Source organism: Methanofollis sp. UBA420 (genome assembly GCF_002498315.1).
GTDB lineage: Archaea > Halobacteriota > Methanomicrobia > Methanomicrobiales > Methanofollaceae > Methanofollis.
This window is the reverse complement of record NZ_DAGX01000005.1, coordinates 95,858-152,746: the sequence shown is the minus strand read 5'-3', so window position 1 is coordinate 152,746 and position 56,889 is coordinate 95,858. Positions and strand designations below refer to the sequence as shown.

Below are 56,889 nucleotides of genomic sequence, written 5' to 3'. Positions count from 1 at the left end.
ATGGAAGCCGTGCTCGCCGGTGCCGAGGCCCTGCGAATGCTCCGTCAACCGTAAGGGCGGTGACTGAGGTCAAGGATCGTCCCGGCGGTCTTCTCTCCGATCCCCTTCACCTTCATCAGGTCCTCTTTTTCCGCGTCGATGACCGCTCGCACAGACCCGAAATGTTCGAGGAGAGCCCGGGCACTCTTCAGCCCGACCTCGGGAAAGGCGGCGATCACGTTCTCCTGCTGCTCGGCTGCAGTTGCAAAAGTCTTTCCCGACGGCAACTTCCGCTCGCCGCCCCCTTCGCTTTCCTCGCGCTTTGCGAGCACGGCGAGCATCTCCGCGGTCTCCTCGGCCGACCGCGTGAAGAGGATGGAGACGCCCATCCCCACCGTGATCGCCGCAAGGGCACCCCGGATCGCGTTCGGGTGGATGTCCCGCGCCGCATACAGGTCGCCCTCGCCCTCGACGATCAGCACCGGCCTCACCGCCGCGGCCGCAAGGTCCCGCACCTGCCCGAGGAGGTCGCGCTCGACAAGGGTATCGGCGAAGTCCTGGACAGTCTTCCTCTCGACAAGGATGCGGTCGCCGACGGCATAGTCACCGACCTCCAGGCGCGTCAGGGTGACCCGAAGCCCGAGGTCTGAGAGTGTCTCGGCGACGCGGGACGCCATCTCCCGGTCGTCCACCGTGATCGCCGGTCCCGACGGTGCCGGTGCGGGCGGCGCGGCAAATGCCCCGATGCTCGTCTGGACAGGAGCGGGCGCACCGGAATCCCTGAGTTTGCGGATACCCTTGATCATCGCCTTCTCTCTCTGCTGGGAGACGAAGCGGTACACCTCGTCCGACGTACCCTTCGTGGTGAGGACGACGATCCTGCCGGCGCCGCTCCTGCCGGTCCGCCCCTTCCTCTGGATACTCCTGATCTCCGACGGGACCGCCTCGTAGAAGACGACAAGGTCGGTCGACGGGACGTCGAGCCCCTCCTCGCCGACCGAAGTCGAGACGATCGCCGGGAACTCCCCCTCCCTGAACCTCTTCAGGACATCGATCTGCTGCTTCTGGGAAAGCCCCTTCTCCGCGTCACGTGACGCCTGCCCCACGAAACGCTCGGCATGAATGCCGGCGTCGGCGAGGGCATCGACGAGGAGGCCGACCGTGTCCCGGAAACTTGCAAAGAGGATCGTCCGGCTCTCAGGGTGCTCCCGCGCCTGTTCTGCGACAAGAGAAACGGCCAGCCCGACCTTGGGGTGGAGCTCGCCGTCCCACGACATTGCCCTGTCGCAGAGACGCTGGAAGACCGGGTCTGCCGCAAGACGTATGCTTGCCTTTGTCCCGCTCCCCGACCGCCCCTCCGACGCGAGTTTCTCGAGGTACGCGGTAAGGACGCGACTTCCCTGCGCCTCGGCAAGGGAGACGGCGTGGCGGAGTTTCATCAATTCGGCATAGATCGATGCCGCCATGAAACCCGCCTGGTCGCGCTGTGCGATCCGTCCCTGGATCTCCGCGTTGAGCCGGTTGAGCGCCTTCATGGAGAGTTTGTCCCGGACAGGGGCGTGGAACTCGGCCCTGTTCAGGGCGGCCAGGCGGGAGTCAAGAAGGATATTCAGGTCGGCGATGGCAAGGCCAAGTTCGCCGGGCAGGTCCACCGAGAGATACTCCATCTCCCGCTCGTGGACGTACGGCCTGACGTCGGCGTCCGACTCGGTCCTCGTCTCGACCTGCACGACGCCGAGGTTTTCCATCACCTCCTCCACTTTCCCGTGGTCGCCGCCCGGGCTTGCGGTCATCGCAAGGAGGAGGGGTTTCGACGCCGTCGATAGGTAGCGCCGGGCAAGAAAGACATAGGCATAGTTCCCGACCGCCCGGTGGCACTCGTCCACGACAAGGAGAGTGACATCGTCGAGCGAGTACCTCCCCGCGATCAGGTCGTTCTTGATCACCTGCGGCGTCGCAAAGATTGCCTGCGCACCGTCCCATGCCGCTTTCCGTTCGTCTGGACCGGTGGCGCCGGTGAAGATCGCGCAGGCGCCCTCAGGCAGGGCGAGGCGCTCGGAGAAATAGCGGAGGTGCTGCTCGACCAGGGGCTTTGTCGGCGCGAGGACGAGCAGTCTCCCCCCCTCGCGGTACAATCGCGACGCCGCCACAATCAGGGCGATGGCGGTCTTCCCGAGGCCTGTCGGGAGGACCACCATCGTGTGGGCGTCCATCGCCTTCAGGGCGATGGCGAGTTGATAACGCCGCTCCTCCAGGCTTTCCGGCCTGATGAGGGGGTGGGTGAGGTAGTTCATGCCTGTTTCAGGTCTGCAAACCGCGTGCGGCCAGAGACGAGCGACATGAGCGTTGCATGAACGTCGGCGATCGGGAGGCGCACCTGCTCCATGGAGTCGCGGTCGCGCAGGGTGACCGTACCCTTCTCCTTCGTTTCGTAGTCGATGGTGATGGCAAAGGGAGTCCCGATCTCATCCTGGCGGCGGTACCGCCTGCCGATGGCACCGTTGTCATCGTAGTCGGCAAGGATGCCGCCGTCCTGGAGGTCGAGGGCGATCTCCCGTGCCACGCTGTCGAGGCCGTCCTTGTTCACGAGCGGGAAGACGGCGACCTGGACCGGGGCGACGCAGGGGGCGAAGTGCAGCACGCGCCTCTCCTCACCCTCGACCATCTCCTCGTCGTAGGCGTGTTCGAGGACACCGTAGATCATCCTGTCGATGCCGTACGAGGGCTCGATGACATGGGGCCGCACCTCGACGCCGCGGACCTCGACCTCCTCTTCATGGACAGTGTAGAGGTCGCCGGGGATGTGGTAGGTCTCGCCGTCGACGACGACGTCGGCGCCGTCAGGGCCGGGCGCCGCCTCTGCAAGGGCGTCGGCGATCTTCTTTGCCTTGCCGCGGTACTTCGGCCCGAGAGTGCCCATGTCCGCGACGATCCGCAGCCTCTTCTCCTTCCGTGCCTCGGCGAAGGGGACGAAGACGGTCATGGAGTCGCCGCTCTCCTTCGAATGAGCGCGCAGGTCGTAGTCGGTCCGATCAGCGATGCCGACTGTCTCGACCCAGCCGAAGCGGTCGGAGAGAACCTCGGCGTCCCAGCAGTCGATCGCATAGTGCGCCCGCTCGTCAGGCAGGTGCTGCCTGAAACGCATCCGGCCTGAATCGATCCCGATGGTGACCAGGAGTTCGTGGGTGAGGGCCAGGTAGTACGCGATGTACTCGTTGGCGATGATCCCCTCATCCACCGCCTCGCGCATCGTCTTCGTGATCGCGGGCAGATCTTTCTGCTGCTGCTCGATCCCCCAGAGATCGACTGTATAGTCGGCATAGCGGGAGAAGTTCGGGTGTCTCTTCTCTTCGGGGTGGACGAAGATCTCGGCCTCGGCCTGGGTAAACTCGCGCAGGCGGATCATACCCTGCCGGGGAGAGATCTCGTTCCTGTACGACTTGCCAATCTGGACCGCACCGAAGGGGAGTTTCATCCGGTAAAAGTGGGAGAGGCGGGAGAAGTCGGTGAACATCCCCTGCGCCGTCTCAGGCCGCAGGTACCCCCGCCTCTGCGAACCCGGACCGATCGTCGTCTGGAACATGAGGTTGAAGTCGAAGACCTCGACGTTGCCGAAGACCTCGTCGCAGGCCGGGCACCTGGCAGGGGCGACAGCCTTTGCAAGATCCTCTTTCGAGAGGATGCCGGCGTTGTGGATGCCGCAGGCCTCGGCAAGGTGGTCGGCCCTGAAGTACTCGTTGCAGTGGGGGCACTGGCACATCTTGTCGGCGAACCCCTTCACATGCCCGGAGGCAACATATATAGATTCTGTCCCGACGGTCGGGCACTCGATCTCATAGTAGCCCTCCCTGATGACATAGTAATGCCTCCAGATCGCCTCGATCCGGCGTTTCATCATCGCACCGAGGGGGCCGTAATCGATGAACCCTGCAACCGCACCATAGACTTCTGCTGAGGGCCAGACAAAACCGCGGCGTTTTGCCAGCTCTATGACTTTATCGTAGATATCACTCACTGCAATCAGTCCCGCTATACTATTTAAACTGGAAGATTAAAAAGCCACTTTTCTGCGATATCATCTGATGAGCGAAGGCCAATCCCCATGGAGAGACAGCGCCGCGTGGTGCCTGTGTGCTCTTCGGCACGATCTTTATGGGGCGAGAGAAAGAATGTATCTTCAGAGTTTTGGCCGTGTTTCCTGACCTATTAAGGGGAACAGGGCCTCTCCCGGAAATGATTGCCTGCGCGAGAATCGGGAACTCGGTGGATATAATAAGGGTATTATAAACCTTACTTTTTTTGACGAAAGGTGTTTAGATTGTCTGATAAAAAAAATAAGACTCATAGCTCCCTAAATCTACAGGGATCCATAAATGCTCAATTGATAATAATTAAATATCATAAGGCGTATTGTTATGCAGACCTAGTGTGGTATTGCCATGCCAGCAGACAAGAGAAAAAAGGAACTCCTTGCACTCTTCCAGGACATCACCAGCAAGACGGAGATAGTCGAGCCGATGAAGAAGATCCATGGGAGTCTCAGGGACCGCGATGCGGTTGGTCGCGAGGTCGCACTGATCATGCGCGAGATTCTGGATCTGGGGTTCTTCCAGACCAAACTCTCCCCCCGCCAGCTTGCGACTCTGGTCATCTCCTTCAATGAGGAGAGAAACGACACCGAAATCGCGCGCGAACTCGGCAATGAGAAACTTGCAAAGACTGTGGCGCGGGCACGCGTGAGGCTGAAGCTCTTCAGGGACTCGGACTTCGACATGCCTTTCGACAGGAAGTACCTCTCCGAGCTGGTTGCGTCGGAGAAGACGATGAACGAGATCTCAGCACTCCTCGGGATCAGTTCCTCGTCCCTCAGGGAATACCGGCACGTGATCGCCATGGAAGAGGACGCAACGCTCGATCCCTTCCTGGAGCGGATCAAGGACGTCCTCGAAGACCGCGACCTCACCGAGCAGATGACCCGTGGCGTCGTCAATGACGGCCTTTCGGAAGCGATCGACGCGACCGAGGCCGAACTGATCGATGTTACCTGAACGAATCTCGCGACCACCCGACCACCCCCTTTTTTTATTCCCGGTACAGACGGGAGTGCATGAAGATCACATGGCTTGGCCATGCCTGCTTCCTCCTTGAGGGCAGCAGGAGCGTACTGATCGATCCGTTCGTGCCGTCCGGCCTGATCAGGGCTGCACCCGACATCGTGGCAGTGACCCACGGCCATGCCGATCACCTCGGCGAGGCCGTGCGCTTCGGAAAACCGACAGTGGCAATGAACGAGATCGCGAAGTACCTGCGGGACCAGGGCGTGCCCGCAGAACCAATGAACATCGGCGGCACGATCGAGGTGGAGGGTGTCTCTTTCACGATGACGCCGGCGCTCCACTCCTCCTGGCTGGAGGCGGCGGGCGGCGGCTATTACGGCGGCGTGGCCGCGGGTTTCGTCGTCAGGATGGACGGCGTCGCCGTCTACCACGCGGGGGACACCGGCCTCTTCTCTGACATGAAACTCGTCCACGACCTCTACCACCCTGACGTCGCCCTCCTCCCTGTGGGGGGACGGTACACAATGGGGCCACAGGAGGCGATGATGGCCGCGGAGTTCGTCGGCGCGCCGACGGTCATCCCGATGCACTACAACTCATTCCCGGTGATTGAGCAGGACCTCACCGGTTTCAAAGCGGCAATCGAGAGGACGACTGATATGAAGGTCATCATTCTCGAAGCGGGTGGGAGCGTCGAGGTGGGGGAGGGGAACAGGCGCTGAGGGGAGACGAGAGAGTGTCCTGTGCCGGGGGACGACCTTCAAAAACCCGGCGGCTTTCCTGAATCCCTCCGGTCGTCCCCCCATTCGGATGGGAGGGTGGCAATCACCCTCTTCAGAATCCTTTGTTCGCTCTTCCCCTGTCCAGTCCAGATTCTTCTGTCCAGTCCAGAGCGGGGACAAACGGAGGGAGGAGAGATAATCTTTGATTTTCGACGTGCCCCCCGGAGGTGTGTGCGGGGACGGCGGCGGATCCGCGTGCGCTCTGTCGTATTGAGATATCAACGGACAGAGTGTAAGAGATTCTGCAAAGTTAAAAAAAAGATTTAGAAATCAGTCATAACGCGGAACTGGTCGATCTCCTCGGAGTTCATCCTGCTGAGAACCTCCTCGGAAGCCCGGCGGATGTCCTTGCTTGCGGTGATCGCACGGCCAACGACAAGAATGTCGGCACCCGATGCAATTGCCTTCGGCACGACTTCCGCCCTGACCCCGCCGGCGGTGGCGACAAGGAGTTTGCCACCCGCTGCCTTCTTGATCTCCGGGATGTTGCCCCAGGAGTATTCCTGCCCCTCGGTGTCGATGGCGCGGTGGAGTTCCACGATGTCGGGCTTGACCTTCAGGGAGGCGATAAGGGCGACCGGGTCCTTGACATTGAGCATGTCGATGACCGAGTAGATGCCGGTCTTCTTCGTCTCTTCGATCGCCTTCTCGATGGTGGCGTTCGGCGCGAGGCCGGAGATGACGACGGCGTCGGCGCCGGCGTCTGAGGCCATCCGTGCTTCGAGGTTGCCGGTGTCGAGAGTCTTGAGGTCGGCGATGATGAACGCGGTCGGGCGGATCTTCCTGATCTCGCCGAGGACATTGAGGCCGAACTGCTTGATCAGGGGCGTGCCTGCCTCGAAGACCACATGGTCGTTTTCAGGGACGGCGGTGAGCACTTCCTCGACCCTCTTCATGTCCACGAGGTCCATAGCGACCTGGAGGTACGGCGGGTTCCAGAGGCGCTGCACCTTGAAGCCCATAACCGCGTGGGCGGCCCGGTCCTTCTCGAAGAGAAGGGTCTCGGTGTCAGGGAACTTCTGGAGAGCGCGGCGGATCGCAAGCTTGGTTGCGCCGTAGTTGGAGCGGTAGATCTTGTTGTAGTCCTTTGCCTCGGGCGCAATGAAGACCGATGCAAGGATGACAGTCTCCTCGAGGTCGATACCCTCGAAGACACCTTCCTCAACAGAGTCGGCGACAGCCTTCGCGACGGCGGCCTGGGCCGGACCGAAGATCTCTTTCACCTGCTCGCCCGTCTTCAGGGTCACCTTCGGGATGATGAGGGTGACGGGCTTGGTGAGCAGGTTCGGGCGGATGACCGCAAGGAGCGGGGTGTGGCCTGCGGAAAGCTGAGAAATGCTGTTCGCAAAGGCCATCCCGACCGGACCCTGCTTGTCCCCCATGACAAGGTCGATGTGCGCGAGTTCCGCGCCGGTTCCTACAAGAGCTTCACCTATAAGATACATGGACAATCCCTTCAATATGCTGCATAAAGATAGGGTGGACTCATACATAAAGTGACGGGCGCCAGGGGAACGGAGGACCAGGGCGAAAGATGAAGAGGCTCTAAACCCGGGATCCCGGAGACGGCAAAGGTGGCCTCTGTCATGATCGTCCCTGACCCGCACGTCGACCACCCGCAGCCCCCGGGGCGCCTTTCCCGGCCGGGGCGCCCTGCGGGTTGTCCTGCCAGATCTGCGCGCTGTCCTTCCATTCTGCGGGTGCCGGCCATAAAATAAAATACGGCGCCGTGCTCGTGTACGCCTCGATCACAAAGGTCAACCAGAACCCCGGTTTCTTTTCGAGGTGGCGGCACCGGCGTTCCCGTCATGAAGATGTACAGGCATTTGGAAACGGCAGTATCACGTAAGAATCGCAGAGAATAGGAATAGAACCATTGAACAGGATCAGAAAACGTGGGGTCGGTGAGATTTGAACTCACGATCGACGGGTCTCTCCGACATGCGCGGGGAGCACGAATGTTGCATCAGTGCTCCAACGGGTCATCATCATCATCAGTAGACCCATTGTTCATCACACGCAAAGACCGCTGGAGCCCGTCGCCATTCCGGACTAGGCCACGACCCCACGGGTATCCTATATATTCGACAGTCCCTTCATTTAAAAATTGTGTTTCAAGAACACTAACCATATATTGTCTCCCTCCCCCATGTACTGGGAAAAATATGGCTACGGGCAGTTATGCATGCGGACACTCGGCAATGTCGCTGATGGGGGAGACCATCGGCGCCATGCTGAACCGGATTGCCACCCAGTACCCGGACAACGAGGCCCTGGTATCGGTGCACCAGAACATCCGCTGGACATACAGGGAGTTCCTTCTTCAGGTAAACTCTCTTGCACGTGGTCTTATGGCACTCGGTGTCGAGCGCGGGGACAGGGTTGCGATCTGGGCGATGAACTACGCGGAGTGGACGCTGACCCAGTTCGCGACCGCAAAGATCGGCGCCATTCTGGTAAACATCAACCCCGACTACCGTGTCTTCGAACTCGAATACGCGCTGAAGCAGGCAGAAGTCTCGACCCTCATTGTGCAGGGGCGCTTCAAGACCTCCGACTATGTCGGCATGGTCTACGAGGCCTGCCCCGAGGCGATCGAGGCGCGGCCCGGCAGAGTTTCCTCGGAGAAGTTTCCCTTCCTGAGAAACATCATCTTCATGGGCGACATCCCGTACAACGGCATGTTCTCCTGGGACGAGGTGCTCCAGAAAGGGGAGGCGATCAGCCCCGACGAACTGGAGGAGCGCGAGGAGACCCTCAACTTCGACGACGCCATCAACATCCAGTACACGAGCGGGACGACCGGTTTCCCGAAGGGCGTCGTCCTCACTCACCACGGCGTCATGAACAACGGCTACATCATCGGCGAGGGGATGAAGTTCACCGAGAAGGACCGCCTCTGCATCCCTGTGCCCTTCTATCACTGCTTCGGCATGGTCCTCTCGAACATGGCCTCGGTCACTCACGGCACGACGATGGTCATCCCCGCCCCGGTCTTCAATGCCGAGGCTGTCCTGAAGACGATCCAGAACGAGCGGTGCACCGCCGTCCACGGCGTGCCGACGATGTTCATTGCCGAACTCTCCCACCCTGACTTTGCAAAATACGATTATTCCACCCTGCGCACCGGGATCATGGCCGGTTCCCCCTGCCCGATCGAGGTGATGAAGCAGGTCAACAGCCTCATGAATATGCGGGACATCGTCATCGTCTACGGGCAGACTGAACTCTCGCCCGGCATCACCATGACGACGGTGAACGACCCCCTGGAGCGCAGGGTCACGACTGTCGGCAGGCCATTCCCGCATACCGAGATCAAGATCATCGACCCGAGCACAAAGAGGATCGTCCCCCAGGGCGAGATCGGCGAGATCTGCGCCCGCGGTTATATGGCGATGAAGTGCTATTACAACAATCCCTCGGCCACCCGCGCAACTCTGGACCAGAACGGCTGGCTTCACACCGGCGACCTCGGCGTGATGGACGAGGAGGGGTACGTGAAGATGTCAGGGCGCCTGAAGGAGATGGTGATCCGGGGCGGCGAGAACATCTACCCGCGGGAGATCGAGGAGTTCCTCCACCACCACCCAAAGATTGCCGACGCCTATGTGATCGGCGTGCCCGACGAGAAGTACGGCGAGGAACTGATGGCCTGGGTGAAGCCGAAGAACGGGCAGGCCCTCACGAAGGAGGAGATCGTCGAGTTCTGCACCGGCCAGATCGCCCGCTTCAAGATCCCGCGGTACTACAAGTTCGTGGACAGTTTCCCGATGTCTGTCACCGGCAAGATCCAGAAGTTCAAGATGCGCGAGATGGCGATCCCCGAACTCGGACTCGAAGGGGCCTCGAAGATCCAGACTGCCTGAGAGATCGGCATCCCTTTTTTTCAGACGGCCGGGCCGACATCCGGCAGGCGTCAAGGAGATCATTTTTATGTACTGCTTCCGGTAATGACTCCTGACTCCCTGGGGCAGATGTCCCACAGGGGGATGGAGGAGATATTATGGTCGGGATCACACGCAGCGAGATCGACACCAGTGTACCGATGAGGGCATCGAGCGCTGCTCTGGCAGGCTCGGTCGTCACCTATGTCGGCCGGGTACGGGCCGAGGAGGGCGCCACCGGGCTTTCGATCGAGGCGGATGTCGAGCAGGCGACGAAGAGTCTGGAATCGATCCGGGAAGAGGCGGTCAGGCGTTTCGGGCTGAGTTGTGCAGATGTCGTGCATAGGATCGGCGAGGTCACTGTCGGTGACGTGGTCCTTCTGGTGGCCGCGGGCGCACCGGAGAGGGACGTGGCCTTTGAGGCGTGCACGTACATCGTCGAGGCGGTGAAAGAACAAAATATCATCAAAAAAAGGGCACTGCTCGCAGCCTGAAGATCGACAGGGCCGCCCTGTCCCTCTAAACCACCTATTTTCCCGTGCAAAAAAGGGAAGAGAACCTTTAACCTGATGCCGCACCACCCGAATGCATGCCCTACACCCTCAGGCTGATCTCCATCGAGGAGAAGGAAGATCTGGCGGCACGGTATGCCGCACAGGTCAGGTACGAGATCAAGTCCGACATCTACGGCTGCTGTATCAAACTTCTCACCGGCGACCGCAGTGTCAAGGAGCGCTGGGAGGAGAATTTCTTCTTCATCTCCCAGTCGATCCGCTCTCACGGTCGCCTTTATGTCCTCCGCGATCCGGCGGCCTCGAAAGACACGGTCTTCTATGACCCGGCGACGAGAACGGCGTTCCTCCTCAATGTCACCTACTATGGCTGGGTGAAGTCCCTTGCCCTCTCTGTGGCAGGCGACACCCTGGAGGACGAGCACGGGATCGCCTCCATCCACGGCGCCTGCATCGACGCCGACGGCCGGGGGTGCTGTATCCTCGGGGCGTCGGGCGCGGGCAAGACCACCCAGACGTACGGCTTGCTCCGCGACCCGCGGGTGCGGGTGGTCGCCGACGACTGGTCCTTCGCCCGCATCTTCGGGGACGAGGTCTTCGCCTACGGTTCTGAGAAGAACTTCTACATCCGGGCAGATCTCGCCACCATCTGGCCGGAATATACCGACCTCGTCGCCCGCGCCGATTTCGACACTGAGGGCCGCGCCGTCGTGGACCTGCGGTCTGTCGTGGGGAAGGGGCGCATCCTCCCGATGACCACGATCCGAACGGTCGTCCTCCTCCACCGCGATCCCGGAGAGGCGCAGACGGTCACGGCCTGCAGTCCCGGCACCGCCCTCGACGTGCTCGCGGCTGCGGGCTACTACAACCCCCACCTCCTTGTCAGGACGCCCTTCAAGGAAAATCTCCGGAGACGGTTCTTTGCAGCGCTGCTGGGGGCGGCGCGGGTCTATGTCGTCAACACGACCGGCACGCCCGAGGAGACGCAAGGGATGCTGCGCGGGATCGTCTTCGGGGAGTAAGAGTGAGGGAAATTTACATGGCCCGGACGACCAGTATCAGCACGACAGAGAGTACGAACAGCCAGATGAGTACGACGATAATGAGCCCGGTCCATCCGTGAATATGCGCCGACCTGTCTTCGGTTTTCGCACGTTCTCTATACTCTTCAAGCACATCGGGCGGCATCAGTCGGACTGCACATGCGATCCCGGCCGGGACGAGGATCAGGTCGTCCAGATAACCAAGGACAGGAATGAAATCAGGGACCAGATCAATCGGGCTCAATGCATATGTGACGGTCAGCACCAGAACTCCCTTCGCATACCAGGGGATGCGTGGGTCTCCACGGGCGAGATACAGTGCGTACACATCAACTTTCACATTCTGTGCATGCTGTTTCAGTTGTTCAATGGAGAGCATCCCACACAAAAAAAGATTATTCTTCGGCCTGCTTCCGGGCGATCAGCCCTTCTGCCGCCTTCTGCGCACCATTGATGATCTCGGCCTCGCCGGGGATGCGGTGGTCCTCCATGAGCACCCGGCCATTGCAGAGCACCGTCGTCACTGCGGCGCCGGAGCAGGCATAGACCGCGTTCGAGACAGGGTTGTACAGGGGAGTGTTGGAAACCGCACGGCGGTCGAGGAGGACGAGGTCTGCCGGCGCGCCCTCGGCGATGACACCGCCCTCGAAACCCAGAGCCGCGGCACCGTTCGCCGTCGCCATCTGGAAGGCCTCGGACGCCGGGAGGAGGGTCTGCGAGTTCCAGTAGAACTTCTGGAGCAGGGCGGCGAATTTCATCTCCTCGAACATGTCGAGGTTGTTGTTCGAGGCGCAGCCGTCTGTGCCCAGACAGACACCGGCGCCCCGCGCCTTCAGCCACTCGTACGGCATCGCGCGGTGGACGGCAAGCTTCATGTTGCTTGTCGGATTGTGGGAGGCGAAGACGCCGCGGTCGCCAAGAAGGGTACAGTCGTCCGAGTCGAGCCAGCAGCAGTGGGCCGCGACCGTGCGGGGTGTCAGGCAGCCGCACCTGTCCAGCAAGGCCGCCGGGCGCATGCCGGTCTTCTCGACACAGTCATGCACCTCCTGCTCGGTCTCGGCAAGGTGGACGTGGAGACCGACGTTCTGCTGCCGGGAGAACTCAGCGCACCAGTGCAGTCCCTCCTCGGAGACAGTGTACACCGAATGAGGGCCGACGGCCGCCCTGATCCGCGGGTTGTTCATCCCCTTGATCCGGGCGATGAGTTTCTCCGTCGCGTGGATCTCCTTCTCTCTCTTCTCCTCGTCGAAGAGGTCGATGAACCCATATGAAAGCTGGGCCTTCATGCCCATCTCGTCCACGGCGCGGGCCGCTTCCTCCATGAAGAAGTACATGTCATTGAAGCCGACAGTCCCCGACCGGATCATCTCCAGGCAGGCGAGCTTCGTTCCCCAGTACACGTCATCATCTGTCAGGTGCGCCTCAAGGGGCCAGATCTTCTCGGACAGCCACTGCTGGAGGGGCATGTCGTCGGCATAGCCGCGTAGCAGGGTCATCGCTGCATGAGTGTGGGTGTTGTACAGCCCTGGCAGGGCGACCGCACCGCCGCCGTCGACGATCCTGTCGGCATCGCCGCCGGCCTTCTCCCCGATCGCGGCGAAACGCCCGTTCTCGACCCTGATATTCACCCGCGTTCCGTTCAGCTCAACATCCCTGATGAGCACGCTTCTCTCAGTACCAGTCATAATCAGTCACTTCCACAAACCCGCACAATCGATTCGACCAGATCCTCGGTCCTGTGCGCGTATTTCTTCGAGGTGGCGAGGATGTGTTCGTAGGTCAGCACCTCGTCAGATAATCCATTCGCATAGTTGTCCACGGTGCAGACAGCGGCGACCGGGATGCCGAGTTCTCGTGCCAGGGTCGCCTCGCTTGCGACCGTCATGCCGACGACGTCGGCGACCTTTGCAAGGCCGCGCACCTCCGCCACTGTCTCGATCCGTGGCCCCCGCGTCTGGGCGTACACTCCGCCGACCTGCGCCGTGGGAATGGCCTCCGAAAGTTTCCGGACAAGGCCCTCGTCGAGGGCAGGCATCACATGCTCGATGGCATGATCATGGAAGGACGGGATATCGGTGAGGCTGAGGTAGTCTGTCGGAATAACCACTGTCCCGGGCGGGATCTCCGCCTTCAGGGAACCGACCGAGCCGAAAGAGACGATCCTGTCCACGCCGGAGAGTGCAAGAGCCGCGGCCTCTGCCCGGTAGTTGATCCGGTGCGGCGGCCTCCCCCCCTGGTGGCGGAGCATGATGGCGATATCCCCTGCCATCACCTCTGCCGGGCCATATGGTGTCCAGACAGTCCTTTTTTCGAGTCTCGGGAGGTTGCAGTAGAGAAGACTGGTGCCGCCGATGATCCCGAGCATCACTGTCCCCTCCGCCCTGTGTGCATGCCTGCCATCATGTATAGAGGGATCCCTGAGGAGTAAAACCCATCTTTTTACCCTTGTCCTGCCATACGCTGATGCCGGGATAGAGATGAGCAGATTCCATATCGTCGATGACGACACGATTGCCCGGGGGGAGTGCACGGACATCTACTTCGCCAGGTGCGAGGAGGTCCTTGCAAAGGAGGGGAAGAATCCGCTGGTGACGATGGAGGTCACAACCGTCGGGATGCCGTACGACCGGGGGGTCTTCTGCGGCCTTGACGATGCCGTCGCCCTCCTCGAAGGGGTGCCGGTGGACGTCGAAGCCATGCCTGAGGGGAGTGTGTTTCTCCCGCGCGAACCGGTGATGCGGATCACCGGGCGGTACCGCGACTTCGGGCGGTACGAGACGGCCCTCCTCGGCTTCCTCTGTCACGCCTCGGGGATCGCCACCGCCGCCGCCCATGTCAAGGAAGCGGCGGGTGACTGTAAGGTCTATTCCTTCGGGTCGCGCCGGCAGCACCCGGCGATCGCACAGATGATCGAGCGCTCGGCCTGGATAGGCGGTGTCGACGGTGTCTCGAACACCACGGCACCTGAAGGTATGCCGATCGTCGGGACAATGCCGCACGCCTTCGTGATGTGCCATGCCACACCCGAAGAAGCATGGACCGCCTTCGACCGTCACTCGGCCCCGGATGTGCCGCGCCTGATGCTCTGCGACACCTTCGGCGACGAGAAGGAGGAGTGCCTGAAGGCGGCAGAACTCGGGTTTACCGGGGCGGTCCGCCTGGACACGCCGCGGTCGCGCCGGGGGAACATGCGTGCGATCCTCGAAGAGGTGCGCTGGGAACTCGACAGTCACGTCCACGAGGACGTCGGCATCTTCCTCTCCGGTGGGGTCACCCGGGAGGACATCCGCGCCTACCGCGACCTGGTGGACGCCTTCGGTGTCGGCGGGGCGATCGCCAATGCGCCGGTGATCGACTTCTCCCTGGACATTGTCGAGATCGAGGGGAAGAGTTGCGCGAAACGCGGGAAGTGGAGCGGGGTCAAGCAGGTCTACCTCCTCCCCGGCGGCGCCAGGGTGATCCTGCCGACGGGCGCGCACGCACCCGAAGGGGCGGTACCGCTCCTCAAACCGGTCATGCGGCACGGGCAGGCGGTCGGGCACACAGACATGGCGAAGGCCCGGGCGCGCGTCCTCGCAGATCTTGCTGAGAGGGCACAATCCGCATGAGCAGCGGGGGCCCCGGCCCAAATCCATTTATCTGATGGCATTCAATATCGTAGGGTAGCATCGGGCCGATAGATCAGGGGAAGATCGCTTCCTTGGCATGGAAGAGGCCGCGGGTTCAATTCCCGCTCGGTCCACTCGTTTTTAAAAAGAACGCCATTGTGGGATTCATCGTTGGAATGAATTCCTGGGTCCGGACATTTATCCGTTTCACGCGCCCTTGCGCGGTAATGTTTCGGCAATTCGGGTAAAAGAGAAAAAGAGTCCTCTTCCCCCATGTCCGGACACGGATTCTCGCCCACAGGCACTCATTGGGGGGAGGAGGCTTACGGTCAGGTCAGACACTGTTCAGCCGGTAATCATACCTTCCGCTGGCGATACGGTCCATCACGATCTCGTTTAGCCTGTTGAGGTGGCCCTCGGGAAAATACCCTGAAGTGATGCTCGAACTCCCGGTAGAAGAGAGCATATACACGCTCCCCCGGGAGACACCGAACACTCTGGCGATCGGGCCCTTTGCGATCCAGATCATCTGCACCTTATCATAGTTCATGACCGCGGTCTCGCGGTCGACGGCGCCGTTCACGAACGTGAAGAGGTTTTCACCGGCGTCAAACTCCGTGACCCTGAAGGAGACGTGCGCGGCATAGAGTGTCGCAAGGACTGCCAGCGCCGTACCCAGGGGCAGCATGCACTGCACGACCACGCCCGGGATGCCGGTGATCCCGGAAAGGGCGGCGGCCTCGGGGGAGACGTAGAGTGATGGGATGCACATCACCGCCGCCAGCACCAGGGACGCGACGACCGCCCGTATCTGGAGCACACTCTTTGCGCCTTCCGGCTGTCTCTCTGGATCGCGTTCATAGACGAACTCCGGCACCAGTTCCCGGAAGACTCTCTGCTGGGTCGCATCGTCTTTGAGCAGGCAGAGGACAGGGCGCGAACTGTCGTCACTCTCCGAGGCCAGTCCCACCACCTCGGCTTCGATGCACGACCGCCCCAGAATCCTGGCGGCGAGCGTGCTCTTGACGCGGACGGCGTTGATCCGTGAGACACTGAAAGAGGTCCTGTAGGTCCTGATCAGACCATGCTGGAGATAGATCGTGTCGCCCCGGCGGTAGACCTTGTAGTTGTAGTACCGGAACATCAGCGAGACCGATGGCATGATCTGGACTGTGACGAACATCACGAGAGAGACCATCGCCCCCGCACCCAACTCGACCTCAGTTACCATGGAGAGGTAGAGTTCAAAGACCGAGTAGGCCAGGAACATCGAGCCCAGTATGGTCTGGTAGGTCGAGACGCTGAAGAGTCCATGTATAATTACGTCCAGCGGAGTGAACGTTGCCAGGGACTCGATCGTCTCCTCCTCATCCGGGGAGATCGCATGGTCGTAGAGGCGCTGCGACATCTCGGACCTCAGCCTCTCAGCCACGTCCTGCCTGAACGTCAGGACCGCTTCCGGGGTCGTGGCGCTGGCCCCGGAGTTGATGTTGATCAGCACCTTCGATGTCCCAAACACCCTGTTTGCGATGTCCCGGTTCACGTTGACCGATGCCATCTTTGTGTAGGGGAGGGTCTTTTTCATCTGAAAGAGGGTGTCCCTCTCGACCACGACATCTGTCTCATTAAATTGGATGGTCGTCCTCTTCCACTGCCTGGAGTAGAAGAGTAGGAGGGCGATAGGAGAGAGCGCGAGTATACCCCGGACGGCGGTGCTGTCGATCCATGCACCGAGGAAAATCAGCAAGATCACTATTGAGAAGAACGTCCTGGCCGAATTTTCCACGATAATGCTGGGGTGACACCTGAATTTTTCGCCGGCCATGCTCCTTTCCTCTGAACACGGAGGTGCCTGTGGGGCGGCGCGTTCCTCATCCGCGTCGGGGAAGTCCTTTTCGCACTGCCGACCGTTGGCGGTCTGGTCGATAGAGGATGATTCCGCGTCTGTTCCGGTCGGGTGTAGCCCGTTTTGATTCTCCACTCTATTTTCCTCCAGATCTGCTCTCCACTCACTCATCCGCAGGCCCGGCGGTGGCGGTAGCGGGGGCTGGGGGCGTTTTGATCCTGTCCTGGAGCATGCGACCGATCAGTTTGTTGAGCAGGTCTGCGACCTTCTCCGCCTCCTCGATCTCCAGGTATTCGATGGTCGCATCCCCGCCTGCGGTGGTGATGGTGACATCCGCAAGACCGAGCAGGGTGTTGATCGGGCCGCGGGAGACTTCCACCTGGTGCACCCGTTCGATCGGCACCAGGATGTGCCGTATCACGAGGACTCCGCAGCGGACATCCACTCTGTCCTCGGTGATCTGGTACCTGTACCGGGCGTAGTAGACCGGCGGGGCCGCCGCGCTATAGAGCAGGGCGACCGCGAGGACCACCAGAGCGGCGTATTGAACTGGACCGTAGTACGGGCCCAGGAATTCCTGCGAAAAGGTCGTCAGGAGGAGATAACCCGCCAGGAGTACGGCGTATGAGATGGCATGCCCGATGTACATCGAGACCATGCACTTCCGGTTCAGCCTTCTGTAGACCTCGCCTCCTGCACCGGTCTCATGGACGGGTTCCTCTTCATCAACCGCAGGGTGCCCTCGAAAAGGGCCGGAAATCGGCATAGGTAGAGTTTTTCATTGTGCGCAATTGAAGGTATGGTCGGGAGGGGGTGGGCACCGGACAGGGATGATGCGCGGGACCGCGTGCTCTCCCGCCTCCAGGACCGTATGAGGGAGGGTTAGGGGAGTAGCCTGGCCCAATCTTTATTATGGGATCACGTTCAACAATATGAGGTAGCACTGGGCCGATAGATCAGGGGAAGATCGCTTCCTTGGCATGGAAGAGGCCGCGGGTTCAATTCCCGCTCGGTCCATCTCTGTTTTTGTGAAAATAACTATTGCAGATCGAATCTGGAATAGTCTCTCGTGTTAATGCATCGAGGAATCTGCTGATATTGCCGACGCGGTTTTTCAAGTGGTCGTGGACTTCCGGGGAGACGGCGATGTGCAGGCGTCGCCGGATGCGGGTTTTTGAGGATCATATGGCATTTTCTCTATCTCTTGTTTCCTGTTTGTTGCGTACGGTACGCACACTTACGATTTGTGTGGACACTCTGGTGATCATACAGAGGTGGTCAGAGGTTTTAGTGAAGGGGGTTACTGCATCGCGGGGGAGAGAGCGGGACTGCTGAGAAGGCCAGAGAGAGTGAAAGGCAGGGTGTGTCGTGACACATGCAGATACTTACCACGTCTGAAGTGAAGCACCATCGAGTGAATTTCCAAATTAATCGAGACATTCCAAACAATCTGAGATTTATTCCTTAGAATAGTACATTTTTGATGTGCAATGAAGGCCTGGAGGGTTTAAGGATGACGTTTTAAAAAGAACGGTGATGATATCGACAGGTCTATTACGCACCATATATATTATTGGTTTGGAAATACAATGGAGTATTGCCTATGGATAGAAATACTGATGTCCAATTAAAAATGCTCGAGGAAATAATTAGAGACGAATCGCCAATGCACTATTGTCAACCGGATGTAGATAAATATGATATCGCAAAATTTCTTCCCCAATCCGAAATTGATACTATAATCGAATATTTAAAAGGACCAGCAAAAGTTGGGATTTGGGGGATTAATACCACCCTAAATTTAAATGGATTTTATAAATATTTTAAAGAAAATTGTATGGATAATGAGATCCAAAAAATTGTGGAAAAATGGTATAGAACGGCTCCACATGGATTACGCCACGAAAAATTCTCAACTAACCAATTTATAAGAGTGAGTTTTATATTTTCACTTTTTTACTACATCCAACAAAAAGATAATGAAACCGTTAAAAAAACAATAGAAAGAGTTATTCGTCCCGATGATATGGAAATTATTCTGAAACTAAACCACGATACAATTAAAAAAGATTTTCAAAAAGCATTTAAGATATTTAATGAAGAAATTATTTTTGATCAATTTATCCCTATGGCCAATGATGGCAGTATATTTCTCTTCCTAAACCACCACTGTATTATCGAAAGGGATTATCTCGAATTAACAATCTATTCTACAGGTAAAGAGTCAATTGAAATTATGGTCAGGTTTTTTAATGAATTAAACCATATAGAACAAACAAAAATTTCAAGATTTTTCTCCCCATCAGAAGTAGCTTTCTCTGTGTATGTCCCCTATCTTGAACCGAACTTCAGACAAATTGTGTCCTCCAAGGAATTACAGGAAAAAATTAGTATCGCCATCTCAGAATTTAACCAAGGAAGTTATTCCCATTGTGTCAATACGCTAGGTATTTTTACAGAAAGTCTTTTGATTCAAATTTTTGAAACATTATTCAGACAAGAATTGAATAGAAAAATGCCTATGGGCGAGTTATTCTATTATATCCAAGAAAATGTTCAGGAAACAGTTAATCCACAAAAGGAGTCAAGTAAGGCAAACAGTGAATCTAATAATGCAAACATTGATAGATTATTTAGAGAGATTAAAGAAACTTCAACTCAGATAGGTAAAGAACCAAGTGAGAAAATCAATGAACAAGTCCTCAAAATAATCACAAAAGCAATTCAATATAGCAAAGTAGAAGATTATAACTTAAGGGAAATATTGATGCGCCATTTACAAAAAGATGGACGAATAACAATTTTTCCAGAGAGTAAATTAGCGAATTTCAATGAATTAAGAGAATATCGAAATGCGATTTCACATCGAAGTAAAATCCAAATTAACGAGTTTGAAGCGATTCGAAGTTTTTACTGCTGTATATCACTACATACATGGTGGATGGAAACGATAGATGCTATTGATTGGACTTCTCCAAAAGATGAAATTATTAAGAAACTTGTTGAATGTAAGATCGAATAATAATTATGATCCCATAACCCCCCATCACGGGCTGAGAAAAATAAGATCGCACATTTGTACAGGCACTCCGATGATCCTGCATCGGCAATTGGAGGTCTTAGGAAGATAGGAACATGCGCTCGCGGGGATTGAGGCTTTCGAGGCAGATCTCGAGTTCGAAAAGGTGAGAGAGCGAAGGCGCACGGCTGCCTGGCGGGAAAAATAGACGCTCGACAAGACGGCACCTTTTAAATAGGAAATAAATATTCAAGGAGAGGCAATGTTCCATGTCGTCGGAAGAGAATAAGGCGCTTGTCCGAAGGTTTATCGATGCCTATAATACGCGAAATCTGGATCTGTTCGGGGATCTGGTGGCACCGGATTATATCGACCACACTCATCAGCAGCGAGGTCTGGAAAGTTTCAGACAACTTTTTCAACTCGCCTTCGAAGGTTTCCCTGACTGGCATGAGAAGATCGAAGATATGATTGCCGAAGGGGACAGGGTATGGGTCTGTGTGAGAGCTACCGGGACCCATACGGGCAAATGGAATCTGTTCGGCGTCACATTGCCTCCTACCGGCAACAGGGTAACAATGCAGATGGTGTTCATCTGGCGGATCGCGAACGGCAAACTTGCAGAGGGATGGGAAATCGATAGCGATCTGGATTTCCTCAGACAACTGGGTGTGATCCAATACACGGAAAAAGGAAAGGAACTCTTTCCAGAGGACGTCGATTCTATAGAGAACGCTGTTGGGCAATAGTCTCTTAAAGACAACTGGTTGAAGAGATATCTCCAGTTTACACAAGGTTCCTCCAGTCCACATCCCTCTTCACGCATGTCGCCGATGTACGCCACAGTCCTGAACCCGATCTGGCCCTCCATCTCCTGCTCCCCGATGGTCGCGAGGAGGCCGTAGGCACTCAGGTTTTCAAGGCCATTTCCGGTCACACGGTCCGGGAGATGTCACCCCGAGAGGGGTCGTGCTACCTCAAGAATACTGTTCTTGACATTTCTTCTCCCGATCGCTGAGAATATCGGGACTTCAGGCCTAAAACGGGTTTATGACGGAAAAATTCCAGTGCCAGCGCATACTGCGTGGCACCGCATGTCCCCGCCGCGGCCGAGGTGCCCTGCGGCACAGGCCTGAAAGGTAATGATTCGTGTTTTACAGCATGAAAAACCCGGGAAAGCCAGGGGAATATCCCGTTACAGGCACCGCCGACATCCCCATACAGAAGGATGGTTTTTTGCCAGAAGGCAACTGATAGAAGATGGGTGTATTGTGGGTCTAAAGGAATGGATTGTGCCACAGGACAAGGCATTTTTCGACCTGTTCGAGAAACTGGCAGATACAGTCAATGATGGGGCGCTGCTCCTCAACGCGCTCGTCAACAACTACGTCGACGTGCAGAACCAGTGCCACAAGATGAAGCAGATCGAACACAAAGGCGACGAGATTGCGCACCAGGTCTACGAGCAACTCAACCTCACCTTCATCACCCCCCTGGAACCCGAGGAGATCTCGCGGCTCGCCACCGCCCTCGACGACATCCTCGACTACATCGACGGGACGACGCAGCAGATGTACGGTTACGGCGTCACCGAGGCCGACGATGTCATGAAAGAACTGGCGCGGCTCATTCTCCTCTCAACACAGGAGGTCCAGACGGCGGTACGGCTGATCCGGAAGATGGACGACCCCCGCACCGTCGAGAAGCACTGCATCGAGATCAACCGGCTTGAGAACCTTGCCGACGTCGTGCTCGGGAACGCGATCAAGGACCTCTTCGCCACCAACGACGCCATCACGATCATCAAACTCAAGGATATCTACGAGAACCTTGAGGTCGCCACCGACAAGTGCGAGGACGTGGCGAACGTACTCTCAGACATCGCAATTAGACATTCCTGAAGAGTGATCATGGAAGTCGTCATAATTCTCGGCATCATGCTGGCCCTGATGTTCAACTTCGTCAACGGCCTCAATGATGCCGCAAACTCCATAGCCACGGTCGTGGCGACCAAGGTGCTCTCCCCCTTCAAGGCCGTGCTCCTTGCGTCATTTTTCAATCTTGTCGGTCCGCTCCTCTTCACGACCGCGATCGCACAGACGATCGGGCGGGGCATCGTTGATCCCGCCGTTTTCACTCCTCATCTGATCCTCATGGCCCTGATCGGAGCGGTGCTCTGGGTCTTCGGGTGTTCATATTTCGGGATCCCGGTATCGAGCAGTCACGCCCTGATCGGCGGCATCCTCGGCGCCGCAACGGCGCGGGCAGGGATCGAGTCGATCCTCTGGCCATCGGAGATGCTCTTCGTCGAACTGGTCGTCATGGTCGTGATCGGGGCGATCGGCGGTATGGCAGCCGCAGTTTATCTTGCCCTCGCCACCGGCGAGGCATGGAACCGGTACCTGGCTATCGGCGCCCTCTCCGGCATCACCATCCTGATCCCGATTCTCGTGGCCACAGGCCTCCTCCCCATCTCCGGGATCGTCAGCGTCGTTGTCTTCATGGTTGTCTCCCCGATGCTCGGGTTCATGGTCGCCTATGCCTTCGGCGTCGTCATCATCAGGCGCCTCGCTCATTCAAACCCGCTCATCCTCAACCATGGCTTTAAGAAACTCCAGATCGTGGCCGCGGCCTTCCAGTCGATAGGTCACGGAAGCAACGACGCCCAGAACGCGATGGGCATCATCACGGCGATGCTCGTTGCCGGGGGTATCCTCACCGAGTTCGCCGTCCCCCTCTGGGTCATCCTCATCTCCTGCACCGCGATCTCCCTCGGCACCCTCCTTGGCGGATGGCGGGTTGTGGACATGATGGCAAACAAGATCACGCGGATGCGCCCGTACCAGGGTTTCTGCGCATCGACTGCGGGAGGGGCGGTCCTCTCCCTCGTCACCGCCTTCGGTGTCCCGGTCTCCACAACCCATGCAATGAGCGGGGCGATCATGGGCGTCGGGGCGACGAAGGGTTACTCGGCCGTGAAGTGGGGGATTGTGCGAGACATCGTGGCCGCCTGGGTCATGACCGTCCCGGCCTCTGCGGCGGTCGCCTGGGGATGTTATGTCGTTGTCGATATCTTCTTCCCCTGACCCTCATTTTTGAAGAACCGGCACCAGGGGACGAGCGGACAGACGTCGCAGCGCGGCCTGCCCGCAATGCAGACCGCACGCCCGTGCTGGACAAACAGGGCATTGACCTCGCCCCAGACTTCCTGCGGGAAGAGCGCGGTCAGGTCTTTTTCAATTTTTTCCGGGTCGCTCTCGTCGGTGAGGCCGAGAAGACGGGAGATCCGGCGCACATGGGTATCCACCGCGATCCCCTTGTCAATGCCGAAGGCATTGGAGAGGACGATGTTCGCCGTCTTTCTCCCGACGCCGGGGAGGGAGAGGAGGCCGTCGAGGGTCGCCGGCACCTCGCCCCCGAAGGTGTCGGTGATCTGTCGGGCGGCGCCGATGATGTGGCGTGCCTTCACCCGGTAAAAACCGGTCGGCCTCACGATGGCGGCGACCTCCGCCTCGTCCGCGGCGGCAAGGGCGGCGGGCGTCGGATACCGGGCGAGGAGGAGGGGGCGCACCGCCTCGACCGAGCGGTCGGTGGTCTGGGCCGAGAGGATTGTCAGGACAAGCACTTCAAAGGGATCGCCGTAACTGATCCCGTTCTCGATTGTCGGAGGATAGCGCCCGCGGAGGGCATGATATATCAAACAGGCACGTGATCGGTCCATAAAAGTGGGGTAGGGCAGATTCGAACTGCCGTCAAAGCGTCCCAAACGCTCTAGGATGGACCAGGCTACCCTACTACCCCGGATGCAGGAAATACTATCGGCGTCTTTCCTAAAATAATTATGGTGGTGGGGGATTAGAAGGGAAACAGGGTGCATGCGGTGTCGCTGACGACGGTACCCGTAAAGGTGCCCTCGCAGACCGCTTCGGAAAGGTTTTCCGGCCTCCTGCCGTCGATGACGACAAGGGGGATCCCGCAGCGCTCGATGATCTTGGCGGCCACGATATCGATGACCGTGTTCGACCCGGCGTCCAGGCGGGCTGCCGAGATGATCTCGAGGAGTTCCTGCGGGGTCATCCGGTCGTACCGGCGTGCGTGGGCGTCCTTCTTCGGGTCGGCACTGTAGATGCCGTCGACGGACGTGCCGTTGATGACCACGTCGGCACTCACCGTCTCGGCAAGCACGGCAGAGACCGCATCGGTTGTCTGACCGGGGGTAACGCCACCCATGACCACGATCTTGCCAGACTCGGCAAAGACTCTGGCCTCCTGATAGGAGGTGGCAACCGCGGGGTATGCGGCGTCACCGAGAGCATACATCAGGAGAGAGGCATTGATCCGGGTGATCATGATCCCGATCTCGTCCGATGCAGCCTCGTTGATGCCGAGGGTGCGCGTGACCCTGATATAGCGCCGGGCTTCGCCTCCGCCGCCGACCACGACAAACACCTGACTGCGGGAGGCCATTTTCTTCAATACCTCGACGTACCGGGAGATAGTATGAGATTCGAGGGAGGGCACCAGTATCGAACCTCCCAGGGAGAGCACGATCTTCGTCATGGTGATCTAACCTTATATGTTTAGGAATTACGCCCATATATCTTGTTGAGATCGGTCGCCCGGAGGCCCATACCTTTTAATGGAGGAAAACTCCCATGCGGGGGCATGCATGAGGCGCACCAATACGCACGGGTCGAGGGGGACACAGTCAGATGTTCACTCTGCGCTCATCGCTGTACGATCGCCGCGGGCAAACATGGAATCTGCGGGGTGCGGGTCAACGAGGGCGGCACCCTGTATGCGGCAAATTATGGCCTGGTCGCCGCAGAGGCGGTGGACCCGATCGAGAAAAAGCCGCTCTTCCACTTCCTGCCCGGTACCCTCTCGTACTCCCTCGGCGGTGTCGGTTGCAATTTTAGGTGCCAGCACTGCCAGAACTGGCACATCTCGCAGGCGTCCCTCGCCGACCTCCGGCTGATGGAGATCCCGCCCGCGACCGGGGTGGAGAGGGCGCTCGCTTCGGCGTCCGCGAGCATTGCCTGGACATACAACGAACCGACGATCTGGCACGAGTACGCCCTGGACATGGGAACACAGGCGCGGGCGCGCGGCCTTGGCACGGTCTATGTCACGAACGGCTACATCACGGAGGAGGCGCTCGACGAACTTGCGCCGATGCTCAATGCCTTCAGGGTGGACATCAAGGCCTTCACCGAGGGTTTCTACAAGAAAGTCTGCCGGGCAAAACTCCAGCCCGTGCTCGACGCCGCACTCGCCGCCCGCGAGCATGGGATGCACATCGAGACGGTGACTCTCGTTATCCCCGGCCTCAATGACTCGGAAGACGAGATGAAGGCCCTGATCACCTGGGTCCTCGACAACCTGGGGCCAGACACGCCGATGCACTTCACCAGGTTTCACCCTGACTACAAGATGCGCGACCTGGAGGCGACGCCCTTCAGGACTCTTGAGCGGATCTACAGGCAGGCAAAGGACCTCGGCGTGCGCTACCCGTACCTCGGCAATGTCCCGCCCGGGCCGTACGAGAACACGTACTGTCCCTCCTGCGGGGCGCTGCTCATCGAGAGGGCCGGTTTTTCGAGCAGGTTCGTCGACCTCGACGGGGACCGGTGCGGCCAGTGCGGGGAGAGGATCCCGGTTGTCAGGTCGGTCTGAGGGGCGGCCGCGCTTCCTCGCCGACAGGATGCTCGGGGTGCTGACACGGCACCTGCGGTTGATGGGGTACGACACCCTCTCGGCGAACGCCCTCACGCCGGGAAACCCGCGAGAGGACACGGTGCTCCTTGCCATCGCCGAGACTGACGGGCGGATCCTCCTGACGCGGGACGCCGAACTGGCGCGCCGGGCAGGGGGGCGGGGTGTGTACATCAGGTCGGCAGACGTCATGGAGCAGGAGAGGCAACTCGTGGACAGGGGCCTGATCAGGCAGGAGTTCACCTTCGACCGCTGTTCGGTCTGCAACACGCCCCTCCGTCCGGCGCAGAAAAAGGAGGTACTCGGTGCGGCCTATGCGCCACGAAAGCCGGAAGGGCTTTCTTTTTTCTGGTGCCCGATCTGTCGGCGCCTCTACTGGGAGGGGTCGCACACGGCGAGGATGCGGCGAGAGGTCGGGAAAAAAGAGGAGAGTTCTAGGCCTGGTTGAAGAGGACTTCGGTTTCGACGTGGTACTCACGGTCAGATTTCCCGGTCAGGCGCACGTCATAGATCTTCGTATCGCCAGGGACAAAACGCTCGATGGCAATGTTTTTTGTGTCGTTGACGGTGTTGAGTTCTGTGTCGACGAGCGTGACCACGACCACGACGCCGGTGGCCTCGACTGTGCCCGGGCTGGTGGCCTGTACTCGCGCCAGATAGGAAAAGGGTTTGTCGACACTATATTGCGGGGTGAGGCCGAGCACGCCGACAGTTATCGCGGGCTGATCGTCGCCTGTCTGCGGGAGGGCCGCGGTAACCACAGGCGTCACATCGGGCGTTACTACCGGCGATGACGTACACCCTGCCGCGAACGCGGCCAGTGCAAGGGCGATGAGAAGGAGGACGGGGAGGATACGCATGATACACATATCCTGCCCGAGGTCACTTAAACACTACGATATTTAATTCCTGTCCTGTGCAACCCAATGATCATACTGGTGCTTCCAGACATCTTTGTTGGCGAAGACCAGTGCTTTCATCCCTGCCGCCATCTCGGCGTGGAGTGCCTCCTGTTCAGGGTACGTGCGGCAGTCCGTGATCGCCGCGGCAAGGTTCTTCCCGAGCGCAAAGGCCTCTTTCTCGGTAGCGGCAAAGGCCTCAGGGCCTGCGACCATCACCGCGGCCGCCGCGCCGACCGTGTCGGCCCCGAGGACCTGGAGGACGTGGTTCAGGTACGTCGCAATATCGTCGGCACCGGCCCCCCCGGCGGTCGCAACGGCGCACCCGTACTTCCCGGCAAAGAACTGGCAGTGGACGGCGTCGGCCATCCGGTCGAAGACCACCTTCATCTGCGCGGAGACGTTGTCGATATAGTTTGGCGAACCGAAGACTATCCCGTCGGCTTCGAGCATCTTTTCGTAGAGGGCTGCAAAGTCGTCCTGCTTCGGGCACTCGCCCGTCTGATAGCAGAGGGTGCATGCACTGCATGGCCTGATCCTGAGGGCTGCGGCGTCGATGAACTCGATCTCTGCCCCGGCCTCTCGCGCACCGCGGAGCACGGCATCGACAAGGCGTCCGGTCATGCTCTCCTGCCCGCGAGGGCTCCCATTGATTCCCAGTATTTTCATACTTCTCTCAGCAAAAGATCGTACCCGAAGCCCTTGAGCATTTCGCATGTACGGTGCCGGATTTTATCTGCCTGCCACTATTATGAATTGGTCAATGTTATGAGACATATTTTGGGATTCCACACTCAGTTACATAATTTGAGAACGATGCATGGATATTTATACTGCCGGCCCTAACATATGCATGCAGCGTCAAAACTGCATAGGTAACATAATGTACGGCAACAGAGTAGGTGGCCCGAGGGACAACTTCTCCCGCGGTCCCCGTGAGATGTTCAAGGCAGTCTGTTCAGACTGCGGTAAGGAATGCGAAGTACCCTTCAAGCCGACTGAAGGAAGACCTGTGTACTGCCGGGATTGCCTCCCCAAGCACAGAAAGCCCAGATTCTAAACATTTTAAACATTTTTTCCTTTCATTTTTTCTGCATCGTCCACCGCCATCGTCAGGATCGTTTGTATCGTCAGGTGCCTGTTCTGGATCACAGTCTAGGAGTCCACGCTATCTCCCTCATGGCCCCGGCAATCCGGCGCCACACCTCCGAAAGGTCATTATATCATATCGTCCCATTTTAAAGGCAGTTCTTCTCCCTTGATAGGATTGAGCCCATTTAAACGCCCGCCCGCCTCCCGAATGACCCGGTTCCGATCATGATGGCAATCTCCGGGATCGCGTAATATTATAGATAAATATTATCCTATGATAATTAATTTACTTTTATTCCTATTTTGTATCTAAAAATGAACCTATGAAAAAGCCTATCTAGATTGAAACCGGATATATTTGATGTATATCTATATTGGCCATCAAGATGACCTCAAATTAATATTACTTAATTATAATATTCTATTTTAATGTATAACACAATGTTAATTTACTAAAAAAAATTAGGAACGTTTATATGCGCCTTCCAGAAAAGATATAATGTCCCTATTCGGGGCTTGCAGTAGAGACTCTGGAGAGTTGCATCTGAAAAACCGGGTGAAATTCTCCATGAAGAAACATTCCTGCACAAAGGGTAAAAGGATGAACTGATATGGCAGCATATTCAGAAACAATCGATCTCTATTCAGATGACGGTAAGCTGCTGAAAAGCGGCGTTACCCTCGACAAGATCAGCCCGCTGGTGAACCCGGCGACCAGCAAGATCATCGACCTGACTAAGAGAACGATTAATGTCAACCTTGGGGGCATAGAGCAGGCTCTCAAGATTGGAAAGCTCGGTAAGGGCAAGATCAGGGGACGCGAACTGAACCTCCCGATTATGGAGAACAAGGACGCCATCGTTGCCAGGATCAAGGAAATGGTCCAGGTCGAGGAGGGTGACGACACCAACATCCTCGAGTTCAACAAGGGCAACCTCCTTCTCGTTGAGGTTCCGAAGAAGCGTCTCGTGAACGCCGCCACGTACGACGCAGCGATCACCGCCGTTGCCGCAGCGACCACCTACGCGATCGTCGACCAGTTCAATATCGACGCCTTCAACGCCTCCACGGTCAAGGCCGCCTGCTGGGGCGCCTACCCGCACACCATGGACATGCAGGGTGCCCTTGTCACCTCCATCCTGTCCATTCCGCAGAACAACGAAGGCATCGGCTTTGCTCTCCGTAACGTCCCGGTCAACCACTTCGTCATGATGACCGGCAGAAACTCCCTCCAGGGCGCCGCCCTTGCGTCGACCCTCGAGACCGCCGGTGAGTTCGAGATGGGCCAGGCAATCGGCGCATTCGAGCGCAACCAGCTCCTCTGCTACGCCTACCAGGGCCTCAACGCCAACAACATGGTCTACGACCTTGTCAAGGCAAACGGCGAGACCGGCACAGTCGGTTCCGTCGTCCAGTCCCTCGTCGAGCGTGCGATCGAAGACAAGGTCATTGCACCGGGCAAGAAGGGCGGGTACTTCCAGTTCTACGACACCAAGGACCCGATGCTCTGGAACGCCTACGTCTCTGCCGGCTCCCTTGCAGCCACCATCGTCAACTGTGGTGCAGGCCGGTTTGCCCAGGCAGTCTCCTCGACCCTGCTGTACTTCAACGACCTCATCGAACACGAGACCGGCCTGCCGTCCTCCGACTTCGGCCGCATGATGGGTACCGCCGTCGGTTTCTCCTTCTTCAGCCACTCGATCTACGGTGGCGGCGGTCCGGGCATCTTCAACGGCAACCACGTCGTGACCCGCCACGCCAACGGCGTTGCGATCCCGTGTGTGGTCGCCGCAGCCTCCCTCGATGCGGGCACCCAGATGTTCGCACCTGAAGGCACGTCCAAGATGATGGGCGAGACCTACGGCAAGATCGACGTCTTCAACAAGCCGATAGACCAGATCGCCAAGGGCGTGGATCTGATTGCCTGAGTCAGCCTTCCCCCAGTGCAGGATCGTTCCCCTCCGTCTCCTGTCGCCCCAGACGACAGAAGGCCTGCTGAGCCAGGTCGCGAGGGTTCCGGGAATCCGCCGGATCGTGATCAACGGTCCCGGCCTCCCGGCCATTGTCCCGTACGGCCCGGCCCGCGGTCAGGCCAATCCCAATACCAACAGGCGGACGATCCAGGTCTGTGGCGCCGAATTCGAGATGAAGATCCAGACCGGCACGGTCACCCTTGAAGTCGAAGACGACGAGGTGATCGCAGTAGTGCAGGCAATGTGCGACGAGTTCTTCACTGAAATCCCGTACACCCTCCAGAAAGGCCGGTTCATGAAGAGCACTCCGACCCTTGTGGACTATGCAAAATATGGTCCCGAGACAAACGAACTCGTCATCGGACTCGTCGATCCCAGAAAGAAAGACGGACCGATCATCATCCCGATTCCCACCCGCCCGGAGCAGGGGGAAGACTGTCAGGATATCTCCAGACAGAATATACACCAGATTTAACCGATTGAGGTGACAAAATGGCATACACTCCACAGTATGGTCCGGGAACTTCTATCGTTGCCCAGAACAGGCGCAACCAGATGAATCCCAACTACAAACTCGAAAAACTCCGTGAGGTCACTGACGAGGACGTCGTCCTGGTCCTCGGCCACCGCGCACCCGGTGCGGCTTACCCGAGCGCCCACCCGCCCCTGGCCGAGCAGCAGGAGCCCGCAGACCCGATGCGCAAGCTTGTCAAGCCCACCGAGGGCGCAAAGGCCGGCGACCGTGTCAGGTACGTCCAGTTTGCGGACTCGATGTTCAACGCCCCGTCCCAGCCGTACCAGCGGACCTACGCAGAAATGTACCGCTTCCGCGCCATCGACCCCGGCACCCTCTCTGGCCGCCAGATCGTCGAGTGCCGCGAGCGCGACCTCGACCAGTACGCCAAGACCCTGATCGAGACCGAGATGTTCGACCCCGCCCTCGTCAGCATGCGTGGTGCGACCGTGCACGGCCACTCCCTCCGTCTTGCAGAGGACGGCATGATGTTCGACGCCCTTCAGCGCTGCGTTCTTGGTGAGGACGGCGTTGTCCGGTACGTGAAGGACCAGGTCGGCGTTCCCCTTGACCGTGCGGTCGAGGTCGGCAAGCCGATGGACGCAAAGTGGCTCAAGGAGCACAGCACGATCTTCCACTCCCTTGTCGGAACTGCGCTCCGTGAAGACCCCGAGTACATCGAATACCTCCAGCGCATCCACACGCTGAGGACCAAATACGGTTTCATGCCCAAGGAGGAGTGAATAGCGATGGCAAAGATTGAGAGAGCACAGAAACTGTTCCTGAAGGCACTCAAGGAGAAGTTCCAGGGACAGGATGTGCAGTCTGAGAAGACTGAGTTCTATAACTTCAATGGCGTTCGCCAGTCCCCGAGAAAGTGCGAGTTCATGAAGGAGTCCCGCGCCGTCGAGATGCAGCGTGGTATCTCCATGTACGACCCCGAGCGCTGCCACCTTGGCGGTATCCCGATGGGCCAGCGCCAGCTGATGACCTACGAGGTCTCCGGCACCGGCGTCTTCGTCGAGGGCGACGACCTGCACTTCGTCAACAACGCTGCCATGCAGCAGATGTGGGACGAGATCCGCCGGACTGTTATCGTCGGCATGGACATGGCCCACGCCACCCTGCAGAAGCGTCTTGGCAAGGAAGTCACTCCTGAGACGATCAACGAGTACCTCCACATCCTCAACCACGCGATGCCCGGCGGCGCAGTCGTCCAGGAACACATGGTCGAGACTCACCCGGCCCTCACCGATGACTGCTACGTGAAGGTCTTCACCGGCGACGACGAACTCGCCGACGACATCGAGCCCCAGTTCCTCATCAACATCGAGAAGCTCTTCCCGAAGAAGCAGGCCGAGGACCTCAAGGCCGAGGTCGGCAAGTCGATGTTCCAGGCAATCCACATCCCGTCCATCGTCTCCAGGACGTGCGACGGCGGTACGACCTCCCGCTGGTCTGCAATGCAGATCGGTATGTCCTTCATCGCTGCATACCGCATGTGCGCCGGTGAAGCGGCAGTCGCCGACCTCTCCTTCGCTGCAAAGCACGCCGGTGTCATCCAGATGGCATCCATCCTCCCGGCCCGCCGTGCACGCGGTCCGAACGAGCCCGGCGGCATCAAGTTCGGCCACTTCGCCGATATGATCCAGGCCGACCGCAAGTACCCGAACGACCCGGCCAAGGCCTCCCTCGAAGTCGTCGGTGCAGGCTGCATGCTCTTCGACCAGATCTGGCTCGGATCCTACATGTCCGGCGGTGTCGGTTTCACCCAGTACGCGACCGCCGCGTACACCGACAACATCCTCGATGAGTTCACCTACTACGGTATGGACTACATCAAGGACAAGTACAACGTCGACTGGAGAAACCCGTCTGCCGATGACAAGGTCAAGCCGACCCAGGACGTCGTCAACGACATCGCTACCGAGGTCACCCTCAACGCCCTCGAACAGTACGAGCAGTTCCCGACCATGATGGAGGACCACTTCGGCGGTTCCCAGCGTGCCGGTGTCATGGCAGCAGCCTCCGGTCTCTCCACCTCGATTGCAACCGGCAACTCGAACGCCGGTCTCAACGGCTGGTACCTCTCCATGATCATCCACAAGGATGCATGGTCCAGGCTCGGCTTCTTCGGCTACGACCTGCAGGACCAGTGCGGCTCGGCAAACTCCCTCTCCATGGAGCCCGACCGCGGCCTGATGGGCGAACTCCGTGGCCCGAACTACCCGAACTACGCCATGAACGTCGGTCACCAGGGCGAGTACTCCGCTATCGTCGCCGGTTCCCACTACGGCCGCGGCGATGCGTTCTGCCTCGAGCCCCTGATCAAGATCACCTTCGCCGACCCGTCCCTGAAGTTCGACTTCGCCGAACCCAGGCGCGAGTTTGCAAAGGGTGCGATCCGCGAGTACATGCCCGCGGGCGAGCGCTCTCTGATCATCCCGGCCAGGTAAGATCCTTACCCTGCCTTTTTTTTGCACGTCCCTCTGCAAAATACATCAATCGTGATCTGCGCCATACACTCTTCCGCATACACTGTTGCGTGAAGCGCCTTCACGCACGTGGGGTTTGTGGCCCGATTCATAGACAATATCACCCCGAATTTCTTTTTTTTTGTGATATATCCCGAGATAATATATCTCCTGGTTTGATATCTCTCGGGGATATTGCTCCGCACACGCCGGTGGGGAGGTACCTGAAATGACCGGGTCTGTATGGCCGTGAAAAGGGATTTGTAGAGAGAGCCTCCATACTTCGATCCCTCGGTCACCCCTCTGAACAGAAGGGTGAGTGTCGTCGCGGTCCACAGGTTCTTCGTACTCCCTCTCCATCCACTTCGGTCCCGTACCTCCAATCCCCCTTCTCAGGATCTCTGCCCCGAACAAAAAAACTCTCCAGGTTTCTCTTCGGGACGTGATCGCTCTTATGCGAAAGTTTCTACAAAATCGGGAAAACAGCACGTCTAACAGAGGCAGGAGGGGTTCAGGTCCCCTCGAAGGCCTCCATCACCATTCCCTGGTAGTCCTCGCCGTGCTCCGCGTACTGGCGGTTCACCTCGGCGATCCCCGCAGGGTCGCCAAGTTTAAGCAGCGCCGCCGCTGTCAGGACGCGGCAGCAGACCGACTGCTCCCGGCGAAGGAGGTCGATCAGGTGCGGCACGGCTTTCTGATCTCCAATATCGGCAAGGGCCCAGATGGCAGGGTTCGTGACCCCGTCGCCGCCGCCGCCGGTGGCGACTGTGATCAGCGGGTCCACGGCGTTTTGTCCCAGGCGGGCAAGCGCCATCGCCGCCCTCCAGCGTCCGGCGCCCGTTCCCTCCCTGAGGGACGCAACCAGCGGGCCGACGGCCTCATCGCCAACCGCCCGGAGGTCGTTCATCGCCCGGAGACTGCTGGCGATATCACCGTTCTGCACGACATCCAGCAGTCCGGCCAGATCCATTCCGGTCTTTCCTTCTGTGTTGTGTTCCATTGCGGCACCCCCCTATGCCACGGCAGACCCTTCGCCCCCGGAACACATAGAGATTTACGAACCCGTTGTGCATGGCATAGATTTATCCGGAGAATTTTTTCGGCCCCTGCCTCCTTCTGAGGCTGGCAATCTCGGCGAGGAGGACGCCATGGATGCGTTCGGCCTCGGAGACGTCCTCGCAGGCGACATAGCGGGTGCTGTCGCTGAGCATCACCGGCCTGAAGAGGACGGCCTTTGTCCTGCAGTCCCGGCACCGCACCCTGAAGAACCGCGGTCTGACTTCGCCGGTGCCGGCAGTGTCGAGGTCTGATGTCCAGGCCCTGACAGCCTTTTGCCGCTCCGCAGGGTCAGGGAAGGCGGTCCTGAACCAGGTGTCGCAGTCAGGGATATCATCGAGGGTGTACCCGAAGACTGCGGTGAACTTCCTGTTCAGGAAGAGGATATACCCCTCCCTGTCGATGATGGAGACCGGATAGGGCAGAAGGTCGATGATGTCCCGCAACCGCCTCTCGCTCCTCTGGAGACGCTCCCCGGTGAACTGCCTGCTGAGAGCGATGGACGCCTGTTTGACGAACGAATAGACCACTTCCCTGTCCCGGAGTTCGCGATCCCGGCGCAGGAATATCGCGATATTCCCGAAGAGTTGCCCATCCCAGAGGAGCGCAAACATGCACGCCTTACCGAGGTCGCCGCGGCCGACGATCTCCCTGCAGACATCCTCGGGGATCCGCCCGAGAGTGATGACCGACATCGGCATGCCCCCATCGCCGGGTTCGCGGGAGAGGACATATTCTGCCGTCCCTTTATCCACCAGGACCTTAATGTCCTCAAAATACGGGGACGAAAATACTTCGACGAAGGGGAAGGACATGCCAATCACATCCTCCCCCACGACCTCTTTCATCTCGGCCCTGAAGCGTTCGTCCATCAGTGCCCGCAGAGAGAACCGCCCTTCGTCCTCGTCGTAGGAGAGTACGGAGACGCCCGCCCCAGGCACGAGTTCGGAGATCCTCCGGGCGATGAGTGCGTAGATGTCGGCACCGGGCGGGAGGTTGACGAACTCCATCGCCGTCCGTGCCAGGAACTCCATCTTCTGGAGGTACTGGCGTTTCTTCTCCTCCAGGTGCCGGGCCGCCGTGATGTCAGTCCCCGTACCCTGGTATTCCCTGAGCGTCGCTTCGCCGTTGACGATTGCACGGACTGTCCAGGAAAACCAGCGGGTCTCCGCGGAGGACTGCATGGCGACCGGGATCTCAAGGGTGCAGACCGCGTTATCGGGGCCAAGGTCGCGGAGTTTTGTCTCGATCCCTTTATGGAAGGATGGGGGGATGAACTGCCACAGGGTCGTGCCGGCGAGGTCCTCTTCACTGACGTCGAAGGTCTCGCAGAAGGCACGGTTCACGAAGATGATCCTCCCGCCGGGGAGGAAGCGGCAGAGAGGTTCTGCCTGGTCCTGTACGATGGCCCGGAACTTCGCCTCGCTGAGCTGCAACGCCTGTTCATACTGTTTTCTCGCGGTGATGTCCTCGAGGACGACGGTGCACCCCCGCTCACCGTCGTCGAAGACGGTCGGGATCACCTGCATACTGAAGAAGAACTCCCCGTCATCCAGCCTGCAGGAAACATCAGTGTGGACCTGCTCACGCCTGACATCCCGGATGGTCCTCAGCACCCCTTTGTCAGAGATGATCGGGAGGGGAGCGTCCTCGATATGCAGCCCGATAACTGCCCTCTTCTCCACGCCGGCAAGGTCGAGAAAGCGGTCGTTGATCTGGACGATCCGGAAGGCACTGTCGAGGACCAGGATCATGTTCCTGGTGAAACAGAGGAAGGAAGAGAGGGGGACGCGCTGGGCGATCGCGTAGACCTTCGCATTGCCGATGACCGCCGCATCGACCTGCCCCGCAACCCGCAGCACCTCAAGGTATTTCGAGACCGAGTTCCGGTTGATCCGGGTCTTTTTTGCGACCTCGGTGATCGTCATCCCCCGCGGCCTGAGTCTCAGCGTCCTGAGAATGCGGGACGCCGTGTCCTGCTCCTCTTTCGCCTCCATGCCCACAACTCCGGCCAGCATGTATCGGTCAGGCACGATATATTTGTCCCCGCCACGGGACAGGAGGGAAAGAGCCTCAGGGCACCCTGTACCAGGCACATGAACAGGCGAAATAGGGCAGAACCTTTACCCGCTCATCCTCTTCATCGGGCAGACATTCGTGCCCTTCAGGTTCCCCAGCGCCCACGCGTATCTCTGCCGGATCGACGCCGGCAGTTCTTTTTCTTTGATGGGCACAAAGCCGAGGGAGGCGTAAAAGTTCACGAGAGGCACAACCGCATACATATACAGCACCTCCGACCCGCAGGCCGTGACCAGACCTTCCATGGCCTTCCGGGCATATCCCTTCCCCCGGAATTCTTCCCAGGTGAAGACACCATCGACCTCGCACCCGTCAGGGTGGCGTTTGCACCGTGCGACGCTCACCGGCGTGTCCTCGACGAAGACACAGAAGATCCGGTCCGTCGCCGGGTCTGACTTTGTCGCATGGTAGTCGAGCCAGATCTTTTCTGCGAGGTAGAACTCGTCGACGCCGAGTTCCCTGACCGAGACAGTCAGGTGGATCTCCGTGCAGGCGACGAGGACCGGGACTCTCGTATGAAGTGTCACCTCAGACGTGGTGGCGCCGAGCGGCACCTGCCTGAGATAGTCCATCTTTCCATACCGCGACATCATGATCATGCCGACCTGCTCGTCTGTCGCGGCATCGCAGATCTCCCGGCATGGCCTGCCGAAACGGATGAGTGTCCGCACAGGGACACCGGCGCGTTCGAGGGGGGAAAGGGCCCGGTCAAGCCCTGTCTCGACCTCGCTGACAGTCCTCTCCCGTGCCGCCTGATCCCCCTCGACCTTCCTGATGACATGGAGGAGGACGACCTCGCCGATGCCCGGCATCCCTGCCAGGAGGTGCAGGGTTTCGTTGGCAGGCCGGGAAAAGTCGGTCGGAAACAGGACCTTTGAAAAAATGTCCTGCAGTCCGGCAGGGGCAGCGATCCATCCTGACCAGACGGTTTCGGGCGACCTCATGATGAGGACGTGCGTCCTGCTCCGGGTCAGGACGACCGTCGCACCGCGGCCGAGGAGCGATCGGCCTAAAAATCCCCTGCGTGCCCCGATAACGATCAGGCTTGCACGCTCCCGTGACGATGCCGCAAGGATCGCGGCAGGGATGCTATCACCGGTCAGGTCTTCAGCCCGCGCCGTCACGACGGCCGCGGGGTTCAGCGCGGCGAACGTTTCTTTCTGGCTGTCCAGTACAGATTGCGCCCTCTCCCGGTCGGCGGCCGCGGAGAAATGGATGAGGTGAACACGGCCGATGCCGGGAAGTCCTGCAATAGTGCGGACGATGGCGTCGCTCAGGGGCGAAAGGTCGGAGGGGATAAGAACGGTTTCAAAGAGGGACGACGTCATGGTGCCTGCTCTCGAACGGGATGAGTTAGGAGGAGGATGCAGGTGCCCGGTATATCCCTCATTGTCGGTTCTGGGGGGTCATGTTTCTTTCTCCTTCCTTCCGGCAGAGGGAGTGATGAAGAGGCCCGCGATAAGACCGAGGACGAGGATGACAGATATGGCGTCGAAGGAGGAGCGCATCGCTCCGCTGACCGCCGCATCGACGATCGCGTCCGCCTCGGAGACGCGGTCCTCCGGGATGTCGGGCGGCGTCTCCCCTCTCTTCATCTTCTCGGCCCACTTCATCAGTTCATCTGCGATCTGCTCCTCTGACGCTCCTTGCCCGAACGTCGACCCGGCAATACCTGTCACCAGGCCTGAGATGATGGAAAAGAGAAGGACGACGCCGATAATAGCCGTCCCGAGAGACGTTCCCATCTGCTTGGACGTGTTCAGGATGCCGGAGGCGTCGCTCTCCTGCTCTTTCGACGCCGAAGAGAGGGTGAGGTTGGTCACCTGCGAGAAGACGATGCCAAGACCGATCCCGAAGATCATCGAACCCAGGACAATTTCGCCGGGCGCCATCGCTGCGGAGAAGATGCCGCGGAGCATCACCGACCCGAGAATGGAAACGACAAAACCGAGAAAGATGAGCGTCCTCGGGGTCGCCAGAGTGGAGAGCCGCGCCGCCATCACGGAGAAGACGAAAACGGCGACTGACATGGGCAGGAGGGTCAGCCCGGTGCTGAAGGCGTCGATGCCGGTGACGCTCTGGAGGAAGATCGGGATGATGAAGAGAAAGCCTGCAATGGTGATGCTCAGGACGGTACTCACGACATTCCCCGCCGTAAAGATCCGGTTCTTGAAGAGGCCGACATCGGTGAGGGGCATCTCCCCCCGCTCCTGCCGGTGTCTCTGCCTGAAATAAAAGACGAGGAGGAGGAGGACACCGGCACCGATGATGAAGGGGATAGCGCCCCAGAGTTCGGGGACTCGGACGATCAGGATGCCGAGGACAATCGACCCGAGCCCCCCGAAGGAGAGGAGCGTCCCTGCGATGTCGAGGTCACGCCATGCGGCGGTCGGCTTCGCCTCGGTGAGGAGGTACGAGAAGAGGAGGACGACGATGACGACCACGAGTTCCAGGCGGAAGGCCCAGCGCCAGCTGTAGAACGCGGTGAGGTAGCCACCGATGATCGGCCCGAAGGCCATACCGGCCGCCCCGACACCACCCCACATGCCGAAGGCGAAGGCCCTCTCGGCCCCTTCATAGGTAGCCGTGATGAAGGTCGTCGTCGCCGGGAGCATGAGGGCGGCGCCGAGGCCTTCGAGGATCGACCACCCGACAAGCAGGGTGAGGATGTCCTGGCTGATCGAGGCGGTGAAGGTGCCGACGCCGTACAGGGCAAGGCCCACCAGAAACACCTTCTTCCTCCCCATGACATCCTGGAGTTTTCCGCCGATGAGCATGAAGGAGGCCATGATCAGGGCATATATGGAGATGACCGCCTGGATGGCCGGGACGGCGGTGTCCAGGTCGATCACGAGGGCCGAGATGGAGACGTTCATGATAGTCGTGTCGATGACCATGATGAAGATGGCCATACAGATGATGGTGAGGACGCCCCATTTCGCGTTGCCATTCCCTGACATCAAAATACACCCCCTCGACCGATCCTGGCGCCCCGGTAGATAATACTATGCAGGTGCCACCCGACCTGACACAATCTTCTTATCTCCCCATGACAACAGGGGCATCATCCTACGGACGGCCAAGGTCGGCCGCAGAGGGGGGGAAGAGAGTATGGCTTTTGCAAGCCCGGTAACGGTTGTCTATCCGAGGATGGAGTCGCTCGACAGGATCCTCGGGAGTTCGGTAAAAAATGCGACAGGAGATCATCTCGGCGTGATCCATTCCCTGATGATCGATACGGCCTCGGGGCTGGTCACCTTCGGTGTCCTCTCTTCGGGCGGGATCATGGGCCTCGGGGAGAAACTCTACCCCGTGCCCTGGCAGGCGCTCTCCCGAGAGCCGAAAGAGGACGAATATACCCTGAAGATCCGGAAAGAGACGTTTGAGACCGCTCCCAGTTTCGACAAGGGTCACTGGCCGAAGTCCGACGACCTTGCGTGGTTCGAACGGGTGTATCACTTCTACGGGGTTGAACCGGCCTGGGAGACCAAAGTTATGTAAACCGTCCTGAGGGGGGGGGCATGAGCGCCCCTGCCCCACAGAGATTTTTTTCCTTTTTTTAGTCCTCACGGGAAGATCAGGATCGTGACGCCGAGGCCGATGAGGTAGGCGAACGGGTAAAACCATACCATCACCCGGTCGATTCTCTCAGCGACCTCTTTCTGCTCGATAGTGGCAAGCCATTTCAGGTACAGGTTGTAGATCACGACAATGCCGCTGACGATGAAGGTGGTGATCAGGACGGAGTCCAGGAAGGTGCGATAGCCGAGGCGCGGCAGGTCGCCTGCGATCGTGAAGTTGAAGGCGATGAAGAGAAGGAGGTTAGCGCTCGCCACGTCGGCCCTCTTCCCGTAGTCCTTGAGAAGGAAGGTAACCCAGGCAAGGAGGATCAGGATGAAGATCGGGGCGAAGATCCTGAGGAGATAGTAGGTGAGGTGACGTTTTGCCTCGAAGTCGAAGGAAAAACGGGAGAAGGTGTTCTCGATCCTGGTGGAGGTGACATTGGTCCAGTACCGTGTGATGTACCACTCCTCCTCGCCGAGTTGCGTGCCGACGACGGTCCGCCCCTCCCAGTCGGCGTAGAGGAAGTACTCCTCGGGATACAGGGCATCGATTCTGAGGAAGAAGTGCTGGGTGTCGAAGGGGAAGTTCCGAAAATTGAAGTCAGGCGCCTGGAGGGTCACCCAGAAGCGCTCGAAGTAGGTGGCCGTGCCGTCGGGGCGGATCTGGATAAGCCTGTTCTGGGTCCAGCGGTTCCCCTGCTGGTTGTTGATGGTGAACTCGGGCCACCGCGTCCCTTCAGCCTTGACGAAGTCTTCGATGCTCCGGTAGATCTTGAAGGGGCAGTTGCAGGTGTCGGGGCTGAAGGCGAGGGCCGGGTCATTCCATGTGAACATGATGTTCGCAACGACGCCGTAGTTCTCGCTCTTCTGGTCGACGTCTGTGATCTGGTCCAGTTCGACGGCGGCCTTCACGATGATGGGCTGTTTTATGACGGTCCTGCCGCCGGGCTCGGCCGTTCCAGTGAGGACGGCAGGTTCGTTGAGCCCGACGAGGAGGCGGTAGGTGCCGTTTGAGGCGGGGTCGGCCGCAGGATGGCGAAGGACGGTCAGTCTGCTGCCGCCGGTCTCCGAGTCGGCGGTGTACTGGAGAGAGGCGTTTTTCCCTGGTGCGAGGAGGTTGGCACTCCTGACGGGTTTGTCGCCATAGTCGGAGAGGACGAGAATGGGGGCGATGTCGTCAGCGGGTGTCTCGATGTAGGCATAGATGGTGTCGCCGGGGAGGAGGTCGGTGAGGATGGAGAATGTCGAGGTCCTGTTCTCCGAGAGCGTGCCCGTCACCTCGGCCACCCCGACGCGGCCGGTCAGTCTGTCGGGAACGGCGATCTCGGCCCCCTCTGTAGAGGGTGCACCGGGGGGAGCGTTGACCCCGACGGTGAGCGTGTAGTCGCCGAAGGTGTCCCCCGTGGGGGTGCCGGCGGCGAGGAGGACGTAGTCGCCGCTCTCCGACACCTTCCAGGTGAGTGCGGCGGCATATCCGGTGCCGCTGTCGTCGTCCCAGGCATAGAAGAGCTCGTCGGCGATCTCGGGAATGGCGACCAGGGGGTCTGTCGCACTGGCGAGGGCTGTCTCGACCGTCCGGTTGTATCTCTCCCTGAATCCTTCCTCCAGCACTTCAGGCCCGCCGATGGCGATGAAGGGGTCGAGGTTTCCGGAGGTGCCGTTCATCATCACTGTGAGGGTGTCGCCGGCCTGAAGGTTGGGGAGGGTGTAGATGGCGATCGCGTCGTTTTCGATCGTGCCGGTGAGGATCTGGACCTCGCCGCTGCCATCTGCAGGGGCGCCCATGGCTGGGGGGACTGTCAGAAGAGCAAGGACCACGGCAAGGCAGAAAATGATACTGCGTATGGCCCTCAGGTCGGCCGCGATACCCCCCGTCATGGGGAGAAGATACGGGGAGGGGTATTAAAATCTATTCCTCCCCGGCGAGAATCCGGGAGGATAGGAGACCTTTGAGAGTGACAGGGAGAGGATACGGCACCGGTATTCGAAGAAAAAATCGGGATAGAGCCAATGGATGCCTTCACACACTTTTCATAGGTCAAGATGAAAAATGGGCAGGAGAACTCGATCAGAGAGGGAGTTACCCTGTCTTGACCAGCACCGCCCACTTTGTCGTAAGATACCCGGCGACGGTGGCGACGGCGATGGCCGGGACGACTGTCCACTGGAGGACGACCATGGCCACGAGGAGGACGACCACCCACGGCGCCTTCAGCACGGCGACGGTCATGCCGGCCATGGCGGCGGGGACGGCGAGAGCGAGGGGGATGGAGGGGACGAGGAGGTTTGCGGCCATGCCGAGGGTGCCGCCGGCGAAGAAGAGGGGGAAGACGGGACCGCCCTTGAAGACGGTGGCCATGCACCAGGTGCTGGCGAGGATCTTGACGCCGACGAGGGCGAGGAGCATGAGGCCGCCCAGCGCCGCACCGCCGGCGAGGACCTCTCTGAACTCGGTCTGGCCGGAGAAGAGGACGACGGGGGCGATGGTCCCGAGGATGCCGAGGCCCGCACCCCCGATCACGCCCCTGAGGAGGTGGCGGTCGGCGAGGGGGGAGACGAGGCGGTGGAAGACGTGGTAGGCGGCGATGAAGGCGACGCCGGCGGCGGCGCCGGCGATGCCGAGGGCGGCGCCGGCGACGAGGTCGAGGAGGGAGAAGGCGTACGGCGGGACAGGGTAGAGGGCGCCGGCAGGACCGGTGAGGATGACGTAGACGCCAAACCCCCCGAGGCTCCCGAGTATCCCGACCGTCGAGAGGTCTCTGACGCGATTCTTCAGCCCCCTTACCCGGTCGCCGGCCAGGGTGCCCATGCTCCCGCCCATGTCGACGGCGGCCACCTCGGGTCCGAGGCTTGCGCCGGCGATGAGGGAGAGGTAGATGATGAGCAGCCCGCCTGAGAGGTGCTCAGGTTCGAACCTGCCGGTCTTCTGGAATACTGCAATGGTCTCCTGGAGGAGGCCCACATGGTCGCCGAAGACGTGCAGGCAGAGGCCGACGGCGAGGCCGCCGACGGCGGTGACGACGAGGGTGAAGAAGGGGAGAGGCGGCGTATCCGGCCAGACCAGTGCCCTTCCCGCGTTCTGCACTGCAAGGAAGATCACCATCGCTCCACCGGCGGCCACGGCGAGGAGAACGGCGCCGAGGGCGAACCGCAGGGATTCTCTGACGGTGACGGGATCGTATGGTGTCATTTGTCAGGCCGGATCTTCCCTGTGCGGGGGAGAATATATAGGGATGGGGTGGCGAAAACAGGGACTCTGTTTCTTCAGCACACTCCCCCCGACCGGGAAAAGAGAGGTACGGGTCCAGTCCATGTTCGGCATGTCAATCCTAACACATCCGGGAAGATTCTGCTTCAAGGAGGGCAGGTCCTGTTCTGACCTGTGAGGAACGCCAGGGAAAAAAATCATCGACTCTTTCTGTGTGCACTACCTTTTCTCGTGAAAGTTCTCTGTAACGGCTTACTGGGGTTTCGTGAAGTCCAGAACAAGGGCCGGCATCTCCTGAACTGTCCTGAGGTCGCACCGACCGCCACAGCGGGCGAAACGCCGATGCCAGACCCTGATGCGCGGCAGGTTGGTATGCAGGGCCCCGGACTGAACAACGAGGGAGACGGTCCCATCGGTCCTGAAGGCCGAGACGGTGATTTCTTCTGCTCCCGCGGCAGCGAGATCCTCGATCACCCCGGTGAGCCCGTCACAGAGTCTTTCCGGGCGAGTCAACACCATCAGGGAGTCGGCGTCATGGACAAAGGTGATGTGAACCCCTTCGAAGAGAGGAAGATGGGCGATTCTCTGTGCAAGAGCGGACCTGAACGCCTTTTCATCCTCGGCAGCGGCGACGAGGCCCTCCTCAAGATGGGAGGAGTCGGAGAGGCGCCCGACGAACTCGGTCATCAGAGGGACGAGGTCGACCGGCACTGCGGGGTCAGGGGGGTCGAAGGCACAGACCGTATGCAGGCAATCGGTGAGCAGGCGACTGGCCCGGCGCACCAGGGACGTGTCCACGGCCGGGTCACTGCACCCCTGACCGAAGGCCCCTTCGATCTTTGCCGAGACCTGCACCGCTTTGAGGACGAACTGGATGTCGATCTTCCTGCCCTCCCTGAACTCTGTCGCGAAAGCGTCGAAGTCGGTGAGGAATGTGTCGATCTGGTCGGATTCGATGAGATCCTGGTACCTCGCCGCCTCCTCGGCCTCGCCGAGTACTTCGAGATAATAGGAGAGATAATATATCCTGCCTGCGATGACCGGAAACAACCGGTTTGCCTCGGCGAGCATGTCCTGTGCGTAATCGACCGATTCGCGCAGCCGCTCGCTATCGAAGTTCCCGATCGCCTTCATACGCCCAAGGTCGTCCTCAAGTTTCCCGAGGGCACGCAGGGCGGCGGGCGCCGTGATCTCCCGCCCATGGCCGTTCCAGCAGAGGGTGATCCCGCCGTCGGTCAGGACCTGGCGGACCCCCTGGATAGAGGTGAGCAGGGCGGCGGGGTTCCAGCGGTGGAGCCCTGCAACACCTGGGTTTGCCGAGAAGAGAAGGTCGCCGATGAAGAGGTGTTCACCGACCTTTATACAGATGGAGTCAGGGCTGTGCCCGGGTGTGGCGTAGACCGAGATCCGGTTTCCCGATGGAAAGGTGAGGCGGTCAACCGGAATGGCGGCATACTCGTCGTGTTCACAGAGGATCGTCTCACCGTTTCCGAGGGCCACCTCGCGTTCGTCCTGTGCATGGAGGTGTCCATCGACCGGGAGGGGCTCGATCTCCCACCTGAAGATATTGGCGAGTGTCAGCATTTCATCTCCCGATTCGAGTGCTTCCGCACCTGCGGCATGGGCGAAGACACGCACGCCCTTCTCCTCGATCCAGGACCGCCGTCTGATCGCCTGGAGGCAATGGTCAAGATGGCAGTGTGTGAGGAAGAGGCAGATCGGACGGGGCCTTTCTGCGGTGAGTGCCTCGACCGTCGAGACAAGGGTCTCCATCTGCGCCTCATCGGCCCCGGTGTCGATGATGACGATCTCGTGCTCTGTCGCTATCAGATAGGCGTTTGAGCAGCAAACGTCCGGTCTCCTCGTCAGGGGAAGGATGTGTGCCCCCTCGATTCCCGGGATCTCCTGCCAGTCAGTTTCTGCCATCCGCGTCGTCAACTCCTCGGTCTTTCCGTGTCCCTCGTAATCTGGGAGGTTTAGATGAATATACCTGTCTTTTCTCTCCGTATCGCAAAAAAATTTATGAACGGGGGGAAAAGACGGGGTGGTGTCGGAGAGAGACGATGTCTCCCGGAGACAGGGTGCTCCGGACGTTGTTCCCTATCAGCCGGTGCAACGGCATTGAGCCAGGTGACCTCACCGCCCCGGCGCCGGAGGAGAACAGACGATTGGCCGTCTGAAAACCCCACGATTCGCGCTGATTTCCGCCCTTTTTCCCGGGCCATATTCTCTCCCCTCCCGGCACTACCTCCCTTGCACCCTCTTCCTGCCGGAAACACCCTCTACGTCCTGATGAAGAGACACAATTTCCCCTTGAATGCCGAGAATAACCGGGATATGGCAGGTCTCAGAAAGAAGCCCACACTGATTGGAACGAGGGCAGGGAAACGAAGAATAAAGGCCAAATTGACCGGATCAGGGGGGTGGTCCCCCTCTCTCACCCTGGGCCAGGAAGGCGCCATTTGGGCCGGGGCCTGATGCTGGCGAACGTCTCCGTGTCCTCTCTATTCAAGGCAACTCGTATCTGGAGGCGCGAACCCACCTATGGATCCATTCTCTTGACCGTGCAGGTCTGGTCGGCGTCGCGCAGGGCGGGTGTGCCTCTGGCAAGAGACAGAAAAGCATAGAATATTCGTACCAAAAATCGGATGCTGCCATGGGGATTCGAACCCCAGTCGTCGGCGTGAAAGGCCGACATGATTGGCCACTACACTATGGCAGCAGAAGTGCCATATTCTATATCCAGATAATGGTACTTAAACCTTCGGCAGGGCCCGGCCTCCCCATTTTTATATCCCTGCCGGCCCACCGGCTACCGCCGATGATCTGGATCGCTCTCGCCCTCCTCGGGGCCTTCGCGCATGCGCTCTACTCCATCGCCGTCAAGCGCTACCTCAGGGACTGTTCCCCTGCCAGCCTCGCAGGGCCGACCTTCCTTGCCGGGGGACTGGTCCTTCTCGCCCTCGCCTGCGCCCGGGGCCTGCCCGAGACCGGCCCCCTCTTCCTCCCGGCCCTCGCCGCCTCCGCGGCGCTCAACGCGGCTGCGGTCTGGCTCACCTACCGCGCGCTTGCAGAGACCGATATCTCCCTTGCCGTCCCCATGCTCTCCCTCACCCCCATCTTCCTGGTCGGGACGTCGTATCTCCTCCTCGGCGAGGTGCCGGGCGCGGGGGGTGTCGCTGGCATCGTCCTCATTGTCGCGGGGTCATACGTCCTCGGCTCGGGCGGGGGAGAGGGCGGCGTCCTCGCCCCTGTCAGGGCGCTCTGGATGCGGCGGGGCACGGCGATGATGGCCGGCGTCGCCCTCATCTACAGCCTCACCGCCACCCTGGACAAGATTCTCATCCTCCAGTCAGACCCGTTCTTCGGCCTCGGCCTTGACCTCCTTGCCATCGGCACCCTCTTCCTGGTCCTCACCCTCGCGAGCGGAGGAACACCGACCGGTCCGCCTCCGGCGGGGAGAGTTGTCGCCGTCACCGGCGGCCTCCTCGCCCTTGAGATCCTCTCTGTCGGCCTCGCCCTCTCCCTCCAGATCGTGCCCTATGTCATCTCCGTGAAGAGGACGAGCATCCTCTTCGCCGTCGTCATCGGGGGCGCCATCTTCGGGGAGGCCGCCCTCGGCCGCCGGTCGGCCGCCGCCGCGGTGATGGTGGCAGGGACGGTCTGCATCCTTCTCTTCGGGTGAAAGCGGGACTCTACCATCACCGTCCAGGTATGGGCGAGGAGAGGGTCTCTCACCCCACGAAGACGGCAAAAACCCGTGAAGACAGAGAGAAAAAAAAGAGAGCGGGACACCCTCAGTAGATCGGGGTGCCTTCCTTTCCGGTGACCGTGGAGAACCCGGCCATCAACTGTTTCGTGACCGGGCCGGGGATGCCGTTCCCGATAGCCCTGCCGTCGACCTTGACGATCGGGCCGATCTCGGCTGCCGTGCCGGTGACGAAGACCTCGTCGGCCGTGTAGACGTCGAAGTAGCCGAGGTCGCGCTCGACGATCGTGAGGCCGAGAGAGGCGGCGACTTCGAGGACCACGTGTCTCGTGACACCCCGGAGGTTGTTCAGGGTGTGCGGGGTGATGAGGGCGCCGTCCTTCACAAGGAAGAGGTTGTCGCCCGAGCCCTCGGTGATGTGGCCCTGGGGGTCGAGGAAGATCGCCTCGTCCCCGCCCTTGTAGTTGGCCTCAATCTTGGCGAGGATGTTGTTCAGGTAGTTGAGGCTCTTGACATTTGGCGGGAGAGCGTCGCAGGCGTTCCTCCTGACCGAGACGGTGATCGCTGTCAGGCCCTTCTCGTAGAGGTCGCCGTACATCGCACCCCATCCGGTGGCGATGATGATCACGGTCGGCACGGCGCACTTGCGCGGGTCGAGGCCGAGGTCGCCCTTGCCGCGGGTGACGATCGGTCTGATGTAGGCGTCCTTCAGGTTGTTCCGCCGCAGGACTTCAAGGAGCGCCTCCTTGAACTCCTCTTTCGTGATGGGAACCTTCAGGTCGATCGTCTTTGCCGAATCGTAGAGACGGTCGATGTGCTCATCCAGCCTGAAGACCCGGCCGTTGTAGGCGCGGATACCCTCGAAGACACCGTCCCCGTAGAGGAGGCCGTGGTCGAAGACCGAAACCTTCGCCTCGGACTCGGGGACAAACTTCCCGTCAAGATAAATGATCATAAATTTCTATTGGGCCGGGAAGGTATAGTCTTTTACGGTCCTTCCTCCCCGTCCCGGCACTGCTTGACAAATCCTCTGATGAAACCGGCGCTGGCGACCGGGTGGAGGTGCGTGTAGCTGGCAAGGGTCCGGGCCTTCGTTGCCCCGTCTTTCTGTCCCGCAATGCCGGTGCCCCGGGAGAGTTCGTAGGCGTAGCGGGTATCGGGGTCCAGGACGACTTCCGAGTAGTGGAACTCATGCCCCTTGAAAGGCCCGGCACCGAAGGGGGAGGCCTGGCCGGCGATCCCCTCGACATAGCCGAGGGTGCGGCGGGACGGCATCAGGCTCTTCCCTGAAAAGACCCCGCACATCTCGTACGACTCCTCGCGGTCACTCTCCTGCCAGCCCTTCCTCAGGACCAGGCTATCGGTGAGGTACATCAGCCCGCCGCACTCGGCAGAGATGGGGACGCCGTTCCTCGACACTTCGGCAAGGGCCTCCCGCGTCCGGGCGTTCGCTTCCAGGGCCGCGGCATGCATCTCAGGGTAGCCGCCGCCCAGGATATAGCCGTCGGCCTCCGGGAGGGGGTCGTGAATGGGGCTGAAGGTGACGACCTCAGCACCCTCGGCCCGCAGGACGTCGAAGAGGTCGTTGTAGTAGAAGGTGAAGGCCTCGTCGTAGGCGACAGCCACACGCACGTCGGTCTCGTGGGTCCGTGCAAACGGCCCGGCCTCGCCGGTGAAACTGTACTCCTCCATCAGCCCCTTGAGGGCGTCGAGGTCGACGTAACCGCCGATCACCTCCTTCACCGCCTCGATGCGGTCGAGGAAGTCGCCGGTCTCCTGCCCCTCGCGGTAGGGGACGAGGCCGAGGTGGCGCATCGTCAGGCGCATACCCTCGCTCTTCGGGATCGCCCCGACGACCGGGACGCCGCAGAAGTGCTCCACCGCCCTGACCGTCTTCTCCCTATGGCCGGGGCTCGATATGTTGTTCAGGATCACGCCCTTGATCCGCACGTCAGGGTCGAAGGCGGCAAAGCCCTTCACGATCGCGGCGGCGCTTCTCGTGATGCTCCGGGCGTCCACGACCAGGACGACAGGGAGGTCGAGGGCCTTCGCGACCGAGGCCGTGCTCCCGGCATCGCCGATCGCCTCCGCACCCTCGTAGAGGCCACGCACTCCCTCGACCAGGGCGATGTCGGCACCCTTCGCCCCGTGCTCGAAGACGGCACGCATCTCTGCCGGTGTCATGACGAAGCTGTCCAGGTTCCGGCAGGGGCGACCGGTGACCGCGGTGAGATACGAGGGGTCGATGTAGTCCATCGCCACTTTGCAGGTCTGGACGACGGCGTCCTTCGAGAGGAGGGCGGCGAGGGCGAGGGTGATGCTCGTCTTCCCGCTGCCCGACCGGTCGCCGGTGACGAGGAGGGCCTTCACGTTCACTCCTCCTCGGCGACGCTCCGCAGAACGGCGCCGAACTCGCTCTCGACGATCGACCTGACGCCGAGGGTCTTCGGGTGGAGGTCCACCTCGACGACGACCATCGCATGGCCGAGGTCTTTCAGGGGCGCAACCTGCCGGGGGCCGTTGGTGACAGAGATCGTCTCGATGCCGGCGGTGTACTCCTGCGGCACGGCATGGGGCACGCCGACAAGGAACGCGAAGTCGGGCTTGATCTCCCGGAGGCGTTCGCCGACGGCGTCGCCGTTCGCCCCGTACTCGTCGAGGGCGCCGAGGAGTTCGGGGTCGAGGCCGCGCTCCCGCATGCCCGCAAGGACGTTGGCGGCGTCTGTCCGCACCTTCGGGAGGCCGCGGCTCTCCAGGTTCGCGACGTAGGTGATATCCGCGTCCGGGCAGGCGTCGTGGAGGGCGATGAGTTCGTCCGCAAACATGTAGGCCGTCTCCTTCTTTGCGTTCATGACGGCGACGCCCTTCTTCCCGCTCCTGGCCAGGTCAAGGAGGCGGCGGGCGGCGAGGTGCTTGAGGTCGCCGCGCGAGGGCTCGATGTACGGTTTCGAGGCGGCGCCCCGAAGGCGTTCGACCTCGTTTGCGGCCGCAAGCAACTGCTTCTGCCTCTCAAGTTCGTCGGCGCTGATCCACCCGGCCTCCGCGGCCGGTTCGAGAGCGGCGATCACCCCCTGGATGTTCTCCCTGAACCCGGCGTGGACGTCGATCCCGATGGTCGGCGTCGTGATGCCGGAGGAGTCGATCGCCGCCCTGAGGTCTTCGCCGATGATCATCGAGACGCAGGTGCCGACGACCGCCATCCTCTTCGGGCTGAAATCCTTCTCCGCGTCCTTCAGGACCCGTTCGAGGACGGTCTGGCCGCCGAAGATGAACTCGTTGTCCGCGAGCGAGGTGGTCAGGACCCGCAGCCCGTCCTCTTCGAGGAGGCGGGCGTGCTTGAACGAGCACCCGGACGGGCCGTGGAGAATGGCGACGTCCACCTCCAGGTCGCGGGCGGTGTACAGGGCCGCTACAATCGAACTGGGCCGTGGTTGAATATAGTGCATCTTACCTCCATGTCTTGACGGCAAGGATGATGGTCCCTCCGCCGGTGAGTTTCTCCGCGATCGCATATCCCGCTGCAAGGTCTGCGGCGCGTCTCCCGGCAAGGCCGGGATAGTCCCCGACAAGTACAATCTCGTCGGGACTGATCGCACGGATCGCCGCCGCCACCTCGCTCTCAGGGAAGCCCTCGCAGATGGTCTGTCCCTCTGTCCCGATGACCAGGACGACGGGGGCCTGACCGCCGAGGGCGCGGGCATAGGCGGCGGCGTCGACGGCGATTTCCCGGCACGCGCCGCTGCTCGCGGCGTCGACGACCAGAGTGCCGCCCTTCCACGAGACCGCCATCCTGCCGGGCAGCGGTCGGAAGGACGCAAGCCCTGCCGGGTCGACGCCGAGGAGACAGGCCGCCGCCGCGGCGAGTTGAAGGGGTGTTCTGTAGCCCTTGAGGGCGAGGAGGGTGTTCTCGAACGTCCCTTCGATGCCGCCATAACTGTAGGTGCATACCGTTCCCTCGACCGCGGCGACCATGCCAGCGTCGTGGGCGCCGGGCACCGCCACGCCGGGCGGGACGAGCGCCTGCGGCGCCGCCGCAAGGGAGCGCACCTTCTCGGCGAGGGCGCGTTTCTTCCCGGCGGCAAAGGCGTAGTCGTCCCCAGAGGTGAGGACGGCAAGGTCGCCGGCGCCGGAGACGCCGAGGGACTCCTCGGCGACACACCATCCGCCGATCTTTTTTGCCTCCGCGGCGGCGGCGAGCGTCGAGGCAGGGGTGATCGAGCGTTTCCAGAGGAGGCGCCGCTCAGGATAGACAAAGGTACCCATCGAGGTGTGGAGGACGCCGGGGCCCGGGAGGACATGGGCGAGGGCCGTCGCCGTCGTCGTCTTGCCGCGCGTGCCGGTGATCTCGACGAATGGCGCCGGCCTCTTCCCTGCAAGGAGCATCGCCACCGCCTGGTGGTGGGTGACGGCCCGCGGCGCCGTCCCGAGAAGGGGGTGGGCCGGGTCGAGGTGGACCGGGGCGACGACGAGGTCGTAGCGCCTCCGTGCGGCCTCCTCCGCGGGTATCCCCTCGATCCCCCGGTAGACGTCCACCGCATCGACCTCGTGGCCCGCCGCCGCCAGCGCCTCCGCAATGACGGCGCCGCCGTGGATGGTGTCGAGGACGAGTATCTTCATTCCATCTCAGGCTTTCGAGTTGAGCGCCGCTTCGGCGTTCTTGACCATAAGGTCGGCGAGGAGGGGGTCGCCCCCGATCGGGTCGGCGTAGACGAGAGGAATGACGCCGGAGGCGTGGGCGAAGCTGCCCTTCTTCCCGCCTTCAGGGAGGCCGAGGAGTTCGGGGATGTCCTGGAGGATGTGGACGCCCTTGGCAAGGAAGAGGGGGACGACGACAAGACGGTCGATCTCGTCCTTCTTGAAGAGGGCGAGAGTCTCCTCGACCGAGGGCTGGTTCATGCTCATGAAACCGGGGCGGACGAGGAACTCAGGGTGCTTTTCCGCGATGATCGCTGCCGTGCTCTCGATGAGTTCTTTGTTGTAGGGGAGTTTGCTGCCGTGGCCGACAAGTAACAATCCGGTTCTCTTCATATGGTACTGTGTACTACCTTTACTCTTTAAAAGTATTACCGATTGGTTTTTCGCCGCCACGCCCACATTGAATACAGATGGGTGATTTCGAGCTGGACATTGTCCACTGCGTCAACGCATTTTTCGAGGGCCATGCCCTCCAGGGTTTTGCCTACCGCCTCAAACAGCACAAGTACTCGACGCAGTACGTCGACGTCCTCGTCGACTCCCTCGACCCGCGGTATTACTGCGCCATCGAGTGCAAGTCCCTGAAGGGGAAGAAGATCTACTTCTCCCAGCACTTCCACGAGGACAAGAACGGCGTCCACCAGGTCGACGCGATCACCGACTTCCTCAGGCGGACAGGGCGGCGGGGCTACCTTGCGGTGGAGTTTCGGGGCGGGAGCGGCCGGAAGAACGAGGCCTACCTGATGCCCTGGGAGACCCTCCTCACCTACTGGGGGTCAGAGGCCGGGATCGCCATCGGCGATTTTTCCTCAGGGATACAGCTGGAACGCCAGAGTGATGCCTATATTCTCAATAGTCTTTAACAAAAGGGCTTTGAGATGTGAGGGCAAATATTGAGGGAAGCATGATCGATTGTTACGAGCGCTGCGGACTGATCATCAACGACCAGGTGGTGAAGACGCCGGTGGTCATCGCATCAATGGCCGGGGTGACCGACGCCGCCTATGTGCTGGCCCGCAAGGAGCATATCGGCGCCGCGTTCATCGGCGGCTACTCTATCGACGAAGAGACGATGGAGGCGAGCAGGGCGATGGCGGCCGACGGACGGCCCGAGTTCCTGTACGACGACCCCGTGGCAGAGTTGAAGGCCCAGATTGCCGCCCTGCAGGGAAGCGGGGTCGTCACCGGCCTGAACCTGCGGGGGAGCAGTCCCGCCTCCTATGCAGCCATCGCCGATGAGATCGGCGATGCGGTCGTGTACGAGGTCGACGCCCACTGCCGCCAGCCTCCGATGACGGCGCTCGGGTGCGGTGAAGCACTGCTCAGGGAGCCCCGGCGCCTTGCGGAGATTATCAGGGCGCTCAAGGCGCGGGACATAACGGTCTCGGTGAAGGTCAGGGCCGGGGTCGCCGCCGACGACCGCCGTCTTGCCCGCCTCCTCTGGAAGGCCGGTGCCGACATCATCCACGCCGACCTGATGGACTTCGGCTACGCCCGGCTGCGGCAGATCAGGAATGCCTGTCCCCTCGTGCTCATTGCGAACAACTCGATCACCTCCTTCGACCGTGCGATGGATATGTTCGCCCACGGGGCCGACATGGTCTCCATGGCCAGGCGGTCGGACGAGCGGACCCTTGCCGGGATCGATGCCGCGATCCAGAGGAAGGCCGAGGAGAGCGGGTGGTACAATGCACCGAAGCAGCTCTGCCGCGGCGGGGACGTGCGGTCCCTCGCCTTCTGCTGCATGCCGGTGAAGCACTGCCCCCTGATCCCCTTCCTGGAGAGTATCGGGCTCTCCCGCGAGGACTACATCAGGATCAAGACAGAGGCGGTGGAAGGGACGCCGATTGCAGGGGGGAAGACGACATGTTTTGGTTCCCTTTCCTGGTGCTGCAAGTCGAGTTCCCCCTGCATGCTCAGGGAACTCTCTATGAAGGAGGCAGGACTTTCCAGCGTGGAGTACATGCGGCAGAAGCGCCGGCTTGCCGGAGATATCATGGAGCGGGTCTTTGATGGCGTGCCGGACGAAGACGAGATCTGACCTCGCGCAGATGGCGATGATGCTCGAGGTCTCCGCATCCCCGAAGCCGGGGAATGTGGACCGCGGGCACGATTATCCCGACACGCGCCTTGAGCACTTCCTTGCCTCGACAATTTTTGCCCGCCCGGCCCTGGAGAGGGCCGAGAGAGGAGGTACAGGGCTCGGCCTCCTTATCGAGGAGGCGGTGATGGACACGAACTGCCATTCCGGCGGAAACACACATTTCGGCGCGTTCATCCTGCTGATGCCTCTGGTCGCCGCGGGCGGCGCGGACGGGGCGGCACGCCTCGTGCGGGAGACAACTGTCGAGGACGCCGTCGCCTTCTACCGGGCCTTCGGGGCGACAGAGGTGCGGGTGCTCGCGAAGGACGAGATCGACGTGAACGACCCGTCTGCCGCGGCGACGCTCAGGGAAAGGGGCATGACCCTGTACGACGTGATGGCCTACTCGGCAGAGAGGGACATGGTGGCGCAGGAGTGGACGAACGGTTTTGCCCTCTGCCGCCGGACTAAAGATCTCCTCTTCTCCCATGGCACAGGGAAGGCGGCGATCGTCGCCGCGTTCCTCGACCTGCTCTGTACCTATCCCGACACGTTTGTCGCGAAGAAGTTCGGCCTGGCGAAGGCGGAGGAGACGGTGCGCCGCGCCCGCGAGGTGAAGGCGGGACACCTCTCCCTCGACGCCTTCGACGAGGAGTGTCTTGCCGCGGGGGTGAACCCCGGGTCTCTTGCCGACATCATGATCGCGGGGATCTTCCTCGCCCTGCTGGAGGGGTGGTCGTGGGATTCCTGAACGAGGGGATCAACGAGGTGATCGCGACGACAGGCGGGAATGCCGCGCCGATGGGGATCATCTGCCGGAACGGCGCTTTTTCGATGGTCCTCTTCAGGGGTTCGCACACGGAGGCGAATATCCGGAAGAACGGGTGGGTGGTTGCAAACCTCACCCACGATCCTGTCGTCTGGGTGCGGACGGCCTTCGACGACCTGCCCCTCGCCGCCTTCGCGGCTGTGGAAGCAGGCGGAAGGCAAATGGAACGCCTGAAGAAGTGCGAGGCGTGGGCGGCCTTCGCCGCAAAGGTGGAGCATGAGACCGCGGAGACGGTCTTTGTGACGCTCGAACCTCTGGGAGAGGAGGTCGTCGGGTCGGTTCTCAGGGCCCACAACAGGGGCTTTGCCGGGATCGTCGAGGCGGCGGTCCACGGCACGCGCTATGTGCTGAGCCGCGACCCCGCGCTGAAGGCCCTCATCGATCACCACCTTGCGATCGTGCGGAAGTGCGGCGGGCCGCGGGAGCGCGAGGCGGCGGCGGTGCTCGAAGAGTATATCAGATAAAATCTCTTTTCAGGGGGACTATGCCCCCTTCAGAGTGCGGCAGGCATGCGATCTGTCATGTATTCTGATCAGAAATCTGCAGGACAAAGGGGTTCAAAAAAGAGGGGGAACCGTGTTCGCTGTCACACCTGTCATTCATCCTGTCCCGCAAGATCGCCGGGACCATCTGGTTTGTCCTCCTCCTCGTCTTCCCCGGCGTGGTACGCCCACCATGCGACCCCGACGATCAGGGGCACTCCGACCGGGATGCAGAAGCCCGCGGGGCCGTGGAAGAGGGGGCCGTACTGGGCGACGCATGACGCGAGGTACGCAACGCCAGCACCGGCGAGGAGAAGGGAAAGAGGTTTTCTCACGGTTTCATATTCCTCCTGCCACCTGAGGACGAAGACGGTGATCGCGGCGAGGAGGAGAAGGGTGCCGCCGATCCAGAGACAGATGGAAAGGGCGCTGCGGCCGGTGAGGATGCCCCCGGTCACATAATCGAGGTCGCGGGTAAGGGTGATGAGGCTGGTCCCGAGATAGGTCTGCTGGTACCGCAGGAACGGGAACTGGAGGCCTGCGCCCAGGACATCGCCGATACAATAGATATTAACAGGCAGGACGAGGGTAAGGGCGAGAAGGGAGGAGAGGAAGGGCCGGTTGATCCTGTACATAGACTATCTCCGCATAGTTAGGGGAAGAGGTTTCGCAAACTGTCCACTGAACAATCATTCATCATTTTGCAGGGGGGGAGAGTATGCAGGGGGAGGGCACCGGCCCTGTGCCTCCTCGATCAGACCGCGGTATCCAGGACGATCAGCGATGATCCGTCGCCGTACGTCGCGACGACCATGACCCGGTGTTTCTTCCCGGGGTCTGTGGATACCGTCGTATTGATGGCCGACGACCCGACAGTAGTGTCGAGACGGTCGGCCTGTTCCGTGCCGTCGATCGTCCAGTTCAGGTGATCGACTGCGGCAGCACCGTCACCGCCGACATAGGTGACCAGGATCGCACCGTCATCCATCCTGACGGCCTTCGCCCCGACGAATCCGTTCCCGGAGAGGCCCCCGAGGGTGCCGAGGGAGAAGGAAGCGACAAGGGCGGCGAGAATCACGGTGACGGCGACCATGAGGACGGTAGCGACGGTCGGGGAGACCGCATCTTCGTGCTCATTGGATTGGACCATAGGTCTCCGCCCTCACAAAGAAAAAGGGGAGGGTGTTTAGACGAAGGTGTCCAGGATGACCTGCTTCGCGCCGTCCTTGAAGGTTGCGGTCACGACGACGTGGTCCTTGTCATTGGTACCCGAAGAATTCTGAGCGGACGAACCGGTCACATTCTTAAGCGGGTGCAGCGGAGTCTGGTTAACTCCATTAACTGACCAGTCAAGGAATTTAACGTCACCAGCATCGGCACCGCCCTGGAACGTGACGATAACCGTCGTGCCCTGCTGGGTTGCAGTAGCGGCAACATTCTTGGTGGAGGACATGTTGCCGGCCATGCCGAAGACGAACGCGGCGATGACTGCCGCGAGGATCACCGTGATGGCGACCATGAGGATGACGCCGATGACCGGCGACACTGCTTCTTCATTCTGTGCGAACTGTTTCATCGTTTTCACCTCCAGACCTCATCTGAGGCTGGATATCATAAGGTGCCAGAATTGGATATATAAATACTCCGATTCGCATCAGAGAATATTCGCCAGCAATATTGGAATTTCGGGGCTAAATCTCAGAAAATTCGGGTGAACTCGTCGGAGGGTTATGGTCCATTCCCGCCCCGCAGTGCCGGGCAGGGGAGGGGAGCGAATCCCGGCCCCATTGCCGTATCGAGGGCAGATATGCTGGATCTCGGGCAGACAGGATCACGCGGCCGATCGATCTCCGCCGCAAAAAAGGGGTGAAGAAGGGAGGGCAGACGCCCCCATCATTTCGCCACGATATATAACCATATGTATTTCATTGTTGGTTTCATACTATCCAGAAATCGAAAAAAGTTACAATTATAATCAAATTCTGTTTTTCAAAGGCTATTATCACACATATGGGGAGCCCCCCCCGCCGCACTGCCACAGGGGGTTCACCGACCGGCGATCCCGGAGGTCGGGGACGGCATGGGCGATGGCACCGTCGATGAAAGTCTTTGCCGCGACAAAGGCGTCCCGAAGAGGCATGCCGCGGGCGAGTCCCGCGGCAAGGGCCGCGGAAAAACAGCAGCCCGTACCGTGGGCGGCATAGGGGTGGCGGAGGCCGGATAGGACAACCTCCCCTGTTGCATCGATGAGGATGTCGGTCGGTTCGCTCCTCAGGTGACCCCCCTTCACGATCACGGCACCGGCGCCCATCGCGAGGATTGCCCGCCCTGCCTCCCGCATCCCATCAGGCCCGTCGACCGGAAAACCCGCCAGCACCTCCGCTTCAGGGAGGTTCGGCGTCACTACCGCGGCATGGGGGATCAGGTCGGCGATCAGGGCGTCGATGGCTTCCTCCGCAAGCAGGGGGGCACCCGACGTCGCCACCATCACCGGGTCGATAACAAGCGGGACGCCGGCAGGCAGGGCGGCGGCCACCGCGTGAATGACCCCGGCCTCTGCGAGCATCCCGGTCTTGACGGCGCCGACAGGGAAGGCCTCGAAGATTGCCTTTACCTGGGCGGCAACGGCGTCAGGGGAGAGGGTCCACACCCCGGCCACGCCACCGGGGTTCTGCGCCGTCACCGCCGCGATCGCCGACGTCCCCCACACGCCATACGCGGCAAAAGTCTTGAGGTCGGCCTGGATACCGGCACCTCCCCCCGAGTCGGAACCGGCGATGGAGCAGGC

The 56,889-nt window shown here is 60.2% G+C and carries 52 protein-coding genes and 5 tRNA genes (1 of these 57 running past the window's edge); 26 read left to right on the top strand and 31 right to left on the bottom strand.

Annotated elements, in window-relative coordinates:
• Window positions 1-54 carry the end of an Sjogren's syndrome/scleroderma autoantigen 1 family protein gene (locus BP869_RS06945; protein WP_067049795.1) on the top strand. Its footprint begins 300 nt before the window's first position, so 54 of the gene's 354 nt are visible here — the last part of the coding sequence; its start codon lies off the left edge, out of view; its stop codon occupies window positions 52-54.
• Here the strand turns inward: BP869_RS06945 and BP869_RS06940 are convergent.
• Both BP869_RS06940 and glyS read right to left on the bottom strand, forming a co-directional pair.
• Window positions 45-2,273 (bottom strand): DEAD/DEAH box helicase, encoded by a 2,229-nt coding sequence (locus BP869_RS06940; RefSeq protein WP_342678165.1) that lies wholly within the window; start codon window positions 2,271-2,273, stop codon window positions 45-47. The genes BP869_RS06945 and BP869_RS06940 overlap by 10 nt on opposite strands.
• Window positions 2,270-3,994: a glycine--tRNA ligase gene (glyS, locus tag BP869_RS06935; protein ID WP_342678163.1), complete on the bottom strand. Its 1,725-nt coding sequence runs from the start codon at window positions 3,992-3,994 to the stop codon at window positions 2,270-2,272. Before glyS ends, BP869_RS06940 begins: the two co-directional genes overlap by 4 nt.
• A 424-nt stretch (window positions 3,995-4,418) precedes the next feature.
• Between glyS and BP869_RS06930 the strand changes: the two genes are divergently transcribed.
• On the top strand, window positions 4,419-5,027 hold the full coding sequence (locus BP869_RS06930; protein WP_342678162.1) for a response regulator receiver protein: 609 nt from the start codon (window positions 4,419-4,421) through the stop codon (window positions 5,025-5,027).
• A 59-nt stretch (window positions 5,028-5,086) separates the two neighbouring features.
• A complete protein-coding gene (locus BP869_RS06925; RefSeq protein ID WP_342678160.1) occupies window positions 5,087-5,758 on the top strand; it encodes a metal-dependent hydrolase in 672 nt (223 codons plus the stop codon).
• Window positions 5,759-6,081: 323 nt separating this feature from the next.
• On the opposite strand, the gene BP869_RS06920 is transcribed toward BP869_RS06925, so the two are convergent.
• Window positions 6,082-7,263, bottom strand: a complete 1,182-nt coding sequence (locus BP869_RS06920) for a bifunctional 5,6,7,8-tetrahydromethanopterin hydro-lyase/3-hexulose-6-phosphate synthase (protein WP_342678158.1) — start codon at window positions 7,261-7,263, stop codon at window positions 6,082-6,084.
• A 451-nt stretch (window positions 7,264-7,714) separates the two neighbouring features.
• A tRNA-Trp gene (locus BP869_RS06915) sits at window positions 7,715-7,885 on the bottom strand.
• Between the two features lie 98 nt (window positions 7,886-7,983).
• Here BP869_RS06915 and BP869_RS06910 point away from each other — a divergent pair.
• From BP869_RS06910 to BP869_RS06900, 3 genes are all read left to right on the top strand, one after another.
• Window positions 7,984-9,684 (top strand): AMP-binding protein, encoded by a 1,701-nt coding sequence (locus BP869_RS06910; RefSeq protein ID WP_342678156.1) that lies wholly within the window; start codon window positions 7,984-7,986, stop codon window positions 9,682-9,684.
• A 137-nt stretch (window positions 9,685-9,821) separates the two neighbouring features.
• On the top strand, window positions 9,822-10,196 hold the full coding sequence (locus BP869_RS06905) for a molybdenum cofactor biosynthesis protein MoaE (protein ID WP_342678154.1): 375 nt from the start codon (window positions 9,822-9,824) through the stop codon (window positions 10,194-10,196).
• A 95-nt stretch (window positions 10,197-10,291) separates the two neighbouring features.
• Window positions 10,292-11,236: an aldolase gene (locus BP869_RS06900; RefSeq protein ID WP_342678152.1), complete on the top strand. Its 945-nt coding sequence runs from the start codon at window positions 10,292-10,294 to the stop codon at window positions 11,234-11,236.
• Between the two features lie 13 nt (window positions 11,237-11,249).
• Here the strand turns inward: BP869_RS06900 and BP869_RS06895 are convergent, their stop codons facing one another.
• The 3 genes from BP869_RS06895 to BP869_RS06885 are packed head-to-tail and all read right to left on the bottom strand — an operon-like array spanning window position 11,250 to window position 13,622.
• On the bottom strand, window positions 11,250-11,636 hold the full coding sequence (locus BP869_RS06895) for a YkvA family protein (protein WP_342678151.1): 387 nt from the start codon (window positions 11,634-11,636) through the stop codon (window positions 11,250-11,252).
• Window positions 11,637-11,652: 16 nt separating this feature from the next.
• The gene (locus tag BP869_RS06890; RefSeq protein WP_342678148.1) at window positions 11,653-12,942 is read right to left on the bottom strand and encodes an amidohydrolase family protein; all 1,290 of its coding nucleotides are present in this window, start codon (window positions 12,940-12,942) and stop codon (window positions 11,653-11,655) included.
• 2 nt (window positions 12,943-12,944) lie between these two features.
• Window positions 12,945-13,622, bottom strand: coding sequence for an MTAP family purine nucleoside phosphorylase (locus tag BP869_RS06885; RefSeq protein ID WP_067049825.1), 678 nt, complete (start codon window positions 13,620-13,622; stop codon window positions 12,945-12,947).
• 112 nt (window positions 13,623-13,734) lie between these two features.
• On the opposite strand from BP869_RS06885, the gene BP869_RS06880 reads away from it, so the two are divergent.
• Window positions 13,735-14,865 (top strand): nicotinate phosphoribosyltransferase, encoded by a 1,131-nt coding sequence (locus tag BP869_RS06880; RefSeq protein ID WP_342678145.1) that lies wholly within the window; start codon window positions 13,735-13,737, stop codon window positions 14,863-14,865.
• A gap of 62 nt (window positions 14,866-14,927) precedes the next feature.
• Window positions 14,928-14,999, top strand: a tRNA-Ala gene (locus tag BP869_RS06875).
• Between the two features lie 200 nt (window positions 15,000-15,199).
• Here the strand turns inward: BP869_RS06875 and BP869_RS06870 are convergent.
• Together BP869_RS06870 and BP869_RS06865 are read right to left on the bottom strand one after the other, a co-directional pair.
• Window positions 15,200-16,618 carry a hypothetical protein gene (locus BP869_RS06870; RefSeq protein WP_342678143.1) on the bottom strand — a complete coding sequence of 473 codons (1,419 nt, stop codon included), beginning with the start codon at window positions 16,616-16,618 and terminating at the stop codon, window positions 15,200-15,202.
• 256 nt (window positions 16,619-16,874) lie between these two features.
• Complete coding sequence (locus tag BP869_RS06865) at window positions 16,875-17,477, bottom strand: PH domain-containing protein (RefSeq protein ID WP_342678141.1); 603 nt, start codon at window positions 17,475-17,477, stop codon at window positions 16,875-16,877.
• 179 nt (window positions 17,478-17,656) lie between these two features.
• Between BP869_RS06865 and BP869_RS06860 the strand changes: the two genes are divergently transcribed.
• The 5 genes from BP869_RS06860 to BP869_RS06840 all read left to right on the top strand — a co-directional run bounded on the left by BP869_RS06860 (window position 17,657) and on the right by BP869_RS06840 (window position 22,816).
• Window positions 17,657-17,728 (top strand) — tRNA-Ala (locus BP869_RS06860).
• A gap of 586 nt (window positions 17,729-18,314) precedes the next feature.
• Complete coding sequence (locus tag BP869_RS06855; protein ID WP_342678140.1) at window positions 18,315-19,733, top strand: hypothetical protein; 1,419 nt, start codon at window positions 18,315-18,317, stop codon at window positions 19,731-19,733.
• Between the two features lie 266 nt (window positions 19,734-19,999).
• On the top strand, window positions 20,000-20,479 hold the full coding sequence (locus BP869_RS06850) for an ester cyclase (RefSeq protein ID WP_342678139.1): 480 nt from the start codon (window positions 20,000-20,002) through the stop codon (window positions 20,477-20,479).
• Window positions 20,480-21,001: 522 nt separating this feature from the next.
• Window positions 21,002-21,631 carry a DUF47 domain-containing protein gene (locus BP869_RS06845; protein ID WP_067049840.1) on the top strand — a complete coding sequence of 210 codons (630 nt, stop codon included), beginning with the start codon at window positions 21,002-21,004 and terminating at the stop codon, window positions 21,629-21,631.
• A 9-nt stretch (window positions 21,632-21,640) separates the two neighbouring features.
• Window positions 21,641-22,816 (top strand): inorganic phosphate transporter, encoded by a 1,176-nt coding sequence (locus BP869_RS06840; protein ID WP_067049843.1) that lies wholly within the window; start codon window positions 21,641-21,643, stop codon window positions 22,814-22,816.
• Here the strand turns inward: BP869_RS06840 and BP869_RS06835 are convergent.
• The 3 genes from BP869_RS06835 to pyrH all read right to left on the bottom strand — a co-directional run bounded on the left by BP869_RS06835 (window position 22,786) and on the right by pyrH (window position 24,290).
• Window positions 22,786-23,430: an endonuclease III gene (locus tag BP869_RS06835; protein ID WP_342678137.1), complete on the bottom strand. Its 645-nt coding sequence runs from the start codon at window positions 23,428-23,430 to the stop codon at window positions 22,786-22,788. The genes BP869_RS06840 and BP869_RS06835 overlap by 31 nt on opposite strands.
• 26 nt (window positions 23,431-23,456) lie before the next feature.
• Window positions 23,457-23,531, bottom strand: a tRNA-Pro gene (locus BP869_RS06830).
• Window positions 23,532-23,585: 54 nt separating this feature from the next.
• On the bottom strand, window positions 23,586-24,290 hold the full coding sequence (gene pyrH / locus BP869_RS06825) for a UMP kinase (protein ID WP_067049849.1): 705 nt from the start codon (window positions 24,288-24,290) through the stop codon (window positions 23,586-23,588).
• Between the two features lie 105 nt (window positions 24,291-24,395).
• On the opposite strand from pyrH, the gene amrS reads away from it, so the two are divergent.
• Together amrS and BP869_RS06815 are read left to right on the top strand one after the other, a co-directional pair.
• Window positions 24,396-25,406 (top strand): AmmeMemoRadiSam system radical SAM enzyme, encoded by a 1,011-nt coding sequence (amrS, locus tag BP869_RS06820; RefSeq protein WP_342678134.1) that lies wholly within the window; start codon window positions 24,396-24,398, stop codon window positions 25,404-25,406.
• Complete coding sequence (locus tag BP869_RS06815) at window positions 25,390-25,893, top strand: Mut7-C RNAse domain-containing protein (protein WP_342678132.1); 504 nt, start codon at window positions 25,390-25,392, stop codon at window positions 25,891-25,893. Before amrS ends, BP869_RS06815 begins: the two co-directional genes overlap by 17 nt.
• On the opposite strand, the gene BP869_RS06810 is transcribed toward BP869_RS06815, so the two are convergent.
• Window positions 25,880-26,305, bottom strand: coding sequence for a hypothetical protein (locus tag BP869_RS06810; protein ID WP_342678130.1), 426 nt, complete (start codon window positions 26,303-26,305; stop codon window positions 25,880-25,882). The genes BP869_RS06815 and BP869_RS06810 overlap by 14 nt on opposite strands.
• A 42-nt stretch (window positions 26,306-26,347) precedes the next feature.
• Window positions 26,348-27,013: a flavodoxin family protein gene (locus BP869_RS06805; protein ID WP_342678128.1), complete on the bottom strand. Its 666-nt coding sequence runs from the start codon at window positions 27,011-27,013 to the stop codon at window positions 26,348-26,350.
• A gap of 214 nt (window positions 27,014-27,227) precedes the next feature.
• Between BP869_RS06805 and BP869_RS06800 the strand changes: the two genes are divergently transcribed.
• The 5 genes from BP869_RS06800 (at window position 27,228) to mcrA (ending at window position 32,379) form a co-directional block, all read left to right on the top strand.
• Complete coding sequence (locus tag BP869_RS06800; protein WP_083523494.1) at window positions 27,228-27,404, top strand: CxxC-x17-CxxC domain-containing protein; 177 nt, start codon at window positions 27,228-27,230, stop codon at window positions 27,402-27,404.
• Window positions 27,405-28,047: 643 nt separating this feature from the next.
• Window positions 28,048-29,364, top strand: a complete 1,317-nt coding sequence (mcrB, locus tag BP869_RS06795; protein ID WP_342678126.1) for a coenzyme-B sulfoethylthiotransferase subunit beta — start codon at window positions 28,048-28,050, stop codon at window positions 29,362-29,364.
• On the top strand, window positions 29,357-29,884 hold the full coding sequence (mcrD, locus tag BP869_RS06790; RefSeq protein WP_342678124.1) for a methyl-coenzyme M reductase operon protein D: 528 nt from the start codon (window positions 29,357-29,359) through the stop codon (window positions 29,882-29,884). The genes mcrB and mcrD overlap by 8 nt, the downstream gene beginning before the upstream one ends.
• A 17-nt stretch (window positions 29,885-29,901) precedes the next feature.
• Window positions 29,902-30,666: a coenzyme-B sulfoethylthiotransferase subunit gamma gene (gene mcrG, locus BP869_RS06785; RefSeq protein ID WP_067049869.1), complete on the top strand. Its 765-nt coding sequence runs from the start codon at window positions 29,902-29,904 to the stop codon at window positions 30,664-30,666.
• 6 nt (window positions 30,667-30,672) lie between these two features.
• Complete coding sequence (mcrA, locus tag BP869_RS06780) at window positions 30,673-32,379, top strand: coenzyme-B sulfoethylthiotransferase subunit alpha (RefSeq protein WP_342678120.1); 1,707 nt, start codon at window positions 30,673-30,675, stop codon at window positions 32,377-32,379.
• A gap of 529 nt (window positions 32,380-32,908) precedes the next feature.
• On the opposite strand, the gene BP869_RS06775 is transcribed toward mcrA, so the two are convergent.
• The 4 genes from BP869_RS06775 to BP869_RS06760 form a co-directional block, all read right to left on the bottom strand.
• On the bottom strand, window positions 32,909-33,397 hold the full coding sequence (locus tag BP869_RS06775) for a HEAT repeat domain-containing protein (protein ID WP_342678119.1): 489 nt from the start codon (window positions 33,395-33,397) through the stop codon (window positions 32,909-32,911).
• A gap of 82 nt (window positions 33,398-33,479) precedes the next feature.
• Window positions 33,480-35,450 carry a PAS domain S-box protein gene (locus BP869_RS06770; RefSeq protein WP_342678117.1) on the bottom strand — a complete coding sequence of 657 codons (1,971 nt, stop codon included), beginning with the start codon at window positions 35,448-35,450 and terminating at the stop codon, window positions 33,480-33,482.
• Window positions 35,451-35,576: 126 nt separating this feature from the next.
• Window positions 35,577-36,860 (bottom strand): GNAT family N-acetyltransferase, encoded by a 1,284-nt coding sequence (locus tag BP869_RS06765; protein ID WP_342678115.1) that lies wholly within the window; start codon window positions 36,858-36,860, stop codon window positions 35,577-35,579.
• A gap of 78 nt (window positions 36,861-36,938) precedes the next feature.
• Window positions 36,939-38,492: an MFS transporter gene (locus tag BP869_RS06760; protein ID WP_342678113.1), complete on the bottom strand. Its 1,554-nt coding sequence runs from the start codon at window positions 38,490-38,492 to the stop codon at window positions 36,939-36,941.
• A gap of 151 nt (window positions 38,493-38,643) precedes the next feature.
• On the opposite strand from BP869_RS06760, the gene BP869_RS06755 reads away from it, so the two are divergent.
• Window positions 38,644-39,033: a PRC-barrel domain-containing protein gene (locus BP869_RS06755; RefSeq protein ID WP_342678111.1), complete on the top strand. Its 390-nt coding sequence runs from the start codon at window positions 38,644-38,646 to the stop codon at window positions 39,031-39,033.
• 65 nt (window positions 39,034-39,098) lie between these two features.
• On the opposite strand, the gene BP869_RS06750 is transcribed toward BP869_RS06755, so the two are convergent.
• From BP869_RS06750 to BP869_RS06735, 4 genes are all read right to left on the bottom strand, one after another.
• Complete coding sequence (locus BP869_RS06750; RefSeq protein ID WP_342678109.1) at window positions 39,099-40,880, bottom strand: hypothetical protein; 1,782 nt, start codon at window positions 40,878-40,880, stop codon at window positions 39,099-39,101.
• 295 nt (window positions 40,881-41,175) lie between these two features.
• Window positions 41,176-42,285, bottom strand: a complete 1,110-nt coding sequence (locus tag BP869_RS06745) for a chloride channel protein (protein WP_342678107.1) — start codon at window positions 42,283-42,285, stop codon at window positions 41,176-41,178.
• A gap of 270 nt (window positions 42,286-42,555) precedes the next feature.
• Complete coding sequence (locus tag BP869_RS06740; protein ID WP_342678105.1) at window positions 42,556-44,229, bottom strand: MBL fold metallo-hydrolase; 1,674 nt, start codon at window positions 44,227-44,229, stop codon at window positions 42,556-42,558.
• A 723-nt stretch (window positions 44,230-44,952) separates the two neighbouring features.
• Window positions 44,953-45,025 (bottom strand) — tRNA-Glu (locus tag BP869_RS06735).
• A gap of 99 nt (window positions 45,026-45,124) precedes the next feature.
• Between BP869_RS06735 and BP869_RS06730 the strand changes: the two genes are divergently transcribed.
• A complete protein-coding gene (locus tag BP869_RS06730; protein ID WP_342678103.1) occupies window positions 45,125-45,988 on the top strand; it encodes a DMT family transporter in 864 nt (287 codons plus the stop codon).
• Window positions 45,989-46,100: 112 nt separating this feature from the next.
• Here BP869_RS06730 and ilvE read toward each other — a convergent pair whose 3' ends face one another.
• From ilvE to cfbA, 5 genes are read right to left on the bottom strand one after another with little or no spacing between them, the layout of a single operon-like run.
• Window positions 46,101-46,967: a branched-chain-amino-acid transaminase gene (gene ilvE, locus BP869_RS06725; protein WP_342678101.1), complete on the bottom strand. Its 867-nt coding sequence runs from the start codon at window positions 46,965-46,967 to the stop codon at window positions 46,101-46,103.
• Between the two features lie 32 nt (window positions 46,968-46,999).
• The gene (gene cfbB / locus BP869_RS06720; RefSeq protein WP_342678099.1) at window positions 47,000-48,382 is read right to left on the bottom strand and encodes a Ni-sirohydrochlorin a,c-diamide synthase; all 1,383 of its coding nucleotides are present in this window, start codon (window positions 48,380-48,382) and stop codon (window positions 47,000-47,002) included.
• A gap of 2 nt (window positions 48,383-48,384) precedes the next feature.
• Window positions 48,385-49,458 (bottom strand): Ni-sirohydrochlorin a,c-diamide reductive cyclase catalytic subunit, encoded by a 1,074-nt coding sequence (gene cfbD, locus BP869_RS06715; RefSeq protein ID WP_342678097.1) that lies wholly within the window; start codon window positions 49,456-49,458, stop codon window positions 48,385-48,387.
• Between the two features lies 1 nt (window position 49,459).
• A complete protein-coding gene (gene cfbE / locus BP869_RS06710; RefSeq protein WP_342678095.1) occupies window positions 49,460-50,629 on the bottom strand; it encodes a coenzyme F430 synthase in 1,170 nt (389 codons plus the stop codon).
• A 6-nt stretch (window positions 50,630-50,635) separates the two neighbouring features.
• A complete protein-coding gene (cfbA, locus tag BP869_RS06705; protein WP_342678093.1) occupies window positions 50,636-51,040 on the bottom strand; it encodes a sirohydrochlorin nickelochelatase in 405 nt (134 codons plus the stop codon).
• A gap of 77 nt (window positions 51,041-51,117) precedes the next feature.
• Here cfbA and BP869_RS06700 point away from each other — a divergent pair, with 77 nt between their 5' ends.
• Genes BP869_RS06700 through BP869_RS06685 form a run of 4 tightly spaced genes read left to right on the top strand, consistent with a single transcriptional unit; the run spans window position 51,118 to window position 54,083 of the window.
• A complete protein-coding gene (locus BP869_RS06700) occupies window positions 51,118-51,570 on the top strand; it encodes a Holliday junction resolvase (protein ID WP_342678091.1) in 453 nt (150 codons plus the stop codon).
• Between the two features lie 41 nt (window positions 51,571-51,611).
• Window positions 51,612-52,748: a methanogenesis marker 9 domain-containing protein gene (locus tag BP869_RS06695; RefSeq protein ID WP_342678089.1), complete on the top strand. Its 1,137-nt coding sequence runs from the start codon at window positions 51,612-51,614 to the stop codon at window positions 52,746-52,748.
• The gene (locus tag BP869_RS06690) at window positions 52,720-53,541 is read left to right on the top strand and encodes a triphosphoribosyl-dephospho-CoA synthase (protein WP_342678087.1); all 822 of its coding nucleotides are present in this window, start codon (window positions 52,720-52,722) and stop codon (window positions 53,539-53,541) included. Before BP869_RS06695 ends, BP869_RS06690 begins: the two co-directional genes overlap by 29 nt.
• Complete coding sequence (locus BP869_RS06685; RefSeq protein WP_342678085.1) at window positions 53,529-54,083, top strand: DUF447 domain-containing protein; 555 nt, start codon at window positions 53,529-53,531, stop codon at window positions 54,081-54,083. The genes BP869_RS06690 and BP869_RS06685 overlap by 13 nt, the downstream gene beginning before the upstream one ends.
• 131 nt (window positions 54,084-54,214) lie before the next feature.
• Here BP869_RS06685 and BP869_RS06680 read toward each other — a convergent pair whose 3' ends face one another.
• The 4 genes from BP869_RS06680 to thiD all read right to left on the bottom strand — a co-directional run.
• Window positions 54,215-54,736 (bottom strand): hypothetical protein, encoded by a 522-nt coding sequence (locus tag BP869_RS06680; protein WP_342678083.1) that lies wholly within the window; start codon window positions 54,734-54,736, stop codon window positions 54,215-54,217.
• 119 nt (window positions 54,737-54,855) lie between these two features.
• A complete protein-coding gene (locus tag BP869_RS06675) occupies window positions 54,856-55,251 on the bottom strand; it encodes a type IV pilin N-terminal domain-containing protein (RefSeq protein ID WP_342678081.1) in 396 nt (131 codons plus the stop codon).
• Window positions 55,252-55,287: 36 nt separating this feature from the next.
• Window positions 55,288-55,677, bottom strand: a complete 390-nt coding sequence (locus BP869_RS06670) for a type IV pilin N-terminal domain-containing protein (RefSeq protein ID WP_342678079.1) — start codon at window positions 55,675-55,677, stop codon at window positions 55,288-55,290.
• Window positions 55,678-56,103: 426 nt separating this feature from the next.
• Window positions 56,104-56,889, bottom strand: a 786-nt coding sequence (gene thiD / locus BP869_RS06665; protein WP_342678077.1) for a bifunctional hydroxymethylpyrimidine kinase/phosphomethylpyrimidine kinase, incomplete at its 5' end; no start/stop codon positions are given.

Bases quoted from the DNA above. Each gene is read 5' to 3' on its own strand.
- BP869_RS06940 (WP_342678165.1), bottom strand. From the start codon at position 2,273: ATGAACTACCTCACCCACCCCCTCATCAGGCCGGAAAGCCTGGAGGAG.
- BP869_RS06930 (WP_342678162.1), top strand. From the start codon at position 4,419: ATGCCAGCAGACAAGAGAAAAAAGGAACTCCTTGCACTCTTCCAGGAC.
- BP869_RS06925 (WP_342678160.1), top strand. From the start codon at position 5,087: ATGAAGATCACATGGCTTGGCCATGCCTGCTTCCTCCTTGAGGGCAGC.
- BP869_RS06920 (WP_342678158.1), bottom strand. From the start codon at position 7,263: ATGTATCTTATAGGTGAAGCTCTTGTAGGAACCGGCGCGGAACTCGCG.
- BP869_RS06910 (WP_342678156.1), top strand. From the start codon at position 7,984: ATGGCTACGGGCAGTTATGCATGCGGACACTCGGCAATGTCGCTGATG.
- BP869_RS06905 (WP_342678154.1), top strand. From the start codon at position 9,822: ATGGTCGGGATCACACGCAGCGAGATCGACACCAGTGTACCGATGAGG.
- BP869_RS06900 (WP_342678152.1), top strand. From the start codon at position 10,292: ATGCCCTACACCCTCAGGCTGATCTCCATCGAGGAGAAGGAAGATCTG.
- BP869_RS06895 (WP_342678151.1), bottom strand. From the start codon at position 11,636: ATGCTCTCCATTGAACAACTGAAACAGCATGCACAGAATGTGAAAGTT.
- BP869_RS06890 (WP_342678148.1), bottom strand. From the start codon at position 12,942: ATGACTGGTACTGAGAGAAGCGTGCTCATCAGGGATGTTGAGCTGAAC.
- BP869_RS06885 (WP_067049825.1), bottom strand. From the start codon at position 13,622: ATGCTCGGGATCATCGGCGGCACCAGTCTTCTCTACTGCAACCTCCCG.
- BP869_RS06880 (WP_342678145.1), top strand. From the start codon at position 13,735: ATGAGCAGATTCCATATCGTCGATGACGACACGATTGCCCGGGGGGAG.
- BP869_RS06865 (WP_342678141.1), bottom strand. From the start codon at position 17,477: ATGCCGATTTCCGGCCCTTTTCGAGGGCACCCTGCGGTTGATGAAGAG.
- BP869_RS06855 (WP_342678140.1), top strand. From the start codon at position 18,315: ATGGATAGAAATACTGATGTCCAATTAAAAATGCTCGAGGAAATAATT.
- BP869_RS06850 (WP_342678139.1), top strand. From the start codon at position 20,000: ATGTCGTCGGAAGAGAATAAGGCGCTTGTCCGAAGGTTTATCGATGCC.
- BP869_RS06840 (WP_067049843.1), top strand. From the start codon at position 21,641: ATGGAAGTCGTCATAATTCTCGGCATCATGCTGGCCCTGATGTTCAAC.
- pyrH (WP_067049849.1), bottom strand. From the start codon at position 24,290: ATGACGAAGATCGTGCTCTCCCTGGGAGGTTCGATACTGGTGCCCTCC.
- amrS (WP_342678134.1), top strand. From the start codon at position 24,396: ATGCATGAGGCGCACCAATACGCACGGGTCGAGGGGGACACAGTCAGA.
- BP869_RS06810 (WP_342678130.1), bottom strand. From the start codon at position 26,305: ATGCGTATCCTCCCCGTCCTCCTTCTCATCGCCCTTGCACTGGCCGCG.
- BP869_RS06805 (WP_342678128.1), bottom strand. From the start codon at position 27,013: ATGAAAATACTGGGAATCAATGGGAGCCCTCGCGGGCAGGAGAGCATG.
- BP869_RS06800 (WP_083523494.1), top strand. From the start codon at position 27,228: ATGTACGGCAACAGAGTAGGTGGCCCGAGGGACAACTTCTCCCGCGGT.
- mcrB (WP_342678126.1), top strand. From the start codon at position 28,048: ATGGCAGCATATTCAGAAACAATCGATCTCTATTCAGATGACGGTAAG.
- mcrG (WP_067049869.1), top strand. From the start codon at position 29,902: ATGGCATACACTCCACAGTATGGTCCGGGAACTTCTATCGTTGCCCAG.
- mcrA (WP_342678120.1), top strand. From the start codon at position 30,673: ATGGCAAAGATTGAGAGAGCACAGAAACTGTTCCTGAAGGCACTCAAG.
- BP869_RS06775 (WP_342678119.1), bottom strand. From the start codon at position 33,397: ATGGAACACAACACAGAAGGAAAGACCGGAATGGATCTGGCCGGACTG.
- BP869_RS06770 (WP_342678117.1), bottom strand. From the start codon at position 35,450: ATGGAGGCGAAAGAGGAGCAGGACACGGCGTCCCGCATTCTCAGGACG.
- BP869_RS06765 (WP_342678115.1), bottom strand. From the start codon at position 36,860: ATGACGTCGTCCCTCTTTGAAACCGTTCTTATCCCCTCCGACCTTTCG.
- BP869_RS06760 (WP_342678113.1), bottom strand. From the start codon at position 38,492: ATGTCAGGGAATGGCAACGCGAAATGGGGCGTCCTCACCATCATCTGT.
- BP869_RS06755 (WP_342678111.1), top strand. From the start codon at position 38,644: ATGGCTTTTGCAAGCCCGGTAACGGTTGTCTATCCGAGGATGGAGTCG.
- BP869_RS06750 (WP_342678109.1), bottom strand. From the start codon at position 40,880: ATGGGCGCCCCTGCAGATGGCAGCGGCGAGGTCCAGATCCTCACCGGC.
- BP869_RS06745 (WP_342678107.1), bottom strand. From the start codon at position 42,285: ATGACACCATACGATCCCGTCACCGTCAGAGAATCCCTGCGGTTCGCC.
- BP869_RS06740 (WP_342678105.1), bottom strand. From the start codon at position 44,229: ATGGCAGAAACTGACTGGCAGGAGATCCCGGGAATCGAGGGGGCACAC.
- BP869_RS06730 (WP_342678103.1), top strand. From the start codon at position 45,125: ATGATCTGGATCGCTCTCGCCCTCCTCGGGGCCTTCGCGCATGCGCTC.
- ilvE (WP_342678101.1), bottom strand. From the start codon at position 46,967: ATGATCATTTATCTTGACGGGAAGTTTGTCCCCGAGTCCGAGGCGAAG.
- cfbD (WP_342678097.1), bottom strand. From the start codon at position 49,458: ATGCACTATATTCAACCACGGCCCAGTTCGATTGTAGCGGCCCTGTAC.
- cfbE (WP_342678095.1), bottom strand. From the start codon at position 50,629: ATGAAGATACTCGTCCTCGACACCATCCACGGCGGCGCCGTCATTGCG.
- cfbA (WP_342678093.1), bottom strand. From the start codon at position 51,040: ATGAAGAGAACCGGATTGTTACTTGTCGGCCACGGCAGCAAACTCCCC.
- BP869_RS06700 (WP_342678091.1), top strand. From the start codon at position 51,118: ATGGGTGATTTCGAGCTGGACATTGTCCACTGCGTCAACGCATTTTTC.
- BP869_RS06695 (WP_342678089.1), top strand. From the start codon at position 51,612: ATGATCGATTGTTACGAGCGCTGCGGACTGATCATCAACGACCAGGTG.
- BP869_RS06690 (WP_342678087.1), top strand. From the start codon at position 52,720: ATGGCGTGCCGGACGAAGACGAGATCTGACCTCGCGCAGATGGCGATG.
- BP869_RS06680 (WP_342678083.1), bottom strand. From the start codon at position 54,736: ATGTACAGGATCAACCGGCCCTTCCTCTCCTCCCTTCTCGCCCTTACC.
- BP869_RS06675 (WP_342678081.1), bottom strand. From the start codon at position 55,251: ATGGTCCAATCCAATGAGCACGAAGATGCGGTCTCCCCGACCGTCGCT.
- BP869_RS06670 (WP_342678079.1), bottom strand. From the start codon at position 55,677: ATGAAACAGTTCGCACAGAATGAAGAAGCAGTGTCGCCGGTCATCGGC.